Below are 55495 nucleotides of genomic sequence, written 5' to 3'. Positions count from 1 at the left end.
CGTGGTCGGTGGTCAGGTCGCGCCCGGCGCCGAGCTCCAGGCCCGGAAGGTGGCGAGGAGCCCGGCGCGGGCGACTAGCGCGCAGCGGTGGAACCCAGGTGGGCCGCTGCGCGCTCAGACGGCCTGGGACCAGCGGGCCGTGCGTTGGAGGGGGGTCGGCGTCCCACGTCCCACGGGCGTCCCACTCCCTATGGGGGTCGGGGTGGGACGCCTGTTGGGGTGGGACGGACGTGGGACGGATCACGGCGTCATCGCAGGTGAGACGGCGTCCCACGGGTGGGACGCGGCGTGGGACGCCGCGCCGTTCCGTGGGACGGACTTACCTGTTCGGCCTCAGTGGGACGGGAGTGGGACGCCGTCGGCCCCGTCAGGGAGCCGAAGGGCGAACGGTTCTGGGATCGCGATGCGCAGCCGCCGGGCGACGTGGTCCTGGACCTTGTAGCGGGGCGGCGCGGACTCGGACCGCATGACGTTACGGACGAGGCCGTGCGCGACCAGCTCCGTGAGGTAGCGATAGGCGGTCGTCCGAGCGATGCCGCTGGCGATCATGGTGCGCACGGCGTCCGACTTCGAGAAGTCGGCGTCGCCACGGAAGGTCAGTCGCACGGCCGTCCAGCCTGCGTGCCACGCCTCCGGGTCGGCTTCGATGGTGGCGAAGGAGCGTCGATCGGTCGGGACGAAGACGCAGGAGTCGGCGACCTCCTGGAGGCGGAAGTCGATCACGTCCTCGACCGGGCCGTCCTTGCGCTTCGTACGCTTCAGGGCGTGCGGCTCGAAGGTCGCGTCGATCCGGTAGACGGTGTCCATCGCGCCCTCCAGGGAGGAGGAGCCGCGCACGGTTTCGCCGTCCTTGCCGGTGTGGTGGACGACGAGGACGGTGCCGCGTGGCGTGGCGCGCTTGACGGTCTCGAAGGCATCGACGAGGCGACCCATGCCTTCGGCACTGTTCTCGTCCACGCCGACGGCCATGCGGGCGAGGGTGTCGAAGACGACGAGGTCGAAGTCCTCGCGCTCGACGTGGTCCGCCAACTCGCGCAGGTCGGCGGGGCGTGTCACTTGGATAGCGGCCGGTAGGACGACGAAGCGGTCGGTCTCGATCTCCGCGCCGTGATGCGCCTCCCACGCCGAGAGACGCGCGTGGAGGCCGTGGGCGCCTTCGCCGACGATGTAGAGGACGCGGCCGGGCTCGGCGGTCCGTCCGAGCCACGGGGCGCCGGTCGCGACGGAGGCGGCCCAGTCCAAAGCGACGAAGGACTTCCCGGTGCCGGGTGGGCCGGCGAGGAGTGCGATCGAGCGGCGGTCAAGGGTCTCGGCGATCAGGGGCTCGGGCTCGGGCAGCGTGGCGAGATCGGCGCGGGTGAGGAGGGTGACGCCGAGCAGGGTGCGCGAGGCCTGGAGCGGCCGGTCGTGCGCCAGTTCGAAGCCGCCGGAGGCGAGGCGCTCCAGGATCACGTCGGTGGGCAGGCCGAGGCGGTCGACGATCGCGTCGGCGTCGCAGGCGCCGTGATTCATCACGCACCACACCGAGGCGCGCTCGGGGGCGAGCGAGACGATCAGCGACTTCGCGTGATCGCAGATCGGGCAGCGGCCGACGAGGGACTCGGTGCCGCGATGCGGGTCGGGCTGGGCGCCGGATGCGCCGATCAGGGTCGAGAGGGGGTCCATCTGGGTCTCCGTGGGGTCGGGTGGGCTCGGGCAGCGACGCACGCCGCCCGCTCCCCGGGGCCTGGCCGGGCCGTGGTCCGAGGAGCGGGCGGGGCGTTCTCTCCACCCGAGGAGAAGGGGCCGAGCCGCAGGGGGCTCGGAGTCGTGGGTCAGCGACCTAGAGCCGTCAGCGAGTCGGCGAAGGCCTCTTCGCCGACAAGGTCGAGCATCGCGTCCAGGGCTTCACATTCGGCGGCGGTACCGGCCGTGACCGTCTCTGCGATCAGGCGACGAAGGCGTCGGGCGGCCTCGGCTCGGCGCTCGTCGTGGGTTCGGCGATGGCGGCGCTGGCGGCATCGGTCAGAGCAGGTCTTCGCCCAGGAGCGTCCGGACTCGAAGGTCACCGAGCACTCTGAGCAGGTCGTCACGTAGGTGCTCACGGACGCCTCCTTCGTTTGTCACGCTGGCAGGCCAAGCGCAAGGCCCCCAGCGGGATCCGCGCCAGGGGCCTCGCTTCCCGCACGGGCCTGCCAGGGCGCCGGGTGCGGGCGGTATGGGGGTTGTCTTCCCACTAGGGATATTTCGCGGTCAGGCCGGTCAGAAGTCGTGCCCGAAGTCGGCCAGGGCCTCGGGGTGGTGGTCGGCGAGCCACAGGGCGGCCGGGTCCTTCTCGCGCTTGCGGGAGGCACCCTTCACAGCGCCGTCGAGGGTGAAGCCGTCGAGGGCCTGGTCATCGACCGTCGTGGCAGCGCGCCGGGTCGGGCGGTCTCTAGTGCGGTCGGGTGCGAAGGCGCGGGAGAGCCGGCCGTCGTCTGCAAGGTAGGCCTTCGGGGACTCGGTCGTCATGCCGCGCGTGGCTACGAGACGGTCGCGGGTGCGGCGGGTCAGGTCGTGGGCGGGGCGCCGGTCGAGGATCGCGTGGAGCTTGGCCTCGGATGCGGCGGACTCCTCGGGCGTCTCGGCGGCGCGGCGATCCGGGCGGCTCTGCGCGTCGCTCGCGGCCTTACAGCGCGGGGAGCAGAAGACCGGACGCCGGCCGCGCCCTCCGTAGGTGAGCGGACCGGAGCAGATGGGGCAGGGATCGGGGAGGGGGCATCTCACGGGGGCTTCCTTCTGGCAGTGGGGGCGGTCACCCGCTGGCACGGGTGACGGGGATTCGAGGCCGGTAGACAGAGGTGAGGCGCGGCCTCCGGATCTCACGGGAGCGGCGTGCGCGGTGGGCACAGATCGGCGAGCAGGGAACACCTATGTAGAGGGCCAGCGGCTCCATGGCTGCTCACCATGTGGCTTGCCCCGACGGTCGTGGCACACATGAGGAGGGCGCTAGCGGCGCTCGACCTGCTCACACGGACGCACTTCGTTGCCGAGCCGTGACCTGAACGGGTCGCCGAGTCGAGCGCACTCAGGAGGAGTCGGTCAGGGGTGCGCTACCTGCTCAGGTGCCCAAACGGCCAGACACAGGAGGACAGGGTCAGTAGCGCCGGGGCTGCTCGCCGGATGGCGCAACTTCACGGGATGGCGAGCCCAACAGGCGTCAGGCGCGAGGACGCCACTCCCACGCGAGGCGCTCGCCCAGGTCGAATGAGGCAGGGCGGCGGCCGCGAACGCCGGGGAAGACGAGGATCCGCCCGTCGATGTTGGCGGCGAGCATCGCGCGGGCTTCCTCGACGGAGTCTTCCGCGAAGGCCTCGCCGATGGTGCGGCCCGTCTCGCGCCACTCGACAGTCACCTCGGGGGGAGCGTCAAGCAGAGCGGCGCGGCGCTCCTGAAGAGCGCGGAGCGTGTCGACGGCGTCGGCTGTGGCGGATGTGGCAACCGCTGCGACGGCGGCTTGGATCGCCTCCTCGACGGAGGGGAGGCCAGACGCCGGCTCATGCCGGATCTCGTAGAGCTCGGGCTCGCTTCCGAGGTCCGCGACGAAGGTGCGGGCGACGTACTGCTCGACGTCTGCCGCCGAGATCGACGCCGCAGCGGTGCATCCGGTGCCGTCAGAACGCCCGTGGCAGGAGTAGGCCTGCGCGCCGTCCTGCCCGCGCGAGTGCAGGCGCATGGAGCCGCCGCAGGTCGCGCACTCCAGGAGGCCGGAGAGCAGGCGCGAGGCGCGCGTCGTCCGGGCGCGCGGCTGGGGGGACGGTGCGAGGCGCGCGCGGAGGGCGAGGACGTCCTCGTACGGCAGGACGGGCTCCCAGACCTGAAGCGCCAGGCCGTCCTCGCCTCGCACAACCTCGCCCCGGTGGACCATGCGACCGGCCGTCGCATCGTTGGTCAGGACGACGCGCAGCGAGGAGAGGCTCCACGCCTTCGCGCGGCGCGGCTTCGACCCGGAGGCGTTCAGCGACTGGAGGGCCGAGTAGAGCGAGCCGCCGGAGAGCACCGTCTCGGCGGCGCGGCGAACGTGCGCGGCCTCCGTAGGCTCGACCGCCAGGGCGCGGCCCTTACCGCTGGAATGGGGGATCGAGACGTAGCCGTAGGGCGCGATCCCGCCCGCCCAGCGCCGGAGGTCGACGGCGCCGGCGCGACCGGCGCGGGTGCGCTCGGAGATCGTGTCCGCCTCCATCTCTGCGAAGGCCGCGAGGATCGTCGCGACGAACCGCCCCGAGGAGGTCGTGAGGTCGAGCGACTCCTTCACCGAGACGAGTGCCACGCCGTGCGCGTCCGCCTCCGCCGCGAAGGTGCGGAAGTCGATGACGTTGCGAGCGAGGCGGTCGAGGCTCGCGAAGACGATCACGTCAACCTCGCCGAAGAGCGCGCGGAGCCGTTGCAGCCCTGGCCGGGCCAGTCGGAGACCCTTCGCCGAGGCGGAGACGTCGAGGTCTTCGACGACCTCCGCGACCCTCCAGCCCTTTGCGAGGCAGTAGGCCTCGGCGGCTTCGCGCTGACGCTCAGGGGACGTGCTCGGGTCGTGCTCGCCTCGGTGGACGGAGAGGCGGACGTAGACGGCGGCACGCAGGCGCTTCGGGCTCATGGAGCCAGAATAGGCGCGCTTCGCTACTTCGGTGAGGCGGAGTCCAGGAGGAGCAGCTTCTCGGGTCGGTCGGTCACGCGGACACGCTACGGCCCCCGCACCCGTCCGGGTGCCCGCTCGCCGCGGCCGACGGCCCGCGGAGGTGCCGGCACGGCCGGGTGCGCGCCGGAGCGTGGCGCGGGCGCCCACACGGGCCCGGGAGCGCCCTCCCGGCGTAGGGTCGCCGACGTGAGCACCCACCCCCCTGTCTCCGACCTCGCCGACCGTCTGGCGCGGGCACGGGCCGCCACCGCGGCCGCCGGCGTCGACGCCCTGCTCGTCTCGCCCGGCCCGGACCTGCGCTACCTCACCGGCTACGACGCGATCCCGCTCGAGCGGCTGACCTGCCTCGTGCTGCGCCCCGACGCGGACCCGGTCGTCGTCGTGCCCGGTCTCGAGCGGCCGGCGGCACTCGCCAGCCCGCTCGGCGAGCTCGACGTCGAGGTGCTGCCGTGGGCCGAGACCGACGACCCGTACGCCCTCGTGGCCTCGCTGCTGGCCCCCGACGCCACGGCCGCGGTGGACAACCACATGTGGGCGGAGAAGGTCCTGCGGCTGCGCGCGGCCATGCCGGGCGCGACGCAGACGCTGGCCGGCGACGTGCTGCGCGAGCTGCGGATGCGCAAGTCGCCCGACGAGGTGGAGGCGCTGCGCCGGGCCGGCGCGGCGATCGACCGCGTGCACGCCCGGGTGCCCGAGTGGCTGAAGGTGGGCCGCACCGAGCGTGAGGTGGGCCGCGACATCGCCGAGGCCATCGTGGCCGAGGGGCACGTGCGGGTCGACTTCGTCATCGTGGGCAGCGGGCCCAACGGCGCGAGCCCGCACCACGAGCTGTCCGACCGCGTCATCGGCCCGGGCGAGACCGTGGTGGTCGACATCGGCGGCACGATGCCGGACGGCTATTGCTCCGACGAGACGCGCACGTACAGCATGGGCGAGCCCGACTCCGAGGTCGCGGCCTACTACGCGGTGCTCCAGGCAGCCCAGGCGGCCGCCTGCGAGCACGTGCGCCCCGGCGTCACCGCCGAGAGCGTGGACGCGGCCGCGCGCGAGGTCATCGCCGACGCCGGCTACGGCGAGCTCTTCGTGCACCGCACCGGCCACGGCATCGGCCTGGAGACCCACGAGGAGCCCTACATCGTGGCGGGCAACGCCGAGGTGCTCGAGCCGGGCATGGCCTTCTCGATCGAGCCCGGCATCTACCTCCCCGGGCGCAGCGGCGCCCGGATCGAGGACATCGTCGTCTGCGGCGAGACCGCGGGCGAGCGCGTCAACCTCCGACCCCGGGAGCTGGTGGTGCTCTGATGGCACTCTCGATCACCCCCGCCGAGCGGCTTCTGCCCACCGACGAGGCCGTCGAGCTGCTCCACCTGGTCCGCGAGATCGCCGACGCGGAGCTGCGACCGCAGGTCGACGTCGCCGAGCACGACGGCGTGTTCCCGCGCGAGGCGCTGCGCACGCTGGGCAAGGCGGGGCTGCTGTCGCTGCCCTACCCCGAGGAGCACGGCGGGGGCGGCCAGCCGCTGGAGGTGTACCTCCAGGCGCTCGAGGAGATCGCCGGGGCGTGGCTGTCGGTCGGCGTCTCGGTGTCGGTGCACGCGCTGGCGTGCTTCCCGGTGGCCACGTACGGCACGCCGCAGCAGCAGGAGCGCTGGCTGCCCGAGATGCTCTCCGGCGAGCTGCTCGGCGCCTACTGCCTGTCCGAGCCGCAGTCCGGGTCCGACGCCGCAGCCCTGAGCACCCGGGCGGTGCCCGACGGCGACGGCTACGTCGTCACGGGCACCAAGGCCTGGATCACCCACGGCGGCACCGCCGACTTCTACAACGTCATGGTGCGCACCGGCGAGGACGGCCCCAAGGGCATCTCGTGCCTGCTCATCCCGGCCGAGGCCGAGGGCCTGTCCTTCGGCGCGCCCGAGCGCAAGATGGGGCTCAAGGCGTCGCGCACCGCGCAGGTGATCCTCGACGGCGTCCGGGTCGGCTCCGACCGGCTCGTGGGCGCGGAGGGCCAGGGCTTCGCCATCGCGATGACGGCGCTGGACTCCGGTCGCCTGGGCATCGCGGCGTGCGCCGTCGGCCTCGCGCAGGCCGCCCTCGACGCGGCCGCGGCGTACGCGAAGGAGCGTCGTCAGTTCGGCCGCCCGATCGGGCAGTTCCAGGGGCTTCAGTTCCTGCTCGCGGACATGGCCACGCAGGTGTCGGCGGCCCGAGCGCTCTACGTGACCGCAGCGCGGCTGCGCGACCGCGGGCTGCCGTTCGGCGTCGAGGCGGCGAAGGCGAAGCTGTTCGCCACCGACACCGCGATGCGGGTGACCACCGACGCGGTGCAGGTGCTCGGGGGCTACGGCTACGTCGAGGACTTCCCGGTGGAGCGCTACATGCGCGAGGCCAAGGTGCTCCAGATCGTCGAGGGCACCAACCAGGTGCAGCGCATGGTCGTCGGCCGCTCGCTGCTCGCCTGACCCCGTCGTTACTGCCCGAATGCGCGGACTCCGGCCGGTTCTCCGGTCGTTCCGGCAGTAACGACAGGGCGGGTCAGGCGGGCTGGGGCGGGCCGGCGAGCAGGCGGGCGAGCACCGGTCCGGTGATCGCGGTCAGCAGCACGTAGGTGGCTGCCAGCGCGCCGATGTCCGGCAGGCCGCCGGCCACGGCCACCACGCCCGCGATCACCACCGAGAACTCGCCGCGCGCCGCGAGCAGGGCGCCGGCCCGGCGCCACGCGCGCGGGTCCTCGTCGCGCACCACGAGGCGCGCGAGCGCGAGCTTGGTCCCCACCGTGACGGCCGCGAGCAGCGCGGCGGGCAGCAGCACGGCCGGCACCTCGGTGGGGTCCGTGCTGAGTCCGAAGAACAGGAAGAACACCGCGGCGAACAGGTCGCGCAGGGGGCGCAGCGCCGGGCGGGCGGCCTCGTTCACCTCGCCGGAGAGCAGCAGCCCGAGCAGGAACGCGCCCACCACGGGCGAGACGCCGGCGGCCCCCGCGACGCCGGCCACCACGAGCGCGGCCCCGAGCACGAGCAGCAGCAGCGCCGTGCCGGACTCCGGGTCGATCAGCCGGGTCAGCCAGCGCTGCGGGCGCAGCGACAGCACCACCGCGAGCCCGACGACGACCATCGCGGCGCCGACGCTCAGCGCACCGGCCACCACGCCGGCGCCGGTGGCCACCGCGGTGAGCGCGGGCAGATAGGGCGCCATCACGAGGTCCTCGACCACGAGCAGGCCGATGACGCTCGGCGACTCCGGGTTGGCGCGCCACGACAGGTCGCGCATCACCTGCGCGACGATCCCCGAGCTCGAGATGTAGGTGACGCCGCCCAGCGCCACGGCACCCAGCGCGCCCCAGCCGAGCAGCAGTCCGGCCAGCACCCCGGGCGTCGCGTTGAGCCCGATGTCGAGCAGCGCCGCGGTCGGCCGCCGACGCACGGTGGTGGCCAGCTCGGCCGCCGAGTACTCCATCCCGAGCAGCAGGAGCAGCAGGATGGCGCCGATCTCCGAGGAGGTCCGCAGGAACGGGTCGGAGAAGCCGAGGTCGCCGACGCCGCCCTCGCCGAAGAACAGCCCGGCGAGCAGGAAGAGCGGCACCGCCGAGAGCCCGATACGGCGGCCCAGCCGCGCCATCACCCCGAGCAGCAGGAGCGCCGCCCCGATCTCGAGGAGCCGGACCGGCGGGACGGTGGCGTCGGCCAGCAGGTCCATCCCCGGAGTCAACCAGACCTGTGGTGCGGTGTCGGCGGGGCGCCGCGCGGTAGGTTCGGCCCCGGGGGCCAGGGCAGGAGGGACGACGTCGTGGAGGAGATCGACCAGGCCATCGTGCGGCTGCTGGCCGGCGACGGCCGGATGTCCTACACCGACCTCGGCAAGGCGACCGGGCTGTCGACCTCGGCCGTCCACCAGCGGGTGCGCCGGCTCGAGCAGCGCGGCGTCATCAAGGGCTACACGATCGACGTCGACCACGACCAGCTCGGCCTGCCGCTCACGGCCCTGATCTCGATCAAGCCGATCGACCCTGCGGCGCCGGACGACGCGCCCGCCCGCCTCGAGAGCATCGCGGCCATCGAGGCCTGCCACTCGGTGGCCGGCGACGAGAGCTACGTGCTCAAGGTGCGCGTGGGCAGCCCGTCGGACCTCGAGGCGCTGCTGGCCGAGATCCGCGCCAAGGCCAACGTGTCGACCCGCACGAGCGTGGTGCTCTCGACGCCGTACGAGAACCGGCCGCCGGCCGTCTGAGCCGGCGCCGCCCGCAGCCCCGCCGCGGGCGGCGTGCGGCTCAGGAGTGCACGCCCCGGCTGGACTCGGCCGCCGCGATGGAGGAGTCGGCGTGCTGCGTCCACCACTGCTGGCCGGTGGTGCCGAGCGTGTGGATCGGGTCGTAGTACTCGTAGGTGCGCGAGAGCGCCTCGGCGTCGGCGGTCTCGATGCCGGTGCGGTAGTTCTTCGTCCAGTAGGTGATGCCGCGCTCGCGGTCGTACTCGTGCACCTGGTGCACCCACCGCTTGCCGACGTAGGGGACGTCGCACACGATGCGCGGCGTGGCGAAGCCGGGGAGGTAGCCCATGATCCCGTGCTGCAGCGCCTGCGCCTCCCACACCGCGAGCCGCCAGTGCTCGGCGTTGGGGATCATGTCGCACATGTAGAAGTAGTAGGGCATGATCCCGGCGCCGTCGAGCAGCGAGAAGCACAGGTCCAGCAGGTCGTTGACCGTGGCGTTGACCCCGCGCATGAGCACGCCCTGGTTGCGCACGTCGCGGACGCCGGCCTCCATCATGGCCCGCGCCGCCTCGGCGACCAGCGGGGTGACCGACTCGGCGCTGTTGACGTGGGTGTGGATCGCGAGGCCCACGCCGCGCTGGCGCGCCGTGGTCGCGAGGCGCTCCATGCCCGCGCGGACGTCGTCCTGGAGCCAGTGCTGCGGCAGGCCCATGAGGGCCTTGGACGCCAGCCGGATGTCGCGGATGTTGTCGATCTCCAGCAGCGCCGACACGAACTGCTCGAGCCGGGGCCACGGCATGTTCGCGACGTCGCCGCCGGAGACCACCACGTCGCGCACGCCGGGGGAGCGGCGCAGGTAGTCGAGCATCTCCTGCTGGCGGTTGTCCGGCTTGCCCACGAACTTCAGCTTGTCGACGGTGGGGGTCGAGTTGCCGACGAGGTCCATGCGCGTGCAGTGGCCGCAGTACTGCGGGCAGGTGGGCAGCATCTCGGCCAGCACCTTGGTGGGGTAGCGGTGGGTGAGCCCCTCGACCGCCCACATCTCGTGCTCGTGCAGCGAGTCCCGCGTGGCGTGCGGGTGGCTGCGCCAGTCGGTGCGGCGGTCGGAGAGCACCGGCAGCATGTAGCGGCGCACCGGGTCGGCGTAGAAGGCCTCGGTGAGCGAGCCCGCGCCCGCCGCGTCCGTGCCGGACGCCATCGTGTTGAGCATCTGCGGGGTGAGCAGCATCGACATCGTGGCGGCGTGCGCGATGTCGGACTCGAGGTCCTCGTAGAACCGGTCCTCGACCAGGTCGCCGAGCACGGCGCGCAGCTGGCCGGTGTTCTTGACGCAGTGCGCGCGCTGCCACTGCGCGGAGCGCCACTCCTCCTCGGTCACCTGCGCCCAGCCGGGGAAGCGGCGCCAGTCCGGCTCGACGAGCTCGCGGCGCGCGTAGGCGTACGGCTGCGGGAGCGCACGACCGTCGGCGGCCTCGACAGTGGCTTCGAGGGTCTCGGTCACGGGGAGCCTCCGATGAGTCGGGGGAGGGGGTGGGAGCGGGCCCAGCGGCCCGGACGGTCGCGGCGGTCGCGGACGTGCCGCGTACGCCGTTCCGGCGAGGATACGGGATATCGTCCGGATCTGGCACCATGTGACCGGACGATTTGCGCTCTATCCCGCAGGACCCTGAAGGAACGGCGTACGGAATGCGGCCGCCCGGTACTCGCGGCACCGGGCCGGCGACCGTTCGTGGTCCGAGCGGCGCCCGCCCGGGCGCCCGGAACGGAAGGATCGGCACGTGAGCAGCACCCAGGAGCGGCACCCGGTGAGCCCGGTGGGCCTGCACCGCGTCCTCGAGCCGCGCGGGGTCCTCCCGCAGGCCGCCTGGCGCCTGGACACGACGCCGGAGCTGGTCACGGGGGAGGTGCGGGTGCGGGTGCGCCGGCTCAACCTCGACGCCGCGAGCTTCCGCCAGCTCTCGGACAAGCACGGCGGCGACGGCGACGCCGTGCGCGCCGAGGTGCTCGACATCGTGCGGACGCGCGGGAAGATGCACAACCCAGTCACCGGCTCCGGCGGGATGCTCGTCGGCGTTGTCGAGGAGATCGGTCCGGACAGCCACCACCACGAGCTCGCCGTGGGCGACGAGGTGACCACGCTGGTGTCGCTCACGCTGACCCCGCTGGAGATCCACGACGACCTCCGCGACTGGGACGGCCGCTCCGAGCAGGTGCCCTGCGACGGCCACGCGATCCTGTTCGACCGCACGATCGTGGCCCGTGTGCCCGACGACCTGCCCGGTCCGCTCGCGATGGCGGTGATGGACGTGTGCGGCGCCCCGGCGCTCACCGCGCGCGTCGTGCGCCGCTACGTCGACGCCGGCCGGGCCCCGAGCGTCGCCGTCGTCGGGGGAGCGGGCAAGAGCGGCTCGCTGTCGCTGGCGGCCGCCCGCCGCGCGGGCGCCGCGCGCACCGTCGGCGTCGTCCCGGTCACCCGCGAGGCCGAGGCGCTCGAGCGCGCAGGGCTGGCCGACGTCGTCGCCCTGGCGGACGCCCGCGACCCGGTCGGACTGTCCGACGCCATCGCCGGAGCACTCGGCGGTCCCGCGGACGTCGTGGTGGTGTGCGTGGACGTGCCCGGGTGCGAGCACGGCGCGATCCTGTCGTGCGGCGACGGCGGCACGATCATCTTCTTCTCGATGGCCACGTCCTTCTCCACCGCCGCGCTCGGCGCCGAGGGCCTCGCCGCCGACGTCACGATGCTCATCGGCAACGGGTTCACGCCCGGGCACGCCGAGCTCGCGTTCGACCTCCTGCGCACGGACGCCGGGGTCGCCGGGCTGTTCACCGACCGGCTCGCCGCCGAGGGCCACCTGTGACGGCGGCATGACCCGGCTGCTGCTGCGCGGCGGGCGCACCCTGGTCGACGGGCGGATCGTCGAGGCCGACGTGGTCGTCGACGGCGCGACGCTCGCGCACGTCGGGTCGCCGGGCTCCGGCTCGGCCGACGTCGTCGTCGAGCTCTCCGGTGCGCTCGTGCTCCCGGCGTTCGTCGACGGCCACGTCCACGCCACCGACACCGGGCTCGTGCTCACCGGGCTGGACCTGTCCGCCGCCCGCTCCCGCGACGACGTGCTCGACGCCGTCGCCGCCCGCACCCGGGCCCTGCGCGGGCGGCCCGTGCTCGGGCACGGGTGGGACGAGACCGCCTGGCCGGACCGCACCCTGCCCACGGCCGCCGAGCTCGACCGTGCCACCTACGGCTCGCTGGTCTACCTCTCGCGCGTCGACGTCCACTCCGCCCTGGTGAGCGGGGCGCTGCTCGCGACCGCGCCCGCCGCCGCACGGGCCGACGGCTACGACGCCGACGGCTGGGTGCGGCGCGAGGCGCACCACGTGGTGCGCGCGGTGGCCCTCGGCTCGGTCACGGCGTCCCAGCGCGCCGAGGCCCAGCGGCACATGCTGCGCACGGCCGCCGCCCGCGGGATCGCCCACGTGCACGAGATGAACGGGCCCGGCATCGGCGGGGAGGACGACCTGCGCACCCTGCTCGAGGTGGCCGCGGACCCGGCGCTGCCCGACGTGGTCGCCTACTGGGGCCAGACCGCGGCCGACGGCGGCCTGGACGCGCTGCGCGACCTCGGCGCCCACGGGCTGGGGGGCGACCTGTTCGTCGACGGCGCACTCGGGTCGCGCACCGCGCACCTGCGCTCGCCCTACGCCGACGCCGACACCCGCGGTGCGCTCTACCTCGACGCGGACGCGGTCGCGGACCACCTCGTGCGGTGCTCGGTCGCCGGGGTCCAGGCCGGGTTCCACGTCATCGGCGACGCCGCCATGGACGTCGTCGCCGACGGACTCGTCGCCGCCGCGGCCGTCGCGGGCCGCGACCGGGTCCGTGCGCTGCACCACCGGCTCGAGCACGCCGAGATGCTCGACGCCCGTCACGTGTCGGTGCTCGCGGACCTCGAGGTCGTCGCGTCCGTGCAGCCGGCCTTCGACGCCGCCTGGGGCGGCCCGTCGGGGATGTACGTCGACCGCCTCGGCCCGGAGCGGGGCGTGCGACTCAACCCCTACGCCGATCTCGCCGCCGCGGGCGTCGCGCTGGTGCTGGGCAGCGACGCGCCCGTGACTCCGCTCGACCCGTGGGGCACCGTGCGGGCCGCCGTCCGCCACCGCACCCCGGGGAAGGGCCTGCCGCTCGCGGACGCCTTCCGCGCGCACACGGCGGCCGCGCACCGCGCCGTGGGAGAGGCTCCGGAGGACGGGCTGCGGGCCGGTGGCCCGGCGACGTTCGCCGTGTGGCGCGCCGACCCCGGCGACGACGGCTGGCCGGACCTGGACTCCCCGCCCCCCACCTGCGTGCGCACGGTGCTGCGCGGCACGATCCTGCACGACTCAGGCGACCTCGAGGAGGTGGCGGCGTGAGCCGCACGTCGACCGATCCCCGTCGGATGCTCGACCTCGATCCCGTGACCATCCGCAAGGCGCGCACGCTGGCCCGCCGGGCGGGCGCGCCGGTGGTCTCGCTGGCGAAGCGGCACACCACCGTGTCGGTCGAGCGGGCCCTGCTCCGGCTCGCCGGCCTCGAGGGCGCCGACGTCGAGGGCATCCCGTGGGTCAACCGCCTCGTGGACGTCGTGCGCGAGGAGGTGGGCCTCGAGCAGGGCGTGGCCCTTCCCGTCTGGGACGCCATGGCGCGCACGGGCGACGACCTGCTCACCGTCGCGCAGAAGGCCGCCGCGGGCTCGGTGGCGCTGCGGCTGCCGGAGGGACGCGACCGGACGCGCGCCGCCACGGCGTCGCGGCGTGCGGTGGCCGCCGGGATCCGGCGCATCGACGCGCGCCGGGCCGAGCGCGACCGGCTCGTGCGCCGGTACGGCGACCCGCCCGCCCCGTGGGTCTACCTCATCGTGGCCACCGGGGACATCTACGAGGACATCCCGCAGGCGCAGGCGGCGGCCCGCGAGGGTGCCGACGTCATCGCCGTCATCCGCTCCACCGGTCAGTCGCTGCTCGACTACGTGCCCGAGGGGCCCACGCGCGAGGGCTACGCCGGCACCTACGCGACCCAGGCCAACTTCCGCCTGATGCGCGCGGCGCTCGACGAGACGAGCAAGGAGCTCGGTCGCTACGTGCGGCTCACCAACTACGCCTCCGGCCTGTGCATGCCGGAGATCGCGTCGCTGGCCGGGCTCGAGCGGCTCGACATGATGCTCAACGACAGCATGTACGGGATCCTCTTCCGCGACATCAACCCGGTGCGCACGTTCGTCGACCAGCGCTTCTCCCGCCAGGTGCACGCCCGCGCCGGCATCATCATCAACACCGGCGAGGACAACTACCTCACCACCGCCGACGCCGTCGACGCGGCGCACACGGTCACCGTGAGCCAGCTGCTCAACGAGTACTTCGCCAAGGAGGCCGGGCTCGCGGACTGGCAGCTCGGCCTCGGGCACGCCTTCGAGATCAACCCGGACATCCCCGACTCGTTCCGCCTCGAGCTGGCCCACGCCATGCTCGCGCGGGCCCTCTTCCCGGACGCGCCGCTCAAGTGGATGCCGCCCACCAAGCACATGACGGGCGACGTCTTCCGCGGCTACCTGCTGGACGGCTTCTTCAACCTCGCGGGCGCGCTCACCGGCCAGGGGATCCTGCTCGTCGGCATGATGACCGAGGCGGTCGTCACCCCGTGGCTGTCCGACCGCGACCTCGCGCTGCAGAACGTGATGTACGTGTTCAACGCGGCGGGCAACCTGCGCGAGGACTTCCGGCCCGCCCCGGACGGCTTCATCGCGCAGCGCGCGCGGCAGGTCCTCGGCGAGGCGGTCGACCTGCTCGAGCGCATCGTCGACGACACGCTCCTGGAGGCGATCGCGGACGGGACGTTCGGGCTCATGAAGCGCCCGTCGGACGCCGGCCGCGGCCTGGACGGCGTGGTGCGCAAGGCCTCCGGCTACCTCAACCCCGCGACCGACCTGCTCGAGGAAGGGGCGACCCGATGAGCGCCGCGAGCTCCCGGGGCACCATCGTCCGGCCGTACGGCGACGCGACCGGCGACGGCATGGTGCAGATGTCGTTCACGCTGCCGCTGCCGCACGACAAGCGGGCCGAGGGTGCCGCGCAGCTGCTGGCCCAGAAGATGGGCATGGACCCGGCGATGGTCGTGCACGCCAAGGCCATGGGGCCCGACTTCACGTTCTTCGTCGTCTACGGCCCGGTGCAGCACCTCGTCGACACCCGCGACGTCGTCGTCGCGGAGCGCGACTACCCGCTGCTGTCGCCCAAGGAGGTCAACACGGCGATCAAGAAGGGCCTGCGCCGCCCGCTGGTCGTCGTGGGTGCGTGCATCGGCACCGACGCGCACACGGTCGGCATCGACGCGATCCTCAACATCAAGGGCTTCGCGGGAGAGAAGGGCCTCGAGTACTACTCCGAGATCACGGTGGTGAACCTCGGCGCGCAGGTGCCCGTGCCCGAGCTCGTGGAGCAGGCCCGGGTGCACCGGGCCGACGCGGTGCTCGTGTCGCAGGTGGTCACCCAGCGCGACGCGCACCTGCACAACACCCGGGAGATGAGCGCCGCCTTCCGCGAGGCGTTCCCGGCCGAGCGCCGCCCGCTGCTCGTCGTCGGCGGCCCCCGCTTCGACGAGCTCGCCACGGCGGAGCTCGGCGTCGACCGCATCTTCGGGCGCGGCACGACGCCGGGCGAGGTCGCGTCCTACCTCGTCTCCGCGCTGGTGCCCTCGGGCCCGGCCCGGGCCCGCACCGCACCGGCCGCGTCCCCGCGGACCACCACACGGAAGAAGGCGTCATGACCGAGCCCACCGCCGACGCCCGCCTGGGCGCCACCGTCACCCACCGCAGGTACGTGCCGTACTCGCACGCGCACTACGGCGGCAACCTCGTCGACGGTGCCTACGTGCTCGCGATGTTCGGGGACGTCGCCACCGAGCTGTGCATCCGCACCGACGGCGACGAGGGACTCTTCGCCGGCTACGACGAGGTCGCCTTCCGCGCGCCGGTCATGGGCGGCGACGTGCTCGAGGCCACGGTGACCGTCACGCGCGTGGGACGTCGGTCGCGCGGTGTCGCGTTCGAGGCCCGCGTGGTGTGCCGTGCGACGCCGGGGGTCTCGGCGTCGGCGGCGGAGGTGCTGCCCGAGCCGATCGTGGTCACGACCGCGACGGGCACGGTGGTCGTCCCCGGCTGAGCCGCGGGATGCCGGTGCCGCCCGTCGCCGGGCGCGTCAGCCCGCCTCCGGCTGCGGCACCGCGTGCGCGGCGTGGCTGCGCAGCGCCCACGCGCCGATGCCGGCGGCGCCCAGCGCGGCCGCGGCGCCGAGGCCCAGGCCCCAGCGCGGGCTCAGGTGCTCGGACACCCAGCCCACCAGCGGGCCGCCCAGCGGGGTCGAGCCGAGGAAGGCCACCGCCCACAGGGCCATGACGCGGCCCCGCATCTGCGGCGCCGCGGTGAGCTGGAGCGTCGCGTTGCCCACGGAGAGGAACCACACGCTCGCAGCGCCCACGAGCAGCAGCGAGGCTCCCGCGACCTGCACCGTGGGGGAGAGGGCGGTGCACGCGGTGGCCACGCCGAAGGCGGTCGCCGACACCGCCAGCGGCCGGATCCCGGTCGCGCTGCGGCTCGCGCTGGCCAGCCCGCCGAGGACCGCGCCCACACCCATGGCCGAGGTGATCGCGCCCAGAGCGGCCGCGCCCTCGCCGAACGTGTCGGTCGCCAGCGCAGGCAGCGACACCGAGAACTCGTAGGTGAGCGTGCCCACGAGCGCCATCATGAGCAGCGGCACGAACAGGTCCGGCGTGCGGCGCACGTAGGACAGCCCGTCGCGCAGCTGGCGCGGCGCGCGCGGCGCCGGCGTGGCGCGGCCGAGCTGCGCCACGTCCATCGTGAGGTAGGCGCCGATGACGGCGAGGAAGCTCGCGGCGTTGATGAGGAAGCACACGCCCACGCCGTACCTCGCGATCAGCAGGCCGCCGACCGCCGGGCCCACGGCGCGCGAGGCGTTGACCACCACGGAGTTGAGGGTGACCGCGTTGCGGACGAGCGGGCCGGTCACCATCTCCCGCACGAAGGACTGGCGCCCGGGGTTGTCGAGGGTGTTCACCAGGCCGAGCACGAGCGAGAGCGCGAGCACCCAGGCCATCGTGACGTCGCCGCGCACCGTCAGGACGCCGATGAGCAGCGCCTGCGCCGCGGCCGCCGACTGCGTCCCCAGCAGCAGGCGGCGCTTGTCGACCCGGTCCACCAGGACGCCGGCGTACGGTCCGAGCAGGAGGACCGGCAGGGTCTGCAGCGCGACGGCGAGGCCGACCCAGGTGGCCGACCCGGTCAGCTGGAGCACCAGCCACGCCAGGGCCACCGACTGCATCCAGGTCCCCGTGAGCGACACGGCCTGGCCGAGGAAGAAGCGGCGGTAGTTCGGCACCGCCAGCGAGGCGAACGTGCTGGTGGTGGCCAGGCCGCCGGAGGGCGGGACGGCCGGGTCCACCACCGCCGGCTCGGCCGGCGCGGGGCCGGGAGAGCCCGCGCGGGACGGGTCGGCGTCGGTCATCCGCACCATCCTCGCACCGCCCGCGAGGTGCGCACGCCCGCCGCCGTCCGGGTGGCGTACGGCGACCCGATCCGCCCGGATCACCCGCGGGGCGCGGCTAGGGTCGGGGCATGGCCCGGTACTTCGACGTGCACCCGGACAACCCGCAGTCGCGCTCGATCGGCCAGATCGCCGAGATCGTCCGCGAGGGCGGGCTCATCGCCTACCCGACAGACTCGTGCTTCGCCCTGGGCGCCCGCCTGGGCAACGTGCACGCGCTCGAGCGCATCCGCGAGGTGCGCCACCTCGACGAGCGCCACCACTTCACGCTCGTGTGCGCCGACTTCGCCCAGCTCGGCCACTACGTGACCGTGAGCAACGCGATGTTCCGCACCGTCAAGGCGTGCACGCCGGGCAGCTACACGTTCATCCTCCCGGCCACCAAGGAGGTGCCGCGCAAGCTGCAGCACCCCAAGAAGCTCACGGTGGGCGTGCGGATCCCGCGGCACACGGTGGCGCAGGCGCTGCTCGCCGAGCTCGGCGAGCCGCTGGTGTCGAGCACGCTGCTGCTCCCGGGCGACGAGGACCCGCTCACCAGCGGGTGGGAGATCAAGGAGCGCCTCGACCACCAGGTGGACGCCGTGGTCGACTCCGGCGACTGCGGGCTCGAGCCGACCACCGTGGTCGACCTGTCCGGCGTCGAGCCGGAGGTGCTGCGCCGCGGGGCGGGCGACGCCTCGCGCTTCGAGACCTGACCGGTACCCGGGCGCAGGCCCGGGCCGGAACCCTGCCCGCGCCCGGCGCGTCGGACCTGCCGTGACCCTCACGAGGGGCCTGGCCGGCCGCAGCGCTCACGTAGCCTGTCGGCATGCCTGAGCGCGACGAGCCCGCGACCCTCGGGCTCGTCGCGACGGGCCCTCCCGGGCCGCCCGCGCGCCCGGTGCCGGCGCGCCGCGTCGACCGGGAGCTGCTCCTGCGCGTGGCGGGCTCCGTGGCCGGCGGCCTCGCGCTCGTCCTGTCGTTCCCGCCCTACGACCTCGTGTGGCTCGCGCCCCCCGCCCTCGCGGCGATGACCCTGTCCTGGCACGGGGTGCGCGCCCGTCGCGGCTTCTGGCTCGGCACGCTCGCCGGGTTCGCCTTCCTCGCCTGGCACATCGCCTGGCTGCGCGTCGTCGGTGACGACGCCTGGCTGCTCACCGCGGGAGCCTTCTCGCTGTTCGTGGGCCTGGTGGGGGCCGGCGTCGCCGCCACCTCCCGGCTGCGCGTCTGGCCGCTGGCCGTGCCGCTCATGTGGGTGCTGTCCGAGGCCGTGCGCGGCCGGGCGCCGCTGGGCGGGTTCCCGTGGGGCGACCTCGCCTTCGGCCAGACCTCCACGACCCTGACGCCGTACGCCGCGCTCGCCGGGGCGCCCGGGGTCACGTTCGCCGTCGCCCTGGTGGGCGCCCTGCTCGCCTTCGCGTGGACCGCCCGGCGGCGCCCTCGCGCCACCGTCGCGGCGCTGGTGGGGGTCGCCGTCGTGTGCACCGCGGGGGCGCTCGTGCCGCTGCCGGTCGACGGCGAGACCGGTCCGGCGGGGGAGCCGGCGTCGGTGACCGCGGCCGTGGTGCAGGGCGGGGTGCCGTCCGAGGGCCTGGACGCCTTCGGCCAGCGGGCGGCCGTGCTGACCAACCACGTGACCGAGACCGAGCGGCTCGCCGCCGACGTCGCAGCCGGCGTGGTGCCGCGGCCGGAGCTCGTCGTATGGCCGGAGAACTCGACCGACATCGACCCGTTCGTCGACGACTGGGCGCGCGCCCGGATCCAGGAGGCGGTCGACGCGGTGGGCGTGCCGGTCCTCGTGGGCGCGGTGGTCAACGACCCGGCCGACCCCACGCGGGTGCGCAACACCGGCATCGTGTGGCTGCCGTCGTCGTCCGGCACGCCGGGGCCGTCGTCGTTCTACGTCAAGCAGCACCCGGTGCCGTTCGGCGAGTGGATCCCGCTGCGCCCGCTGCTCTCGCGCCTGATCAGCCGGTTCGACCTGGTGCCGCGCGACTTCGAGGCCGGCACGAGCACCGGGGTGCTCCAGCTCGGGCCGGCCCGCATCGGCGACCTGATCTGCTTCGAGGTGGCCTACAACGGGCTCGGCCGTGCGGCGGTGCGCGGCGACGGCGTGCAGGGCGAGCTGGCCGGGCAGGGCGCGCGGCTGATCACCGTGCAGACCAACAACGCCACCTACGAGGGCACCGGCCAGCCTGAGCAGCAGCTGGCGATGTCGCGCCTGCGCGCGGTGGAGCACGGGCGCGCGGTGCTGGTGGCGGCGACGAGCGGCATCACGGCCATCGTGCTGCCCGACGGCTCGCTGGCCGGGTCCGTGGGCGAGCACCGCGCGGGCTACCTCGTGGCCACCGTGCCGCTGCGCGACACCCTGACCGTCGCCGACCGCGTGGGCGCGGTGCCGGAGCTGCTCGCCTGCGCCGCCGCCGTGTGGCTGCTGGTCCTGGTGGCGCTGCGCGCGCGGCGCGAGCGCGGGACGGCCCTCGCGGCCGGGCCCGCGGACGTAGGCTCGGGCGTCCGTCCCCGCGCCGAGGAGGCACCGTGAGCGAGTCGTCGTACGCCGGACTCGGTCGCGTGCTGGTCATCATCCCGACGTTCAACGAGCGGGAGAACCTCGAGACGATCGTGGCCCGGCTGCGCTCGGCCGTCCCCGACGTCGACGTGCTCGTGGCCGACGACAACAGCCCCGACGGCACGGGACGCATCGCCGACGCTCTCGCGGACGCCGACGACCACGTGCAGGTGCTCCACCGGCGCGGCAAGGAGGGCCTGGGCGCGGCCTACCTGGCCGGCTTCGACTGGGCCCTCGAGCGCGGCTACGACGTCGTGGTCGAGATGGACGCCGACGGCTCGCACCAGCCCGAGCAGCTGCCCCGGCTGCTCGACGCGCTGCGCGAGGCCGACCTCGTGCTCGGCTCGCGCTACGTGCCCGGCGGGTCGGTGGTGAACTGGCCGCGCTCGCGCGAGGTGCTCTCGCGCGGCGGCAACGTCTACACGCGCGTGATGCTCGGCATCCCGCTCAAGGACGCGACCGGCGGCTACCGCGCCTTCCGGGCGAGCACCCTGCGCGCGCTGGACCTGACCGGCGTCGAGAGCAAGGGCTACTGCTTCCAGGTGGACCTGGCCCGTCGCGCGGTGCACGCCGGCCTGCGGGTTCGCGAGGTGCCGATCGAGTTCGTCGAGCGCGAGCGCGGCGACTCCAAGATGGACCAGCGCATCGTGGCCGAGGCGCTGTGGCGGGTCACCGTGTGGGGGGTCGGCGACAAGGCGCGCAAGGCGCGCCGGCTGCTCGCCTCCGCGGGCGGGCGCGAGGGCAGCGCGGCCGGCCCGGGCGACCGGACCGCGTCGGGGACGGGCCGGTGAGCGCGTGAGCGCCTGGGTCATCCTTCTCGTCGTCGTCTACCCGGTCCTCGAGTGGGTCGTGGCGTCGTGGCTGGCCGCGCAGATCGGCTGGGCGTGGGTGCTCGTGCTGGTGGCGGTGCTGTTCCTGCTCGGTGTCGCGGTGATGCGGCGCGCCGGCTTCGCCGCGGCCCGCTCGCTGCGCCCCGTGCAGGTGGACGGCACGGCCGTGATGCCGGGCGTCACGCAGGACCGCATCAGCCAGGCCGGCCGGGAGGTGGGCGACGCCGGCGGCCTCTTCCTGGCCGGCCTGCTCATCGCCGTGCCGGGCCTGCTCACCAGCACGGTGGGGCTGCTGCTGCTGGTGGCGCCGCTGCGCCGGTTCCTGGGCCGGGCGCTGGGGCGCTCGGTGCGCCGTCGCGCGGAGGCGGCCGGCGTCCGCATCGACCGGCGGACCACGGTGCAGGGGCGCGTCGTGGTCGAGGACGTCGTGGTCGACGAGCCGGGCGAGGCGCGCCGGCCCGTGCGCGGCGAGATCGTGCGCGGGGACGTCGTCCCCCCGCAGCCGCCGCCCGACGCGCAGGGGCCGAGCGGGCCGGGCACCACCGGGCCGGGGGAGGCGCCGGGACGGCCCCCGGGCGCCTGAGGCCGCGGCCCGGACCGGTGCACGCGGTCGCGGGGGAGCGGTCGCGCCCGGACGCGCGACGACCCGGGTCCCCTGGGGGCCCCGGGTCGTCTCGAGGGGGAGGGTTGTCCGTCCGCTCCGGTGGTGCAGACCCGTCGCGCGGGTCGTCTGTCAGGGCGCGGTCACGCGCTCCGCTTGGCCGGGGTGCGGCCGTCGCGCAGCAGGCCGAGGCGCTCCTCGAGGAGAACCTCGAGGTCCTCGATGCTGCGGCGCTCGAGCAGCATGTCCCAGTGGGTGCGCACGTGCTTGGCCGGCTTGGCCTCCGGCTTCTCGCCGTCGCGCATGAGGGCCTCCGCGCCGCAGGTGCGGCACTCCCACACCGCCGGGACCTCGGCCTCGACGGAGAAGGGCATGGAGGTGGTGTGCCCCTCGGGGCAGTCGTAGTGCACGACCTGGCGCGGAGCGAGCTCGACGTGGTCGTCGGTCTCGTAGCTCGTCGCACCGAGTCGGGTGCCGCGCAGGGCGCCGTCGCTCATGAGGTTTCCCGTCCTGTCGATCGCCGGTGGGGGGTGGACCGGTCTCGTTGCCTTCTAACGGACGAGACGCGCGGGGTGTTCCCGAGGATCCCGCGCCGACACATCGTCCGGTAATCGTGCGCTGACGCGGCCTCGGTCCCGGTGCCCGGATCCAGCGTCGGCACGCCCCGGCACCGGCAGGAGCGGCGTCACCCGGACGGCGGCGCGTCGGGCGGGGGAAGGGCCCGGTGGGCCGGGGGAGCGGAGGCCGCCCTGCGCGGGGTGGGTCAGACGACGGAGGGCAGCTCGTTGCCGGCCTCGCGGATGCCCCGCTCGACGTCGACCCGGCGCAGGAGCAGCCCGCCCACGACGAAGAACAGCACCAGGGCGACGATGGCGGCGCGGTACGAGCCGGTGAACTGGTGGACCAGGCCGAACAGCAGCGTGCCCAGCCACGACGTGCCGCGCTCGCAGGCCTGGTAGAGGCTGAAGTACTCCGCCTCGCGGCCCAGCGGGATGAGCTGGGAGTACAGCGAGCGCGACAGGGCCTGGGTGCCCGCGACGACGAGCCCGATGCAGCAGGCGAGCAGCAGGAACAGGGGGAGCGAGCCCGCGGGGATCACGAAGCCGAGGCCCACGATGACCACCCAGACGACGATCGCGCCCAGCACGACGCGGTAGGCGCCGCGGCGCGAGGCCAGGCGGCCCATGCCCACAGCGCCGGCGACGCCGAAGATCTGCACGAGGATCACGGCGAGGATGACGTAGGTCGTCTTCATCCCCAGCTCCTCGGCGCCGTAGACCGCCGCGACGGCGATCACGGTCTGCACGCCGTCGTTGAAGAAGAGGAACGCGAGCAGGAACCGCAGGGTCTGGGGGTAGTCGCGGACGTGGTCGAGGGTGTCGCGCAGCTGGCCGAAGCTGCCGCGCACGCTCACCCCGCGGCGCGTCTCGACCACCGGGCGGTCGCGCAGGCCGCGGAAGGGGACGAGGGTGAACCCGGCCCACCACACGCCGGCGAGCACGAAGCAGATGCGCACGGCCTCGCTGGTGGTGAGCCCGAACGGCAGGCCCTGCACGAGCGCCAGGCTGACCACGAGCAGGACGAGCCCGCCGACGTAGCCGAAGGCCCACCCGCGGGTGGAGACGTGGTCGCGCTCGTCGGGCTCGGCGATGTCCACGAGGATCGCCGAGAAGACCGTGAGGCTCGCGATCAGCGCGACGTTGCCGACGATGAGCAGCAGCGAGCCGAGCAGCCACGCCCCGCCCGTCACGAAGAACAGGCACGCCGCGGCGACCGCGCCGACGACCGCGTACCCGGCCAGCCACGAGCGCTTGGACGCCGACCGGTCCGCCAGGGCGCCGACGACCGGCATGGCGAGGAACGAGAGCACCGTGGCGATCGTGACGACGTAGAAGACCGCCGAGCCCGGCGAGACGGGGATGCCCAGCACGTCGAGGTCGGTCGTGCACGGGTTCGTGTCCGACACGTCCGTGCACCCGGCGGCGGTCTCGGCCACGGAGGTGAGGTAGGGCGTGACGAGCACGACAGAGACGGTCGTGACGAAGGCCGACTGGGCCCACTCGTACCAGTACCAGGCGCGCTGCTCGGTGCGGCGGGTGGCGTCGTCCTCGTAGACCCGGACCGCCGGGCCACCGGTGCTCATGCCCGCGATCATGCCGGGCGGGCGCCCGCCGCGCGGCCGACTCGCCGGACGTGGTCGCGCGTGCGGCGGCCCCGTGGCCCGCGGTCGGGCACGATGGCCGCATGGACCTGCGCGTGCTGCCCGAACGTCTGTCGGTCTGCCGGCTGCCCGTGGACGCCCCCTGGCCCGTGCCGGGCCCCGGCGCGGCGTTCTACTCGGTGACACGCACCGAGGCCGAGGTGTCGCTGGTGTGCTCCGAGGACGACGCACCGACCGGCGAGCACGTCGTCGTCGAGCCGGACTGGCGCGCCCTCGAGGTGGCCGGCCCGCTGGACTTCTCCATGGTGGGCGTCATGGCGGCGCTCACGGCGCCGCTGGCCGACGTCGGCGTCAGCGTGTTCGTGCTCTCCACGTACGACACGGACTACGTGCTGGTGCACGCCGCGGCGCTGGAGAAGGCCGTCGAGGCGCTGCGCGCCGCGGGCCACGCCGTCCACGCCGGCTGAGCGCTCGGGCGGCGAGAGAACGGGGGCCGCCCGCGTGGGCGGCAGATCCGTGCTCTCCCGTGATACGCCGATAAGCGACATTATGTAATGTCGACTGGCTCCGCCCAGGATCGGCCGGACTCCGCGTGCAGCGGGACCCCTCCCCGGCGGTACGCCCTAGGTCTGCGACGCCGGGTCCCGCAGCGCCGCGCGGTGCGCGGCGCGCAGCGCGGCGGCACGCTCCGCGAGGTCCGGGTCGTCGCGCACGAGCGCGACCGTCGGGCAGTCCTGCGGGCCGTTCTTGGCCTCCGGGTGGCACAGGGTGCACGGCTGCCCGGGTCGCAGCGGGCACTCCACGGTGGCAGGCACGGTTCCAGTGTCCTCCTCGCCCGGGCCGCCTCCACCCGGGCGTCCGGACGCGCGCCGGGCCGTGCGGGACGCGGGCGGTCAGGCCTCGGACGGGTCGGCGTGGCGCCAGGCCGCGAACGGCAGCGCGGCGCCCCGGCTGTGCGCCGTCGCGCCGCGGGCCGGGAACCAGGCGAGCTCGCGGCCCGAGCCGTCGGGGGTGGCGGCCGAGCGGGCGTGCACCCCGCGCAGGCCGGCCTCGCGCACCGCGCGTCCCGCGGTCTGGCAGGGGCGCCAGGGCACGTACCTGCCGTCCCGGCGCCGCGGGTAGGTCCGCGGCAGGCCGAGAGACGCGAGGCCGGTGTCGCTCACGGCGTCGGCGACGCGCTGTCGGCCGGGAAGGGTCACCTCGACGAGCACGTAGGGCGCGTCGTCGCGCAGGTCCTCGACGTCGATCGCCGTGCCCACGAGCAGGCGGGGCAGCTGGGCGCGCGCCGTTCGCACGTCCTCGTTGAGGTACAGCGTGGGGCCGGCCCCCGGGGCGTTCCAGCGACCGCCCACCCGGCCGGCCCAGGTGGGGTCGAGCGGGTCGTCCCACGACGCGTCCGCGACCCGCCACCAGGAGGCGCCGTCGGCCAGCGGCGTCGCGATGGGCGCGCGCTCGGGGCTCATGGCTGGATCCGGCGCAGGTCGACCATCGCCGCCGCTCCCCTGCGCACCTCGTCGTACTGCCCCGCCTCGGCGAGCTGCAGCAGGGACCGGCCACCGAGCAGGTCCGCAGGCCGTCGGACGACGGCGGGGATCCGCTCCGGGCGCACGTAGCGCTCCAGCACGTCGGTGGCCGCGGACAGGTCCGCGACAGCCACCGCTCGCTCCGCGGGCACCCCGCTCCCCCGCCACTTGGACACCGCCTGGCGGGACACGCCGAAGACGCGCGCGAGGTCCGAGGACGACAGGTCCCAGCTGGTCATGAGCCGTTCGAGCGGGGCGCTCCGGACCCGGCTCTGCAGTGCCGCCAGGAAGGCCTCGGTCCAGCGATCGTCCCCCCACGCGCTGATCCGCGCCGCGGCCTCGTCGGGGTCGAGCCGGCGCAGCGCCGCGACCTCGGGTGCCGTCCTGCGTGTCATGCACCCATCATGCCGCAACCATCTGTCAACCGACAGGGGACGCGCTCCGAGCGCCGCGGGAGGATCAGGCGCTCGTGGGGTCGGGCTCGACGCTCTCGGCGTCGAGGGCCGCCTCCTCCTCGCGCCGCCCGTCCGGCGGCAGCTTGAGCGTGGCCAGCAGCCCGAGCAGCACGAACCCTGCTGCGGTGATCGCCGTGAAGCGGATGGCGGTGGCGAACGCCTCCCCTGCGGCGTCGGCGACGGCCTGGCCACCCGGCTTCTCGGCCAGGGCCGGGATGATCGTGCCGGCCGTCTCCTGGACCGCCTCGCTGATCGATGCGCGCTGGTCGTCGCTGAGCCCGGGCACGCTCTGCAGGTTGGTCTCGGTGGCGTGCGCGAGGGTGACGAACAGCACCGTGCCGAGGACGGCCGTGCCCAGCGCCGACCCGATCTGACGCGCGGTGCTCTGCGTGCCGCTCGCCTGGCCGCTCTTGCGCCGGGGCACGTCGGCCAGGATGAGGCTGGTCAGCTGCGCGCTGGCATAGCCGACGCCGACGCCGTACACGATGAGCCAGGCCGAGATGACCCAGCCGCTGACCGACGTCGACATCGTCAGGCCCAGGCCCAGGATGCCGATGACCTCGAGCACCATGCCCAGCCGCGCCACGAAGCGCGGCGAGCGCCGCTCCGCCAGCGTCGCGGCCGTGGGACCGGCGAGGAAGGCGCCGATCGCCAGGGTCGCCAGCAGCGCGCCGGCGCCGAAGGCGGTGTAGCCGAGCACGCTCTGGAGGAACAGCGGCAGCGAGAAGAGGATGCCGAACTCGCCGAGGCTCACGATGAGGCCGGCGATGCTGCCGAAGCTGAACGTCGCGATCCGGAACAGCGACAGGTCCAGCAGCACCGAACGGCGTGCCGCGGCCCGACGGGATTCGACGAGCAGCAGCAGGCCCAGGCACAGCGCCGAGGCCACGAGCGCCCACAGCACAGGTGAGACCGACCCCGTGCGCCAGGTGATCCCGGCGATCGTGGAGTCGTGGGTGGTCACCGTCCAGCCGTAGTTGCGACCCTCGATCAGGGCGAAGACCAGCGCGCCGACACCCACGGCCGACAGCACCGCACCGAGCACGTCGAACCCGGGATCGAAGTGGTCGTCCTTGCTCTCCGGGACGACGATGAGCGACCCGATCACGATCACGACCACGATCGGCACGTTGATGTAGAAGGCCCAGCGCCACGAGTGGTGCTCGGTGAGCCAGCCACCGAGCAGCGGACCCACGGCGGCCATGCCGCCGATGATCGAGCCGTAGATCGCGAACGCGATGGTGCGGGCGCGACCGACGTAGATGGAGTTCACGAGCGAGAGCGACGTCGGCGACATCATCGCCCCGCCGACGCCCTGCAGCGCGCGCGCCGCGATCAGGGCGGTGCCGTCGCCCGTTCGAGCGGCGATCATGCTCGCGACGCCGAACACCACCGCGCCCGACATGAACATGAGGCGTCGGCCGACCCGGTCACCGAGACGGCCGGCCACGATGAGCAGCGCGGCGAACACCAGCGAGTAGATGGCGTTGACCCACTCGGCGTCGACCGACGTGATCTGCAGCTCGCGGATGATGGAGGGCAGCGAGACGTTGACGATCGTCGCGTCCATGATGATGAGCGCGGTGCCGAGGCCGATGAACAGCATCGGTGTCCAGTGCGTGCGCGGCGCCGGCATCGCGCCGACCGTCCCCCGGTCGTCGGTCATGCGGTCACCGTAGGGCCTGGTCCAGCACCTCGCACCGCGGCGCGGCCCGTGCCTCGCGTCAGCTCGTGATGAGGATGCCGAGGCACATCTCGTCGGTGGTCCCCTCCCCCCACACCACGTAGCGCGGGGGCAGGTCGGCCAGCGCGGGCAGCTGCGTGCGCAGGCGCGCGTCGTGCCGGCAGGTGACGGTGATCGTGTCGCCCGCGCGCAGCCGCAACGGCGTGCGCAGGGGCCGGGCGGACTGGTTGTCGAAGTCCCACACCGGGATGTCGAGGATCGTGCGCTCGCGCGGGGTGCCCGCGTTCGCGACGACGGTGATCGACCGGCCCAGCAGGTGCATGTGGCCGGCCGCGGCGCGCACGGTCACGGGCTCGCGCAGGTAGCGCGTGCAGCTCTGCACGGACCCTGCCCTCGGGGCGACGAACGAGCCCCCGCAGAGCAGCTGGAGGCCGGCCACCGTGCGCGCGGAGCCCGGCCCGAACCGGGCGACGACGTCGGCCAGCGCGGCCTGGCGGTCGCAGAGCGGGCCGGTCTCGCCGGGCAGGCACGGCAGCTCCACCGGAGCGGGCAGCAGCATGGTGCGCAGCGGCGTCAGGCCCGCGTCGTCGGACACCCGCAGGCGCACGTGCGTGGAGTCCGTGACCGGCGCGGTGCCCACGTCGCGCAGGTTGTAGTGCATCTGGATCACGATGCGGCTGCCCGCCGGCACGGGCACGCCGGTGCCGCGGCCGAACAGCGACTCGCGGCCGCCGGGCGCCCAGCCCGCGAGCCAGGGCGCGGAGTCGAGCGCGTCGAGGGGGTTGGCCGAGCGCGACGGCAGCCCCGGGCCGCCGAAGCACTCCCAGCCCGGGCGCGGGTCGGCGTCGTCCTTGGCCTGCGCCGCGGCCACCTGGTCGGGGTCGACCCGGAACAGGATCGAGTGGTGCACCACGGCCGGGTTGCCCGGCAAGAACTGCACGCCGGTGACGAACGCGGGTGCCACCAGGTGGGGGTCGGCGAGGAAGCAGCGGTAGTCGTCGGTCCCGCCGGCGGGCGCCGCGGGGGCGTAGACGCGGCCGGGCAGGTCGTCGGCGACGCCGACGGTGAGGAACCGCTCGTGCGCCCGCAGCGGCGTCGTGGGCGGAGGGAGTGCAGGTGCCGACGCCGCAGGCGTGGCCGAGGACGGACCCGGCGCGGACGTGGCGCTGCCCGGCGCGGACGTGGTGGCGGGCGGGGCCGAGGGCGGCGGCGTCGGCCCGGGGGCCGCGGAGCACGCCGCCACGAGCGCGGCGCAGGCCACGACGACAGGCAGGCGGCGCATCCCCGCAGCGTAGGCGCGGCCGCACGCGCCCGGGCGGGTTCCCGGACGACGCGGTCCTGGGTGCGGAGGCATGATGGACGCATGAGCGGCGACGACGACATCGAGCGCCTCCTGGCCGAGATCGACTCCACGATGAACGGGCCGGCCAAGCCCCCCGCCCAGAAGCGGGGCGGCGAGGTGACGCCCGCCGCGAAGGATCAGCCCGCAGCGCGCGGGCGCGTGGGGTCGGCGGTGCGCACGGGCGGCGTGGCCGCAGCCGTGTGCGGCGTGGGCGTCTTCGGCGCGACGTTCCTGTTCCAGTGGCTCCCGGTCATCGACAACCCGGTGAGCAGCGGCCTCGGGGCCGCCGTCGGCGCGTTCCTCACCGGCGCCACCCTGGGTCTGCGCCGCCGCTGAGCGGCTCCGCGCCGCAGCCACGCGGTCCGGCGGTGTGCCGCACGGCGGCGTTGCTCCGCGGACGTGCGTTTGCGGTCCCCGGACGCTCGGGAGAGCGTGGCATGTGCTCGGTTCCCTGGATCAGCTGCTCACCGAGAACGCCTGGATCGTGTACTCCGTCGTCGCGGCCCTGGTGTTCGTCGAGGACGCCCTGTTCGTCGGCTTCGTCGTGCCCGGCGAGACCGCGGCGGTGCTCGGCGGCGTGTCGGCCAGCCGCGGGCACGTGTCGCTCGTGGCGATGTGCGCCGTCGTGGTCGTCGCCGCGATCGTGGGCGACAGCGTGGGCTACGAGGTGGGCCGCCGCTTCGGCCCCCGGCTCCTGGAGACCCGGCCGCTGCGCCGTCACCAGGAGCGGCTGGGTGACGCGCAGGACTTCCTGGCCCGACGCGGTGGTGCCGCGGTGTTCCTCGGCCGGTTCGTGGCGTTCTTCCGCGCCGTCATGCCGGCGCTGGCGGGCCTCGCCCGCATGCCCTACCGCCGGTTCCTCCCCTACAACGCCGCCGGCGGCCTGGTGTGGGGCGTGGCGTTCGTGGTGCTCGGCTACGTCGCGGGGAACTCCTACGCGCGTGTCGAGGCCGTGGTGGGGCGCGACCTCGCGATCGGCGTGGCCATCGTCGTGGTGGTCGCCGTCGTCGTCTGGCGCGTGCGCCGCTCCCGCCGGGAGAGCAGGAGCGAGAACAGCCGCGAGGACAGCCGCGAGGCGGGCTGACCCGGCCGTACCGCCTCAGGGGTTCCAGGACTCGAGCACGGGGATGCCGAGGTCGTCGGCGAGGACGCCGGTGCCGGTCGCACCCAGCACCAGGTGCGCCGCCGTGGTGGGCGGCTGCTCGATCCACGTCACGGCGAGGATGCGCAGCAGGTGCGCGTGGGCGACGAGGACGACGTCGCGCCCGCCGGCGAGGACCGGCCGGCAGCGGTCCAGCACGCGTGCGGCCCGCCGGGCGACCTCGTCGATGCTCTCCCCCAGCTCCGCGCCCGCGGTCCAGACCGTCCAGCCGGGCACCTCGCGGCGCATCTCCGCCGTGGTGCGTCCCTCGGCCGCGCCGTAGTCCCACTCGACGAGGTCGTCGTCGACCGTCGCGGCCAGGCCGGCGAGCTCGGCGGTGCGCCTCGCCCGCTGCAGCGGGCTGCACAGCACCACCGCCCCGCGCCAGCCCGCCAGCCGCTCCCCCGCCGCGCGTGCGGCCGCCTCGCCCTCGGGCGTGAGCGGCAGGTCCGTGCGCCCGGTGTGGCGGCGCTCGCGGCTCCACTCCGTCTCGCCGTGGCGGAGCACGAGGATCCTGCCGGTGGTCTCAGCCATGGCCCGAGCCTGCCAGGCCGGGCATGTCGTCGGCCGCGCCCACGGCGTAGAGGACCACCGCGCTCGCCGCCGCGACGTTGAGGCTGTCGACGCCGGCGGCCATGGGGATGCGCACGCGCTCGTCGCACCGCTCGAGCGCGGCGGCGCTCAGCCCGTCGCCCTCCGTGCCCAGCAGCACGGCCACCCGGCCGCGCAGGTCCGCCGCAGGCAGGGCGGTGCCGGACGGGTCCGGCGACATCGCGACCAGCCGGAATCCGTTGTGCCGCATGGTGTCCAGGGCGTCCGGCCAGGCCTCGGCGCGCGTCCAGGGCACGGCGAGGACGGTGCCCATCGACACCTTGACGCTGCGGCGGTAGAGGGGGTCGGCGCATCCCGGGCTCACCACGACGGCGTCGAACCCCAGCGCCGCCGCGTTGCGGAACACCGCCCCGACGTTGGTGTGGTCGACGAGGTCCTCGAGAACCACCACCCGTCGCGCCGGGGCGACGAGGTCCGTGAGCGACGGCAGCGGGCGCCGCTCCAGCGACGCCAGCACCCCGCGGTGCACGCGGTACCCCGTGACGGCGCGCAGCACGTCGTCGTCGGCCACGAAGACCGGGCAGTCGTGCCCGGCCAGGGCGTCCTCGAGCGAGGGCAGCCACTTCGCCGCGGTGAGCAGCGAGCGCGGCCGGTACCCCGCCGCGAGCGCCCGGCGCACGACCTTCTCGCCCTCGCCGAGGAACAGCCCCTCGGCCGGCTCGCGGACGGAGCGCAGCGCGACGTCCGTCAGCCCGGTGTAGTCCGACAGCCGGGGGTCGTGGGGGTCGACGACGTCGACGCGCTGCGCCACGGGACTCAGCGCCGCACGATGCTGACGACGGCCGCGACGAGTCCCACGGCCACGATGATGCCGCGCAGCACCGGGTCCGGGAGCCGGCGGGCCAGCGGCGCGCCCACCATGCCTCCGATCGAGGCGCCGACGCCGAGGGCGACGGCCGCCCCCCAGTCGACCGACGCCGCGACGACGAAGACCACGGCGGCGACCCCGTTCGCCACGCCTTGGAGGACCTGCTTGGCCGCGTTGGTGCGCTGGAGGTCCGGGTCGTAGAGCGCGCCGAGCACCGCGATCAGCACGATCCCCTGGGCGGCGCCGAAGTAGCCGCCGTAGAGGCCGACGCCGACCAGCACCGGCGCGAGCAGCCACGACGGGGCGGAGGCCGGCTCCACGCCGCGGGCGCGCAGCCGGCGCACGATCGTGGGCTGGACCAGGACGAGCGCGCAGGCGGCGAGGATCAGCCACGGCACCACGCCCTCGAACACGCTCGAGGGCAGGAGCAGCACGAGGGACGCCCCGGCGACGGCCCCGACCCCGACCAGCGCCGCCATCGCTGCCACGCGCCGGCCGCGCCCGGCCATCTCGCGCCGGTAGCCCCAGGCGCCGAACACGTTGCCCGGCGCGATCCCCGTGGTGTTGGTCCCGTTGGCCACCACCGGGGGCAGCCCGGCCGCCAGCAGGAGCGGGTAGGTCAGCAGCGTCCCGCTCCCGATGGCGGCGTTGACCGCGCCGGCCGCGACACCTGCCCCCGCGAGGAGCAGCAGGTTCACCTCAGCGCGCGTCCCCCTCGGGGGCCGCCTGGACGGCGTCCGGCGCCGGCCGCGTCGTCATGCCGAAGGCCTGGCTCAGGTTCGACATCGCGGTCGAGAGCTCGGCCGGGATCACCCAGACCTTGTTGGCCGTCCCGTTCGCCAGGCTCGGCAGCGCCTGGATGTACTGGTAGGCCAGCACCTGCGCGTCGGCGTCGCCGGCGTGGATCGCGTCGAACACCTTCTGGATGGCCTGGGCCTCGCCGTCCGCGCGCAGGATGCGGGCCTGGGCGTCGCCCTCGGCCCGCAGGATGGCCGACTGCCGCTCGCCCTCGGCGGTGAGGATCTGCGACTGCTTGGTGCCCTCGGCGGTGAGGATCTGCGCGCGCTTCTCCCGCTCGGCGCGCATCTGCTTCTCCATCGAGTCCTGCACGCTCGAGGGCGGGTCGATCGCCTTGAGCTCCACGCGGTTGACCCGGATCCCCCACTTGCCCGTCGCCTCGTCGAGGACGCCGCGCAGCGCGTTGTTGATCTCCTCGCGCGAGGTCAGCGTGCGCTCGAGGTCCATGCCGCCGATGACGTTGCGCAGCGTGGTGACGGTGAGCTGCTCGATGCCGGTGATGGGGCTCGCGATCTCGTACATCGCGGCCTTGGCGTCGGTGACCTGGAAGTAGATGACGGAGTCGATGTTGACGACGAGGTTGTCCTCGGTGATGACCGGCTGCGGCGGGAACGAGACGACCTGCTCGCGCATGTCGACGAGCGGCTTGAGCCGGTCGATGTACGGGATGAGCAGCGACAGCCCGGGCACCAGGGTGCGGTGGTAGCGGCCGAGGCGCTCGACGATGCCCGCACGTGCCTGCGGCACGATGCGCACCGCCTTCGCGAGCGTGACGAGCACGACGATGACGACAAGGGCGGCGATGACGAGTCCCGCCACCGTTCCTCCCGCGATGTCCGCGATCACGGCATCCCCTTCCTGGGACGTGGACGGGTGCGGCGACGCACCCGCTGCTGCCGGGGCTCAGGCGACGAGCGCCGTGGCTCCGGAGATCTCGACGACATGGACGACCGTGCCGGCGGCGTAGCTGCTCTGACCGTCGTAGGCGCGGGCCGACCAGACCTCGCCGGAGAGCTTGATGCGTCCGTCGCGGCCGTCGACCTCGGCGACGACCTCGGCCTCCGACCCCACCAGGGAGGCGACGCCGGTGCGCAGCGCGAACGGCGTGCGCAGGTGGCGGCGGGCGACGGGGCGCACCCCGACGAGCAGGGCGAGCGAGACGAGCGCGAACGCGGCCACCTGCACCGCGGGTCCGCCGCCGATCGCGGCCACCACGCCCGCGGCGGCCGTGCCGCCCGCGATCATCGCCAGCACGAGGCTCGTCGTCAGCATCTCGCCGACCACGAGCACCGCCGTGGCGATGAGCCACCAGACCCAGGCGTCCATACCCCGATCGTAGGGCGGTGGCGTCGGGACGCCCGCTGGATTCGCCCGGGCGACGGCGGCGCGCCGCGGCCGGCCGGTCGCAGTCGCGTCTCAGCGCGCGCGGGCCGACCAGCGCTCGCCGCGCCGCTCGACCTCGAGGGCCAGGCCGAAGGTGGCGCCCAGGTTCTCGGCGGTGAGCACCTCGTCCACCGGGCCCTGGGCCACCGCGCTCCCCTGCCGCAGCAGCAGGGCGTGGGTGAACCCGACCGGGATCTCCTCGACGTGGTGGGTCACGAGCACCGTCGTGGGCGCCTCGTCGTCGGCGGCGATCTCGCCGAGGCGGCGCACGAGGTCCTCGCGGCCGCCGAGGTCGAGGCCGGCGGCGGGCTCGTCGAGCAGCAGCAGCTCGGGGTCGGTCATGAGCGCGCGGGCGACCTGCACCCGCTTGCGCTCGCCCTCGCTGAGGGTCCCGAAGGTGCGGTCGGCCAGCGCGCCGACCCCCAGCTGGTCGAGGAGGGCCGCGGCGCGGGCGTGGTCGCCGCCCTCGTAGCCCTCGCGCCAGCGCCCGGTCACGGCGTACGCCGCCGTCACGACGACGTCGGCCACCCGCTCCTGCGGCGGGATGCGCTCGGCGAGGGCGGCGCTGGCCAGGCCGATGCGCGGCCGCAGCTCGAAGACGTCCGTGCGCCCGAGCGGCTCGTCGAGCACCTCGACGGTGCCGCGGGTGGGGTGCATGAGCGTGGCGGCCAGGGCGAGCAGGGTGGTCTTGCCCGCGCCGTTGGGCCCGAGCACCACCCAGCGCTCCCCCTCCGCGACGTCCCAGGACACGCCGGCGACGATGCGCGAGCCGCCGCGCACGACCTCGACGTCGAGGAACCGCAGGACGTCGCTCACCCGCCGAACACTAGTGAGCGGGCACCGACCTAGGGTTGCCGGGTGCTCGTGTCCTTCCGCCCCGGAGCCCTCACCTGCTGGGGCAACGCCTACCTGGGCGGCGCGGCCAGCCTCGACGAGTGCGTCGAGCGCACGGTGCACGCCGACGCCCTCCACCGCGTCACCGGCGTCCCGGACGAGCCGGACGCGGTGTCGCTCGCGGTGGCCCTGGGCCGGCTGCGCGCGTCGGGCGTCACCGGGCTGCGGCTGGTGCTGCCCGAGCCGGGCGACCCCACCGGCCTGCCCGGCCCGCGGACGACGACCGACGCCGCGGTGGCCGCGGGCTGCGCCGTGCTCACGGTCGGGCCGCCCGAGGTGGCGCCCCTGGCGCTGGTGCCCACGGTGTCGGCGGCGGACCGGGGCGACGTGGTGCGCTGGGACGTCCACGCGGCCGCGTGGGCCGTGCCGCCCGCGGGCCTGCCGTCGCTGGCCGAGGCCGACCGCGGGCTGTCGGAGGCGCTGCGCGCCACCACCGCCGACCTGGACGCCCTCGACGTCGCCTCGGGTCGCGACGCCGTCGGCCCGCGGCTCGTGGCGATCGACCGCAGCGTGCGCCGCATCGACCTTCCGGCGTCGCTGCCGGCGCGGGCGCAGCGGATGGTGGCCGGCGCCTCGCGCCTGCTCGGCATCCTCACCGTGGCCGCCGAGGGCGACGGCGCCGCCGTGACCGCGGGCGAGGCGGCCGGGCGTGCGCAGGCGCTGCGCCCCCTGCGCACGGCCGCCCGCTACGCCCTGTGCGCCGGGTACTCCGCCGCGGCCGAGCCGCCGCGGGGCGGCGACGGCGCGGCTCGCTAGGCTCGCCGCACCATGGCGCCCGAGCCCGACCTCGACCCCGACGACGTCCCCCGCACGCTGCTGGTCACCGTCACCGGCCCCGACCGGCCGGGAGTGACCGCCCTCGTGTGCTCCGCGCTCGCGGCGCACGAGGTCGACGTCGTCGACGTGGAGCAGGTGGTGATCCGGGGCCGGCTCACCCTGGGGATCCTGGTCGCGCCCGCCGCGTCGCTGCAGCACGGGGCCGTGCTCGAGCTCGAGGCGGCCGGGCGCACCGCCGTGGCCGCCCTCGAGGGGACCGGCATGGACGCCGAGGTGACGCTGGGCGCGGCCGAGCACGACGTCCGGCGCCGCGGCCGCCTGCTCGTCACGGTGCTCGGCCACCCGCTGGCCCCGGCGGCGCTGAGCGGCCTGGCGAGCAGCATCTCGGCCGAGGGCGGCAACATCGAGCGGATCGTGCGCACGGCCGCCTACCCCGTGACCGCGATCGAGCTGACGGTCGGCGGCGCGGACCTGCGCGCCCTGCGCGACGCGCTGACCGCCGAGTCGTCGTCCCTCGGCGTGGACGTCGCGGTGCAGCCGGCGGGGATGCGGGGCCGGGGCACGTACCTCGTGGTGATGGACGTCGACTCGACGCTCATCCAGGACGAGGTGATCGAGCTCATCGCCCGCCGCGCCGGGCGCGAGGACGAGGTGCGCGGCATCACCGAGCGCGCGATGTGCGGCGAGCTCGACTTCGCCGGGTCGCTGCACGAGCGCGTCGCCCTGCTGGCGGGCGTGCCCGTCTCCGCGCTCGACGAGGTCCGCCAGGACGTGCGCCTGACCCCCGGCGCGCGGACGCTGGTGCGGACGCTGACCCGGCTCGGCTTCCGGGTCGCCGTGGTGTCCGGCGGCTTCGCCGAGGTGGTGCGCCCGCTCGCGGCCGAGCTCGGCATCCACCACGTGCGGGCCAACTCCCTCGAGGTCGCGGACGGCCGGCTCACCGGCCGGGTGCTCGGGCCGGTCGTCGACCGGGCCGGGAAGGCCGCCGCGCTGCGCGAGATCGCGGCGCTGGACGGGATCCCGCTCGAGCGCACGATCGCCATCGGCGACGGCGCCAACGACCTCGACATGCTCTCGACGGCCGGGCTCGGCGTGGCCTTCAACGCCAAGCCGGTGGTGCGGGCGCAGGCCCACACCGGGATCACCGTGCCGTTCCTCGACCCGGTGCTCTACCTGCTCGGCATCACGCGCGAGGAGGTCGAGGCGGCCGACGCCGCCGCCGGCACGCCCACCCCGGCACCGCCGGTGCCGCCGGGCCGCGGCTGAGCGACGTCGTCACGCCACGCGGTGGACCGCCGAGGTGCCGTTGACGACGAGCACCGAGTAGGCGATCCGGCCGCCCGAGAACGGGTCCGTCGCCGCGATCCACACCCCGGTGGGGTGGGTGCCCGCGCGCAGGGGCACGAGGTGCCGCGCGTCGTAGCGGCGCACCTGTCCGGCCGCGAGGCGCACGAGGTCGGCGACGGTCACGTGCGGGTGGCGCGGGGTGACCGCGAGCTTGGCCGCGCGCGACACGGCGTCGGCCACGGAGCGGACCGACGCGCGCAGGTGCAGCGACTCGATCGCCCGGCGCAGCATCGTCTCCGTCACGCTGCGTGCCGCCGAGGGGAGGCGGACCTGCCGCAGCCCGTAGGTGTAGGCGAGCGAGACGGATTCCGTGTCGGTCGTCGCCGTGGCGGAGCCGTGGCGCACGGCGGAGCGCACCTGGCGCTGCAGCGACGCCGTGAGCGCGGGGCCGCCGACGCTGCCCGCGGGGAGCGTCCCCGTGAGCCGCTCGAGCCGCCCCGCGGGGTCCACGACGGCGGTCAGCGTCGTTCCGGCGTCGGAGCAGGTGTACACGGTTCCGCCGTCCGTGCCCGGGGCCGTGGCGGTCACCGGCAGGCCCGCCGGGAGCACGCTCGCGACGTCGTGGCTCGGCCACGCCGTGGACAGGTGCACCTGCTCGGGCGTGCGGCGGCCGACGTTCTCGAGGAACACCGGCTCGCGGCGGTGCAGCAGCACCAGGGCCCTGGCCTCGTCGCGCGTGCGGTCCTCGCGGTTCAGCGACACCCACTCCGCCCGCGTCGAGTCGTACGCCGAGGTGTCGATGGCCACGGTGAACGGCGGGGTCGTGGGGATCTGGCTGGACAGCCGGACGTGCACGGCCGCGGCGACCTGCACGGAGTTCCAGATCGACCACGCCTCGAGCCGGTCGGACCCGAGCCCGAGCCGGACGACGCCGGAGTAGCCGAGCTCGGCGTCGGAGGCCGCGAGCACCGGCGCCAGGGTGGTGGCGCAGTCGGCCGGCGCCGCGGAGGCGCGGGTGGCCGGCAGCAGCGCCGAGAGGGCCAGGGCGAGGGCGGTCGCGGCGAGGACGCGGGTGCGCGGGGCGGGCATGCGAGGGGTCCCCTGTCTGTTCCGGCGAGGTCGCCGGGATCGGCGGCCGGACTGCCGCGCCGCGACTCTACGGCTGCCGCGCCGGCGACGGCGTCATCCGTACGGCGGAGCCGCCTCGCCCCGGTTCACCACGAACTCGGCCAGCCGGGCGTCCCCCGGCGCTAGCGCGGCCCAGGGCACGCGGGTCTCGAGCACCGCGGCGCCGGCGGTCGGGTACTTCACGTCCAGCGCCGCCGCGGCGTCCGGGTCGCGCTCCCCCGCGAGCAGCCGGACGAGGTCCTCGCACCCCGGGTTGTGGCCGACCAGCACGGCGGTGGCCACCCGGTCGGGCAGCTCGCGCAGCACGGTCAGCAGCTCGTCGGCGGTGGCGTCGTAGACCCGCGGGTCGACGGTGAGCGGCCCCGGCGACGCGACGTCGTAGCCGGCCGCCCCGATGTAGCCGACCTCCGCCGCCACGAGGGTCCAGGTGCCGCGGGTGCGCCGGGCGCTGGAGACCACCACGTGGTCGAGCGCGGGGAACCGGTCGCGCAGCCAGGCGCCCGTCGCGCGGGCGTCCGCCACCCCGCGCGGCGAGAGCGGACGGTCGTGGTCGGGCACCCCGGGCGGGTACGCCGACTTCGCGTGCCGCAGCACCACGAGGGTGCGCGCGGGACCCGGCTCCCCGGCCGTCACGACCGCGCCGCCTGGCGGCGCAGGTCGCGGATCTGCTCCTCGGTGCCCACCGCGATCAGCACGTCGCCGGGCCCCACCACCGTGCTCGGCGCCGGGTTGGTGACGAAGCGGCCGTCGGTGCGCAGCGCGAGCAGGATCGCAGCACCGCCCTCGCGGGCCCGGGTGTCGGCCACGGTCGAGCCCTGGAGCGCCGACCCGTCCTGCACCTCGACGTCGACCATCCGGAACTCGTTGCTGCCCTCGTGCATCACGACGTCGAGGAAGTCCACGACGTACGGCGACTCGGCGAAGGCGGCGATGCGGTTGCCCCCGATCCGCTGCGGGTTGACCACGCGGTCCGCGCCCGCGCGGACGAACTTGGGCTCGGCGTCGTCGGTGCGCGAGCGCGCGATGACGAAGAGGTCCGGGTTCAGCGACCGCGCCGACAGCACCACGTAGACGCTGCCCGCGTCGTTGTCGAGCGAGGCGACCAGCGTGCGGGCCAGGCGGATGCCGGCCGCACGCAGCACTTCGTCGTCGGTCGCGTCGCCGAGGATGTGCGGATAGGGGCAGCTGCCGAGCCGCTCCTCGTCGCGGTCGATGATCACCACGGCCTGCCCGGCGCGGGCGAGCTGCTCCGCGGCCGCCTTGCCGACCCTCCCCCAGCCGCACACGACGGCGTGGCCCTCGAGCCGGTCGATGTCGCGCTGCATCTGGCGTCGCCCCCAGAGGTTGCCGAGCTGGCCCTCGAGCACGAGCTCGAGGGTCAGGGTGAGCGTGTAGAGCACCGTGCCGACCCCGACGAGGGCCAGCACCATCGTGTAGATCTTCTGCGCGGGGCCGAAGTCCACGACCTCGCGGAAGCCGATGGTGGTGACCGTCGTGACGGTCTGGTACGCCGCGTCGAGCAGGTCGATGCCCAGCAGGACGTACCCGAGCGTGCCGACGACCAGCACCGCCGAGAGCGCGACGAGCGCGATGACGAGGCGACGCGCGTTGCGCGAGTGGTACTGGAGCGGTCGGACGGCCACCTGCTCGTAGTGGCGGTCCCGCGGCTGCCTCGACCTCGGCACGGGGCCAGCATGCCGGAACGCCGTTCCGGCACGCGCGGCGCCACCGGGACGGTCAGCCGCCGATCGCGTGCACCCCGCCGTCGACGTGGACGATCTCGCCGGTGGTCTTGGGGAACCAGTCCGACATCAGTGCCACGCACGCGCGCGCCGCGGGCTCCGGGTCGCCCAGGTCCCAGCCGAGCGCGGCGCGCTGGCCCCAGACCTCCTCGAACTCGTCGAAGCCGGGGATGGACTTGGCCGCCATGGTGCGGATGGGCCCCGCGGCGACGAGGTTCACGCGCACGCCCTGCGGGCCGAGGTCGCGGGCGAGGTAGCGGGCGGTCGACTCCAGCGCCGCCTTGGCCACCCCCATCCAGTCGTACTTGGGCCAGGCGATCTGCGCGTCGAAGTCGAGCCCGACCACCGACGAGGTGCGTTCCTCCCCCGTCATGAGGGGCAGGCACGCCATCGTGAGGGACTTCAGCGAGTACGCCGACACCTGCACCGCCGTGGCGACGTCGGGCCACTCGGTGTGCAGGAAGTTGCCGCCCAGGGCGGCCTCCGGCGCGAACGCGATCGAGTGCAGCACGCCGTCGAGCCGGTCGACGTGCTGGCCGAGGCGGTCCGGCAGCGCGGCGAGGTGCGCGTCGTCGGTGACGTCGAGCTCGACCACCGGCACCGGGGTGGGCAGCCGGCCGGCGATCCGGTTGGTGATGGACAGCGCGCGGCCGAACGAGGACAGCACGACCGTGGCACCCTCCTCCTGGGCCAGCCTCGCCACGTGGAAGGCGATCGAGGAGTCGGTCAGCACGCCCGTGACGAGCAGCCGCTTGCCCTCGAGGATCCCCATGGTGCGTTCCTTCCTGTCGCGTGCGGTGCGCTGTGCCCCCGCGAGTCAACCAGCCCGGTGCCCGGCCGGTGCGGTCAGTGGCCCATCCCGAGGCCGCCGTCGACCGGCACGACCGCTCCGGTGATGTACGCCGCGGCGTCGGAGGCCAGGAACACCACTACGGCAGCGATCTCGTCGGGGGTGGCGTAGCGGCCGAGCGGCACCTGCCCCACGATCTCGGCCCGGCGCTCGTCGGGCAGCGCCTGCGTCATGTCGGTGTCGACGAACCCGGGGGCGACCACGTTCGCCGTGATCCCGCGGCTGCCCAGCTCGCGGGCCAGGCTGCGGGCCAGCCCCACGAGACCGGCCTTGGACGCCGCGTAGTTGGCCTGTCCGGCGGAGCCGAGCAGGCCCACGACGCTGGACACCAGGACGATGCGGCCCCGGCGCAGCCGCAGCAGGCCCTTGCTGGCCCGGCGCGCCACGCGCAGCGCCCCGACGAGATTGGTGTCGATCACGGTGTCGACGTCCTCGTCGCTCAGGCGCATCACCAGGCCGTCGCGGGTGACCCCGGCGTTGGCGACCACGACCTCGACGGGGCCGAGCTCGGCCTCCACGCGGTCGAAGGCGGCGTCCACGCTCGCGGTGTCGGTGACGTCGGCCGCCACGGCGAGCACGCCGCTGCCGGCCAGCTCAGCCGGCAGCTCGCCGGAGCGGGCCGTGATCGCCACCCGGTCGCCCTCCGCCACGAAGGCCCGCGCGATGGCCAGGCCGATGCCGCGGTTGCCCCCGGTGACCAGCACCACTCGATCCACGACCGACCCTCCCGTCGACGGGCCCGGGGGGTCCCGGGCGCGACGCGACGCTATCCGTTACCCGCGGGTACGACGGAACGGTGCCGACGCGGCACGCGCGCGGAGCCGGGCTAGGGTCGGGCCATGAGAGCGATCCAGGTCAGGCAGTTCGGCGGCCCCGAGGTCCTCGTCCCCGCGGTGGTCAGCGACCCGGTCCCCCACCACGACGAGCTGCTCGTGCGGGTGTCCGGCGCAGGCGTCAACTACGCCGACACGCACCAGGCGGAGAACACGTACCTGTCCAGCAGCAGCCTGCCGTTCGTGCCCGGCGGCGAGGTGGTCGGCGACGTCGTCGACCCCGGTGGCCTGCCGCGCCGGGTGTGCGGCTTCGTGAGCAGGGGCGGCGGCTACGCCGAGCTGGCCGTGGTCCGCAAGGGCCTCGCGTTCGACGTGCCCGCGTCCGTCACCGACACGCAGGCGCTCTCCCTGCTCGTGCAGGGGCTCACCGCCTGGCACCTCGTGCGCACCTGCGCCCGCGTCGCCCCCGGCGAGACCGTGGTGGTCCACGCCGCGGCGGGCGGCGTCGGCAACCTGGCGGTGCAGCTGGCCAAGGCGGCCGGCGCCGGCCGGGTCATCGCGACCGCGTCCACGCAGGACAAGCTCGACCTGGCCGCGGACCTCGGCGCCGACGTCGGCGTCCTGCTCGACGGCTCGCTCAACGCGCACGACGTCAAGACCCGCCTCGTCGAGGCCAACGGCCACTCGCCCGTGGACGTGGTGTTCGAGATGGTCGGCGGGACCTCGTTCGACGGCAGCCTCTCCGCGCTGGCGCCGTTCGGCCGCATCGTCACCTTCGGCATGGCCTCCCGCGTGCAGCCCGCGCCGGTGCACCCCACCTCGCTCATGATCGGGTCGCACTCGATCGTCGGCTTCTGGCTCATGGACTGCCTGCGGCCCGACCGCATCCCGTCGATGGTCGCCGCCCCCATGGCCGAGCTGATGGCGATGGTGGCCGACGGACGGCTGCGCCCGCTGGAGGGGCACGTCTACCCGCTGGAGCGGGCGCGCGCGGCCCACGAGGCCATGCGCGAGCGCCGGACGACCGGCAAGGTCGTGCTGGCGCCCCACCTCGACGAGCACCGCTCGTGACGCCGGCGCCGGCGCGGGAGGTCGACGCCGACTTCCTCGCGCTGCCGCTCGACGCCTGCGCCGACTCCGCGCTCACCCGTGCGCGCGAGCTCGGCGCCTCCCACGCCGACGTCCGCGTGGTCGCCCTGCACACGTGGGAGTCGAGCCTGCGCGACGCGCGGCTCGACTCCGCCCTGCTCGACCGCGACGCGGGCCTCGCCGTGCGCGTCGTCGTGGACGGGTGCTGGGGCTTCGCGAGCTCCGACGTCGTGCACCCCGACGTCGCCGTCGCGCTCGCCGACCAGGCCGTGGCGCTGGCCCGCGTCAGCGCCCCGCTCGCCACCGCGCGCGTGGAGCTGGCGCCCGAGCCGGTGCACGTCGGCCACTGGGTCTCCGCGTACGACCTCGACCCGTTCGCCGTGCCCGCCGCCGAGCGGGTCGACCTGCTCGCCGCCCGCAGCGCCGCGCTGCTCTCGCACCCGGTCGTCACCCACGTGACGGCGTCGGCCACCGCGGTGAAGGAGCAGGTGTTCTACGCCGACTCCGCCGGCACGCGGATCGCGCAGCAGCGGGTGCGGATGCAGTCCGACGTCGTGGCCGTGGCGGTCGACCCGGCGACCGGGGCCTTCGAGACCATGTCCACCACCGCGCCGCCGGCCGGTCGCGGCTGGGAGTACCTCGCCGGCACGGCGTCGAGCGTCGACGGCGCCCGCGCCTGGGACTGGGACGCCGAGCTGGCCGGGCTGGGCGACCTGCTGCACGAGAAGACGCTGGCGCCCTCGGTCGAGCCCGGACGCTACGACCTGGTGGTGGACCCCACGAACCTGTGGCTCACGATCCACGAGTCGATCGGCCACGCGACCGAGCTCGACCGTGCGCTCGGCTACGAGGCGAACTACGCGGGCACGTCGTTCGCCACGCCGGACGGCCTGGGCACCCTGCGCTACGGCTCGCCGCTCATGAACGTCACCGGCGACCGCGTGACCACCCACGGGCTGTCCACCGTCGGGTGGGACGACGAGGGCGTCGCGGCCCAGTCCTGGGACATCGTGCGCGACGGCGTCCTGGTGGGCTACCAGCTCGACCGCGCGATGGCCGCCGAGTTCTCGCTGCCCCGGTCCAACGGCTGCGCCTACGCCGACAGCGCCGCGCACACCGCGATCCAGCGGATGCCCAACGTGTCGCTGAAGCCCGACCCCGCCGGCCCGGACCTCGACGGGCTGCTCGCCGGGGTGGACGACGGCATCTACGTCGTCGGCGACAAGTCGTGGTCCATCGACATGCAGCGGTTCAACTTCCAGTTCACCGGCCAGCGGTTCCACCGCGTCCGCGGGGGCCGGGTGGTGGGGCAGCTCAAGGACGTCGCCTACCAGGCCACCACCACGGACTTCTGGGGCTCGATGCGCGCCCTGGGCGGCCCCTCGACGTACCTGCTCGGCGGGGCGTTCAACTGCGGCAAGGGCCAGCCCGGGCAGGTCGCGGCGGTGTCCCACGGGTGCCCGGCGGCGGTGTTCGAGCAGGTGAACATCCTCAACAGCCGTCAGGAGGCGGGCGCATGACGCCGCAGGAGATCGTCGAGCGGGCCCTGGCCCTCTCGCGCACGCGCGGCTGCATCGTCCTGGTGCGCAGCCAGAGCGTGGCCAACCTGCGCTGGGCCCGCACCACGCTGACGACCAACGGCGAGACCCTCGCCACCGCGGTCACCGTCGTCGCGCTCGCCGACGTCCCCGGAGGCGTCGGCGTCGGCTCGGTGACCGCGAGCGCGCCCGACGCGGCCGGCCTCGAGGACCTCGTCCGCCGGGCGGAGGCGGTGGCGGCTGCGGAGCGGCCCGCCGAGGACGCCGCGCCCCTCGTCGACGACCGCCCCGCGTCCCCGGACTGGGACGACCCGGTGCAGGTCGCCACCAGCGCCGTGTTCGCCTCGCTCGCCCCCGCCCTCGGCGACACGTTCGGCTCGGCCGCGCGGGACGGCATCGAGCTGTTCGGCTACGCCGAGCAGGTCGTGAGCACCGTGCACCTGGGCACCTCCTCCGGGCTGCGATTGCGCCACGCCGAGCCGGAGGGACGCCTGGAGCAGACCGCCAAGAGCCACGGCCGCACCCGCTCGAGCTGGGCCGGTCGCGCCGGTCACGACGCCGGTGCGTTCGACGTCGCGGCGCTCGACGCGGAGCTGCGCCAGGGCCTGGCGTGGCAGGAGCGCTCGGTCGAGGTGGCCCCCGGCCGGCACACCGCCGTCCTCACGCCCAGCGCCGTCGCCGACCTCATGATCGAGCTCTACTGGGCGTCCGTGGGGCGCGACGCCGCGGACGGCAGCAGCGTGTGGAGCGGTGCCGGCGGGGGCACGCGCGTGGGCCAGCAGGTCGCCGACCCGCGGGTGACGCTGCGCAGCGACCCGCACCTGCCGGGCTTCGAGACGCTGCCGTTCGTGGCCACCGGCACCTCCTCGGGCGCCCGCAGCGTGTTCGACGACGGGCTCGAGCTCGGCCCGACGTCGTGGATCGCCGACGGGGTGCTCACGCACCTGGTCACCTCGCGGCACACCGCCGCCGAGACCGGCCTGCCGGTGCGCCCGGCGATCGGCAACCTGGCCCTCGAGGTGTCCGGCGGGAGCGGGTCCCTGGCCGACGTCGTCGCGCGCACCGACGACGGCCTGCTGGTGACCTGCCTCTGGTACAACCGCATCGTCGACGCCCAGACGCTGCTGCTGACCGGACTCACCCGCGACGGCGTCTACCGCGTGCGCGGCGGCGAGGTGGTCGGGGCGGTGACGAACTTCCGGTTCAACGACTCCCCCGTCGCCGTGCTCGGCCGGGTGCTCGACGCCGGCACCCCCACCGGCACCCTGGCCCGCGAGATGGCCGACTACTTCAACCGGTCGCTGATGCCGCCGCTGGTGGTCGCGGACTACAACTTTTCCACGGTCTCCCAGGCGTCCTGAGGGCGCGACGCCGCAGGCCCGCGGGCGCCGCGCCAGGGGCCCGGGCTCGGCTCCCGGGTGTCCCACAGCTCCACCGAGGAGCCGCACTCCACGAAGCCCCGGGCGCGGTAGTTGTGCAGCGCGGCCGGCGCGTCGAGCTCGCAGGTGTGCAGCCACACCCGCCGGGTGCCCTCGGTGGACCAGGCCCGCTGCACCGCCTCGGTCAGCAGCCATCCGCCGAGCCCCAGCCCGGAGTAGCCGGGCAGCAGCCCGAAGTACGCGAGCTCGAGGCTGCCCGGTGAGTCGGGGTGCAGCTCGGCGTAGCCGGCCGGCGTGCCGTCCACCCAGCAGGTCCACAGCTGGTGCCCGGGGGCGCGGACCCAGTCGGTCCACTGGTCCAGGGTCCAGTCGATCCGGTCGAGCCAGTACCAGTCGCCGCCCACCGCGCGGTAGAGGAACCGCGACAGCTCGGGGGCCGGGCGCCGCGCCAGGACGAGCGTGGCCTCGACGTCGGGCGGCCGCGCCGGCCGCAGCGCCGACGGGTCGGTCATCTCGAGGTCCGTGACGCGCACCTCGCGGACGCCGGGCCCGGGTCGGTCGACCCGCGTCACGAGTCCTCGAGGCGGAAGCCCACCTTCATGCCGACCTGCACGTGGGCCACCTCCCCGTCGCGGATGTTGCCGCGGATCTCGGTGACCTCGAACCAGTCGAGGTGGCGCAGGGACTGGCTGGCGCGGGCGATGCCGTTGCGGATGGCCTGGTCGATGCCGTCCGGCGAGGTGCCCACGATCTCGGTCACGCGGTAGGTGCGGTTGCTCATGGGGTCATCCTGGCCCATGCCGGCCCCGGCAGGTGCCCTCGCCGGGGCCCCGACCCGCGCTCGCCGGATCGCCCGGCGGGACCTACCGTGGGCGCGTGAGCATCGAGCCCGAGGTCCACCGGATCACCGACGCCGGCGTCTCGCTCACGGACGACCAGTCCGGACGCACCCGCCGGTACCTGGTCACGATGGCCATCCGCACGGCCTGCGTCGTCGGCGCGGTGCTCGCGCCGTCCCCGTGGCGCTGGGTGCTGGCCGTCGGAGCGGTCGGCCTGCCCTACATCGCGGTCGTCATGGCCAACGCGGGCCGCGAGCTGAGCGACCGCGGCGGCTTCACCATCGCGTTCCGGTCCGACCGCCGCGCCCTCGGCCGGGGCAGGCACTGACGGCCCGCACCGCGCTGCCGTCCGCCCTGGCCACCCCTGGCCGCCGGGGCCTCGCGCCCGACCTACCCTGGACCCCGTGAACGGCTACGGGTTCCTGCGCCAGCCGCGCTGGCTGGCGCTGGGCTTCCTCGTCGTCGTGATCGTCCCCTCGTTCATCCTGCTCTCGCGCTGGCAGCTGTCCCGGCTCGACGAGCGCCGCCACTACAACGCGGTGGTCACGGCCAACGCCTCCACGCCGCCCGTGCCCGTGGGGCAGCTGCTCGATCCGGGCGCGGACATCGGCAGCGTCGGCGACGCGGTCACGTGGCGCCAGGTGAGCGCCACGGGCCACTACGACCAGGCCCGCCAGGTGCTCGTGCGCAAGCGCCCGCTGCAGGGGCGCAACGGGTTCTGGGTGGCCACGCCGTTCGTCACCGACAGCGGCACCGTGCTGGTCGTCGACCGCGGCTGGGTCGAGGCGGTGTCCGGTGCCGGCGCCACCCCGGACGTGCCGCCCGCACCGGCGGGCCGGGTGAGCATCGTCGGCCGGATCCGGGTCAGCGAGCAGGCTCCCCGCCCGCAGCCGGCGGACCTGCCGGCGGGCCAGGTCACCGACCTCGACGTGCGCCTCGTGGCCGACGGCGCGCCCGCCTACCCCGCCTACGTCGACCTGGTCTCCTCGACCCCGGCCGAGTCGACCGCCCTGACCCCGATCCCGCTTCCGGAGCTCGACGACGGCCCGCACCTGTCGTACGCGATGCAGTGGATCCTCTTCGCGGTGGTCGCCGTGGTGGGCTTCGTGGTGCTGGCCCGCCGCGAGGCCTACGGCGACCCGTCCGGCGACAGCGCCGCCGGCGGCGACACGGCGGCCGGCGCAGACCCGGGCGCGGGCGCGCCGGGCCGCCCGGAGGCCGCCCGCGAGGTGCCGGTCCAGGACGCCCCGGCCCCCTGAGCCCCGCCGCGCGACCCCGATCCGGACACGCTCGGTGACTGGTTGCTCACGCGGATCGGGCTCGCCGTCACCCGTTCGGCCGTGTCGTCGGGCTCGGCGGCCCGCCCGGACCGGCACAATCGGCACATGGACCTGGGGCTCAAGGACCGCGTCTTCGTCGTGACCGGGGGGTCGCGCGGGCTCGGCCTGGCGACCGCGCAGGGGCTCGTCGCCGAGGGCGCGCACGTCGTGCTCGCCGCGCGCGACCAGCAGGCGCTCGACGAGGCCGTCGCGCTGCTCGGCGGCGGGGCGTCCGCGGTGGGCCTCACCGCCGACCTCGCCGACCCGGCCTCGGCCGAGCGCGTGGTCGCGGCGGCGGTCGCCCGCTACGGGCGCCTCGACGGCCTGCTGGTGAGCGTCGGCGGCCCCGCCGGCGGCACGCCCATGACCACCGACGACGACACCTGGCGCGCGGCCTTCGAGACCGTCTTCCTCGGGGCGCTGCGCGTCGCCCGCGCCGCGGCCAACGCCATGAGCGGCGACCCGCTCGACCTGCCGGGCACCGGCGGCTCGATCGTCTTCGTCCTCTCCTCCAGCGCGCGCGAGGTCGTCCCGGGCCTGTCCACCAGCAACGGGCTGCGCCCCGGGCTGGCGATGCTGGTCAAGGACCTCGCCGACGAGCTCGGGGCCCGCGGCATCCGCGTCAACGGGCTGCTGCCGGGGCGGCTGGCCACCGACCGCGTGTTCGCCCTCGACGCGCGCTACGGCGCCCCCGACATGGTGCGGCGGCGCAACGAGTCCGCGATCCCCCTGGGCCGCTACGGCGACCCCGAGGAGTTCGGCGCGGTCGCGACGTTCCTGCTCTCGCCGCGGTCGTCCTACGTGAGCGGGTCGCTGCTCACGGTCGACGGCGGGGCCTCGCGCAGCATCTGACCCGGCCCGGCTGCGGATCCGGTCAGCGGCCGCGAGGCAGCCGCCCCCGCGCCCGCCAGCCGACCACCAGGCAGGCCAGGCCGATGAGCAGGAGCGCCGGGCTCCACAGGGGCAGCGCGTCGTTGGTCGGCGCGGTCGAGCCGACGACGAAGGACACCACCGCCGAGGCGACGAGGAAGCCGCCCCAGCCCAGCCCCCACTGCATCATCCGGCGGTCGTGGACCTCCGGCGGCACGACGGGGTCGTCGTCGCGCGGGGGCAGGTCCGTCGAGCTCACCCAGCCCGACGACGCGCCGGCGCGGCCCGGCCCGGCCTGCTCGGACGCCGGTCCGCCGGTCATCGTGCGGCGCGCCTCGGTCAGCGCGACCATCGCGGTGGTGGCCTCCTCGTAGGCCTCCGAGCCGGGCGGGAACCGGTCCGGGTGGCCGGTGCGCACCGCGCGGCGGAAGGCGGCCTCGACCTGGCGGCGGCTGGCCGTCAGGGGCACCCCGAGCAGCCGCGCAGCGCTGGTCCTGTCCACGGCGTCACTGTGCGCCGCTGCGCGGCGCCCGGCAAGCGCGGCGCCCGACGTACGACCTCTCCTCCCGACGGCGGCGCGCCTAGGCTGGCGGTGGCGCGCCGGGAAGCCTGGTCGGCGACGGATCCGTCGTGGGCTGCCGGAGGTCGAGGTGCGCGAAGCGGTCGTGCTCGCCGTCTTCGTGGTGGCCTACGTCCTCATCGCCACGGAGCGCGTCCACCGCGTGCTGGCCGCCCTGGCCGGTGCCGCCGCGATGCTCCTCATCGGGGCGCTGCCCTGGCGCACGGCCCTGTTCTCCGGCACCGCGGGCATCGACTGGAACGTCATCGGGCTGCTGTTCGGGATGATGGTGGTGGTCTCGGTGCTGGCCGAGACCGGCGCGTTCGACGCCGTGGCGATCGCGGCCGTGCACGTCACGCGCGGGCGTCCGTTCCTGCTGCTGTCGTTCCTCGTGGTCGTCACCGCGGTGGCCTCGGCTGCGCTGGACAACGTGACGACCGTGCTGCTGCTGGCACCGGTCACGCTCGTGGTGTGCACCCGGCTCGGCCTGCCGCCGGTGACGTTCCTGATCGCGGAGGTGTTCGCGTCCAACGTGGGCGGGATGGCCACCCTGATCGGCGACCCGCCCAACATCATCGTCGGCAGCCGGGCCGGGCTCACCTTCGACCAGTTCGTGGTCACCCTCGGTCCGCTCACCGTGGTGCTGCTCGGCGTCCTGCTGCTGGTGCTGCGCCTGGTGTTCGCCGGGGCGCTGCGCGACGCACGGCCGGTCGCCGTCGACCTCGCCGAGCTCTCGCCGCGGGCCGCCATCACGGACCTGCGCCTGCTGGTGGTGAGCGTGGCCGTCCTCGTCGTCATGCTCGTCGGGTTCGTGCTGCACCCGGTGCTGCACCTCGCCCCGTCCGTGGTGGCGCTGGTGGGTGCCCTCGTGCTGGTGGCGCTGTCCGGCCTCGGACCGGCCCGGTTCCTTCAGCAGGTGGAGTGGTCGACCCTGCTCTTCTTCGTGGGGCTCTTCGTGATGGTGGGCGCCCTGATCGAGGCGGGCTGGGTGGAGCGGCTGGCCCAGGGCGTCGCGTCGGTGTTCGGCGACCACCTGCTCATGACCTCCACGGTCATCCTGGGGCTGTCCGCCACCGTGGGCGGGATCGTGGACAACATCCCGTTCGTCGCCACCATGGCGCCGCTCACCGAGGACCTCGTGGCCGACTACGCCGGCGACCCGGACTCGGTCGCGCTGTGGTGGGCGCTGGTCGCCGGCGCGGACCTCGGCGGCAACCTCACCGCCGTCGGCGCGAGCGCCAACGTCGTGGTGCTCGCGGTCGCCGCACGCGCGGGCCACCGGATCGGCTTCTGGCAGTTCACCCGCTACGGGCTGGTGGTCACCGCCGTGACGGTCGGCATCGCCTGGGTGTGGCTGTGGCTGCGCTTCTTCGCCTTCGGCTGAACGCCGGGCTCAGACGGCGCCCTGCGGCTGCGCCGGGTCCGCCTGTGTGGCGAACTGGGTCCGGTAGAGGTCGGCGTACAGGCCGCCGCGCAGCAGCAGGTCCTCGTGCCGGCCCTGCTCGACGACGCGGCCGCCGTCGATCACGAGGATCGTGTCCGCCTCGCGGATCGTCGAGAGCCGGTGGGCGATCACGAGCGACGTGCGGCCCTCGAGCGCGGTCGCGAGCGCCTTCTGCACGGCCACCTCGGACTCGCTGTCGAGGTGCGCGGTCGCCTCGTCGAGGACGACGACGTCGGGCGCCTTGAGCAGCAGCCGCGCGATCGCCATGCGCTGCTTCTCCCCGCCGGAGAGGCGGTAGCCGCGGTCGCCCACCACGGTGTCGAGCCCGTCGGGCAGGTCGTCCACCAGGCCGAGCACCTGCGCGTCGCGCAGCGCGGCGCGCAGCTCGTCGTCCGTGGCCCCGGGGCGGGCGTAGGCGAGGTTGGCCCGGATGGTGTCGTGGAACATGTGGGCGTCCTGCGTCACCACGCCCACCAGCGCGTGCAGCGACTCCTGGGTGACGTCGCGCACGTCGTGGCCGTTGATGCGCACGGAGCCGTCGGTGACGTCGTAGAGCCGCGACACCAGGCCCGTGATCGTCGTCTTGCCGGCGCCGGAGGGGCCCACCAGGGCCACCATCTCCCCCGGGTGCGCCGTGAACGTGACGCCGCGCAGCACCTCGTCGCGCACCGGTGCAGCGTCGGGCCGCGCGACCGACTCCAGCGAGGCCAGCGACACGTCCTCGGCCGACGGGTAGCGGAAGCGCACGTCGCGGAACTCGATGGTCGACGGCCCGCCGGCCACCTCCACCGCCTCGGGCCGGTCCTTGACCATCGGCTCGAGGTCGAGGATCTCGAACACCCGCTCGAAGCTCACGAGGGCCGTCATGACGTCGACGCGCACGTTCGAGAGCGCCGTCAGCGGCCCGTAGAGGCGCCCGAGCAGCGAGGCCAGCGCGAGCAGGGTGCCCACGGTGATCGTGCCGGCGATGGCGAGGTTGCCGCCGACCCCGTACACGAGGGCGGTGGCGAGCGCGGCCACGAGGGTGAGCGCGGCGAAGAAGACTCGGTTGGCCATGGCGATCCGCACGCCGATGTCGCGCACGCGGCCGGACCGGCCGGAGAACTCTGCCGCCTCCTCCGCCGGGCGGCCGAACAGCTTGACCAGCAGGGCGCCGGCCACGTTGAACCGCTCGGTCATCTGCGTGGACATCTCGGCGTTGAGCTGCATCTGCTCGCGCGTCATCGCCTGGAGCGTGCGGCCGAACCAGCGTGCCGGCAGCAGGAAGAGCGGGAGCAGCAGCAGGGCCGCGACGGTGATCTGCCACGACAGCGCCAGCATGGCGATGACGACCGCCACGAGGCTGATCGCGTTGCCGACCACGCCGGACAGCGTGGAGGTGAAGGCCTGCTGGGCGCCGATCACGTCGTTGTTGAGCCGCGACACCAGCGCGCCGGTCTGGGCCCGCGTGAAGAACGCCACCGGCATCCGCTGCACGTGGTCGTAGACCTGGGTGCGCAGGTCGAAGATGAGCCCCTCGCCGATGCGGGACGAGAACCACCGGCCGACCAGCGTGAGCCCGGCGTCGAAGACGGCGATCAGCGCGATGAGCAGCGCGGTGCTGGTGACCACCGAGGTGTCGCCGGGAGTGACGCCCTGGTCGATGATGCGGCGGAACAGCAGTGGCTGCGCCACCACGAGGACGGCGTCGAGCACGAGCGTGACGAGGAAGCCGGCCACGAGCCAGGAGTAGGGCCGGGCGTAGTCGAGGATCCGGCGCACGGTGCCCTCGGCGAGCTTGCGGTCGGTCACCGAGTCGTCGCGCCGGAACGACCGCATGAGCATGTGCGGGTTGGACATCGACACGCGCGCAGGCCTCCAGACCGTCGTCGGGCCCGGTGGCCCGCAGGGACAAGTGTCGAGGACCGGGATTTGTTCCCGGACGGCGCCTTACGTGCGGCCGACGAGCGCCCGGATGAGCCCCACCTGGGTCTCCCGCTCGGCCCGGCGCGCGGTGTCGGCCGGAGTGTCGACGGCCTGCCGCAGCAGCGCCTTGGTGGCGCTCACGGCCGCCGCGGGCGCCGCGAGGAGCGTGCCCACCAGGTCGTGCACGGCGGCGTCGAGCACGTCCGGACCCACGACGAGGTTGGCCAGCCCCAGTGCTGCGGCCTCCTCCACGGGCACCCAGCGGCCTGTCGCGCAGATCTCGAGCGCGCGCGAGTAGCCGACCAGCCGCACGAGGTTGTGGGTGCCGGTGAGGTCCGGGACGATCCCGAGCGTCGTCTCGCGCATCGCGAAGCGCGCGTCGTCCGCGCACACCCGCAGGTCGCACGCCAGGGCGAGCTGGAAGCCCGCGCCGACGGCCGCACCGCGCACCGCGGCGACGGTCACGACGTCGTCGCGGTCGCGCCACCAGCGGAACGCCGACTGCGCCTGGGCGATGCGCTCGGCGGCCTCGGCGTCGTCGAGCGCCGCGATGTCGGCGAACACCGTCTCGCCGTCGATGCCCTCCGGGGTGAACGCCCGCAGGTCGATGCCGGCCGAGAACGACGGGCCGTCGCCGCGCACCACCACGACACGGGTGCCCTCGGGCAGGTGCTCCCCCACGGCCGCCAGCGCGCGCCAGGTGGCCGGTGTCTGCGCGTTGCGCCGCTCGGGCCGGTCGAGGGTGACCGTGACGACGGGGGCGCCGTCGGCGCGGGTCCACTCGACCCGGACGCCGCCGGCGTCGAGGAGCGGCCCGATCGCGGGGGCCTGCGCGGTCAGGACGCGGCCCGCCCGCGGGTCGCGCCGCCGCGCCCGCGCAGGGTGACGCCGGACTCGCTGAGCACCCGGTGCACGAAGCCGTACGAGCGGCCCGTGGCTGCGGCGAGCTCGCGGATGCTGGCGCCCGCGGCGTACTTCTTCTTCAGGTCGGCCGCGAGCCTGTCCCGCTCGCCGCCGGACACGCGACGACCCTTGCCGAGCTCCGTCACTGCCGCCTCCCGGGGTCCACGCCGGTGGACGAGCACGACGTCGTCCACCACCGGTCACGGTACCCCGGGGCACCGGGGCCGCAAGCGGTCGGCCGAATCTCGACGATCTTCGTCCGGGGGCCCTGCACGGGACCGTCACGGAGGGTGCCCGGGACGTGTGCGGCGCTGCTCAGGCCAGCGCCACGAGGTCGGCGTAGTCCGGGTTCCAGAGGTCCTCCACGCCGTCCGGCAGGAGCAGGATGCGCTCGGGGTCGAGGGCCTCCACGGCGCCCTCGTCGTGCGTCACCAGGACGATCGCGCCCTCGTAGGAGCGCAGCGCCGAGAGGACCTCCTCGCGGCTGGCCGGGTCGAGGTTGTTGGTCGGCTCGTCGAGCAGCAGCACGTTGGCGGCGGACACGACCAGCGTGGCCAGGGCGAGGCGGGTCTTCTCCCCGCCGGAGAGCGTGCCCGCGGGCTGGTGGACGGTGTCGCCGGAGAACAGGAACGAGCCGAGCACGCGGCGCACGTCCGGCTCGAGCATGTCCGGGGCGGCGGAGCGCATATTCTCCAGCACCGTGCGCCCGGCGTCGAGGGTCTCGTGCTCCTGGGCGTAGTAGCCGAGCCGCAGACCGTGACCGGGCTGCACCTCGCCGGTGTCCGGGCGGTCGAGGCCGGCCAGGATGCGCAGCAGGGTGGTCTTGCCGGCACCGTTGAGCCCGAGCACCACCACGCGGCTGCCCTTGTCGATCGCGAGGTCGACGTCGGTGAAGATCTCCAGCGACCCGTAGGACTTGGACAGCTCCTGCGCGCGCAGCGGCGTGCGGCCGCAGGGGGCCGGCGTGGGGAACCGCAGCCGCGCGACCCGGTCGCTCTGCCGCTCGGCCTCGAGCCCGTCGAGCAGCCGCTCGGCGCGACGCGCCATGTTCTGCGCCGCGCGCGCCTTGGTGGCGGTGGCGCGCATTCGGTCGGCCTGCGCCTGGAGGTGCTGGGCCTGCCGCTCGGCGTTGGCCCGCTCGCGCTTGCGCCGGCGCTCGTCGGTCTCGCGCTGGGTGAGGTAGGCCTTCCAGCCGACGTTGTAGACGTCGATCTCGGCGCGGTTGGCGTCGAGGTGGAAGACCCGGTTGACCGTGTGCTCGAGCAGGTCGACGTCGTGGCTGATGACGAGCAGGCCGCCCTTGTGGGACCGCAGGAACTCGCGCAGCCAGACGATCGAGTCGGCGTCGAGGTGGTTGGTGGGCTCGTCGAGCAGCAGGGTGTCCGCGCCCGAGAACAGGATGCGGGCCAGCTCCACCCGGCGACGCTGGCCGCCGGAGAGCGTGCCCAGGGTCTGCTCCATCACCCGCTCGGGCAGGCCCAGGCTCGAGGCGATGGCGGCGGCCTCGGCCTCCGCCGCGTAGCCGCCCTGGGCCAGGAAGTCGGCCTCGGCGTTGGAGTAGCGCCGCATCGCCTTCTCGCGGGCGGCGTCGTCGGCGGAGGCCATGCGCTGCTCGGCGGCGCGCATGCGGCGCACCGTCTCGTCGAGACCGCGGGCGGCGAGGATCCGGTCGCGGGCGAGCTCCTCGAGGTCGACGTCGCGCGGGTCCTGCGGCAGGTAGCCGATGCGCCCGCTGCGGGCGACGGACCCCGCGGCGGGCTCCCCCTCGCCGGCCAGCACGCGGGTCAGCGTGGTCTTGCCGGCGCCGTTGCGGCCCACGAGGCCGACCCGGTCGCCGGGGCCGATGCGGAAGCTCGCACCCTCGAGCAGCAGGCGCGCACCGGCGCGCAGCTCGATGCCCGAGGCGGAGATGGTCACGAGAACGAGAGTCTAGGCGCCGCGGCGACCTGCTCCCGCCACCGCCGACGGGCGCCAGTCCCGTCCGGTCCGCATCCCGTCGCGGCCGCAGCGGGGCAGGACAGGCCGGATGGGCGGTGCGGGCGGCACTCCGTGGTCGCGGCGTTCGAGCACCGCCCGGCTCTCGGTCCGGTTGTCACGTGCGCGGCATGGGATCAGAACGGCGGGCGTTCTGGCGGGTCCGCCGCCCCGTCATCGGGCGCGTGACCGGCCGGCTCGTCGGTGTCGGGCCGTGGTCGTCCACCGGGCGGCGAGGGCGGTCCGGTCGGCGGTGCGGGTCGTGGCGGTGGTTCCAGGACCGGCTGTGCGGGGATCCGGATGCGCTGCCGCCAGCGGGTGACCCACGTTCCGGACCCGTCCGGGGCGCTGTCCTCGATGGTGGCGTGCCCGGCGGTCTTGACCTGGTGGCAGCGGGAGCACAGCCCGCCGCAGTTGGCGGTGTCGCTGGCTCCCTCGGGGAACGGCAGGGCGTGGTCCATCTCCTGCGCCCTGCGTGTGCAGCCTGGGCGGCGGCAGACCGGGTCGCGGTGCAGCACGTGCTCGCGCAGCGCGGCGGGCAGGTACTGGCGGGTGCCGTAGTCCAGCAGGTGCCCGTCGACCGGGTCGACGACCAGCCGGCGCCAATGCTCGGCGACTCCGGCGACCTCCCGCGCGATCGGCGCCGGGATCGGCGTGCCGTTCAGCAGGGCCAGGCCTTCGCGCTCCCCGCGGAGAGTGTCGAGGTCCATCACCACGTGCAGCTCGGTCTGGGTGCGGGACGCGTCGTAGACCAGCTCGCCTTCCTCGTCGCGGGTCCCGAGCACGAGGGCAGCCAGGGCATCCGCGCGGCACGCACCGGATGCCGCGTCCTCGTTCCCTGCCCGCAGGGCCTCGGCGCCGCCGCGCTGGGCGCGCAGTGCCTTGCCGGCCGC

At 74.8% G+C, this 55495-nt stretch carries 56 protein-coding genes and 1 pseudogene; 24 read left to right on the top strand and 33 right to left on the bottom strand.

Going from position 1 to position 55495, the window contains the following annotated elements; translation table 11 throughout:
• Positions 1 to 333: 333 nt before the first annotated feature.
• From GC157_01135 to GC157_01120, 4 genes are all read right to left on the bottom strand, one after another.
• A complete protein-coding gene (locus GC157_01135) occupies positions 334 to 1665 on the bottom strand; it encodes an AAA family ATPase (protein ID MBI1376080.1) in 1332 nt (443 codons plus the stop codon).
• A 149-nt stretch (positions 1666 to 1814) separates the two neighbouring features.
• Positions 1815 to 2084: a hypothetical protein gene (locus GC157_01130; protein MBI1376079.1), complete on the bottom strand. Its 270-nt coding sequence runs from the start codon at positions 2082 to 2084 to the stop codon at positions 1815 to 1817.
• A 157-nt stretch (positions 2085 to 2241) separates the two neighbouring features.
• Positions 2242 to 2745 carry a hypothetical protein gene (locus tag GC157_01125; protein MBI1376078.1) on the bottom strand — a complete coding sequence of 168 codons (504 nt, stop codon included), beginning with the start codon at positions 2743 to 2745 and terminating at the stop codon, positions 2242 to 2244.
• Between the two features lie 433 nt (positions 2746 to 3178).
• Positions 3179 to 4609, bottom strand: a complete 1431-nt coding sequence (locus GC157_01120; protein ID MBI1376077.1) for a hypothetical protein — start codon at positions 4607 to 4609, stop codon at positions 3179 to 3181.
• A 228-nt stretch (positions 4610 to 4837) separates the two neighbouring features.
• On the opposite strand from GC157_01120, the gene GC157_01115 reads away from it, so the two are divergent.
• Both GC157_01115 and GC157_01110 read left to right on the top strand, forming a co-directional pair.
• Positions 4838 to 5953: a M24 family metallopeptidase gene (locus GC157_01115; protein ID MBI1376076.1), complete on the top strand. Its 1116-nt coding sequence runs from the start codon at positions 4838 to 4840 to the stop codon at positions 5951 to 5953.
• A complete protein-coding gene (locus GC157_01110) occupies positions 5953 to 7110 on the top strand; it encodes an acyl-CoA dehydrogenase (GenBank protein MBI1376075.1) in 1158 nt (385 codons plus the stop codon). The genes GC157_01115 and GC157_01110 overlap by 1 nt, the downstream gene beginning before the upstream one ends.
• A gap of 4 nt (positions 7111 to 7114) precedes the next feature.
• Here GC157_01110 and GC157_01105 read toward each other — a convergent pair.
• Positions 7115 to 8344 (bottom strand): annotated as a pseudogene (locus GC157_01105) (cation:proton antiporter).
• 90 nt (positions 8345 to 8434) lie between these two features.
• Between GC157_01105 and GC157_01100 the strand changes: the two are divergent.
• Positions 8435 to 8875 (top strand): AsnC family transcriptional regulator, encoded by a 441-nt coding sequence (locus GC157_01100; GenBank protein ID MBI1376074.1) that lies wholly within the window; start codon positions 8435 to 8437, stop codon positions 8873 to 8875.
• A 40-nt stretch (positions 8876 to 8915) separates the two neighbouring features.
• Here GC157_01100 and GC157_01095 read toward each other — a convergent pair whose 3' ends face one another.
• On the bottom strand, positions 8916 to 10358 hold the full coding sequence (locus GC157_01095) for a lysine 2,3-aminomutase (GenBank protein ID MBI1376073.1): 1443 nt from the start codon (positions 10356 to 10358) through the stop codon (positions 8916 to 8918).
• Between the two features lie 313 nt (positions 10359 to 10671).
• On the opposite strand from GC157_01095, the gene GC157_01090 reads away from it, so the two are divergent.
• From GC157_01090 to GC157_01070, 5 genes are read left to right on the top strand one after another with little or no spacing between them, the layout of a single operon-like run.
• Complete coding sequence (locus GC157_01090) at positions 10672 to 11715, top strand: zinc-binding alcohol dehydrogenase (GenBank protein ID MBI1376072.1); 1044 nt, start codon at positions 10672 to 10674, stop codon at positions 11713 to 11715.
• Positions 11716 to 11722: 7 nt separating this feature from the next.
• Positions 11723 to 13264 carry an amidohydrolase family protein gene (locus tag GC157_01085; protein MBI1376071.1) on the top strand — a complete coding sequence of 514 codons (1542 nt, stop codon included), beginning with the start codon at positions 11723 to 11725 and terminating at the stop codon, positions 13262 to 13264.
• 26 nt (positions 13265 to 13290) lie between these two features.
• Positions 13291 to 14841 (top strand): lysine 2,3-aminomutase, encoded by a 1551-nt coding sequence (locus GC157_01080; GenBank protein ID MBI1376070.1) that lies wholly within the window; start codon positions 13291 to 13293, stop codon positions 14839 to 14841.
• Positions 14838 to 15653, top strand: a complete 816-nt coding sequence (locus GC157_01075; GenBank protein ID MBI1376069.1) for a lysine 2,3-aminomutase — start codon at positions 14838 to 14840, stop codon at positions 15651 to 15653. The genes GC157_01080 and GC157_01075 overlap by 4 nt, the downstream gene beginning before the upstream one ends.
• Complete coding sequence (locus GC157_01070) at positions 15650 to 16048, top strand: 3-aminobutyryl-CoA ammonia-lyase (protein ID MBI1376068.1); 399 nt, start codon at positions 15650 to 15652, stop codon at positions 16046 to 16048. Before GC157_01075 ends, GC157_01070 begins: the two co-directional genes overlap by 4 nt.
• A 36-nt stretch (positions 16049 to 16084) precedes the next feature.
• Here the strand turns inward: GC157_01070 and GC157_01065 are convergent, their stop codons facing one another.
• Positions 16085 to 17407: an MFS transporter gene (locus tag GC157_01065; GenBank protein MBI1376067.1), complete on the bottom strand. Its 1323-nt coding sequence runs from the start codon at positions 17405 to 17407 to the stop codon at positions 16085 to 16087.
• 110 nt (positions 17408 to 17517) lie between these two features.
• On the opposite strand from GC157_01065, the gene GC157_01060 reads away from it, so the two are divergent.
• The 4 genes from GC157_01060 to GC157_01045 all read left to right on the top strand — a co-directional run bounded on the left by GC157_01060 (position 17518) and on the right by GC157_01045 (position 21407).
• The gene (locus tag GC157_01060; GenBank protein ID MBI1376066.1) at positions 17518 to 18141 is read left to right on the top strand and encodes a threonylcarbamoyl-AMP synthase; all 624 of its coding nucleotides are present in this window, start codon (positions 17518 to 17520) and stop codon (positions 18139 to 18141) included.
• Positions 18142 to 18254: 113 nt separating this feature from the next.
• Complete coding sequence (lnt, locus tag GC157_01055) at positions 18255 to 19967, top strand: apolipoprotein N-acyltransferase (GenBank protein ID MBI1376065.1); 1713 nt, start codon at positions 18255 to 18257, stop codon at positions 19965 to 19967.
• Positions 19964 to 20785 carry a glycosyltransferase gene (locus GC157_01050; protein ID MBI1376064.1) on the top strand — a complete coding sequence of 274 codons (822 nt, stop codon included), beginning with the start codon at positions 19964 to 19966 and terminating at the stop codon, positions 20783 to 20785. The genes lnt and GC157_01050 overlap by 4 nt, the downstream gene beginning before the upstream one ends.
• Before the next feature lie 4 nt (positions 20786 to 20789).
• A complete protein-coding gene (locus tag GC157_01045; GenBank protein MBI1376063.1) occupies positions 20790 to 21407 on the top strand; it encodes a hypothetical protein in 618 nt (205 codons plus the stop codon).
• A gap of 161 nt (positions 21408 to 21568) precedes the next feature.
• On the opposite strand, the gene GC157_01040 is transcribed toward GC157_01045, so the two are convergent.
• Positions 21569 to 21922: an RNA polymerase-binding protein RbpA gene (locus GC157_01040; GenBank protein ID MBI1376062.1), complete on the bottom strand. Its 354-nt coding sequence runs from the start codon at positions 21920 to 21922 to the stop codon at positions 21569 to 21571.
• Positions 21923 to 22188: 266 nt separating this feature from the next.
• Entirely contained in the window at positions 22189 to 23580 is a 1392-nt protein-coding gene (locus GC157_01035; GenBank protein ID MBI1376061.1) for an MFS transporter, read from the bottom strand.
• Positions 23581 to 23669: 89 nt separating this feature from the next.
• Here GC157_01035 and GC157_01030 point away from each other — a divergent pair, with 89 nt between their 5' ends.
• The gene (locus tag GC157_01030) at positions 23670 to 24053 is read left to right on the top strand and encodes an ACT domain-containing protein (protein ID MBI1376060.1); all 384 of its coding nucleotides are present in this window, start codon (positions 23670 to 23672) and stop codon (positions 24051 to 24053) included.
• 156 nt (positions 24054 to 24209) lie between these two features.
• Here the strand turns inward: GC157_01030 and GC157_01025 are convergent, their stop codons facing one another.
• The 5 genes from GC157_01025 to GC157_01005 form a co-directional block, all read right to left on the bottom strand.
• Positions 24210 to 24389, bottom strand: a complete 180-nt coding sequence (locus GC157_01025) for a hypothetical protein (protein MBI1376059.1) — start codon at positions 24387 to 24389, stop codon at positions 24210 to 24212.
• A gap of 90 nt (positions 24390 to 24479) precedes the next feature.
• Positions 24480 to 25049: an RES domain-containing protein gene (locus tag GC157_01020; GenBank protein MBI1376058.1), complete on the bottom strand. Its 570-nt coding sequence runs from the start codon at positions 25047 to 25049 to the stop codon at positions 24480 to 24482.
• On the bottom strand, positions 25046 to 25504 hold the full coding sequence (locus GC157_01015; protein ID MBI1376057.1) for a hypothetical protein: 459 nt from the start codon (positions 25502 to 25504) through the stop codon (positions 25046 to 25048). Before GC157_01015 ends, GC157_01020 begins: the two co-directional genes overlap by 4 nt.
• Before the next feature lie 64 nt (positions 25505 to 25568).
• Positions 25569 to 27200: a DHA2 family efflux MFS transporter permease subunit gene (locus GC157_01010; protein MBI1376056.1), complete on the bottom strand. Its 1632-nt coding sequence runs from the start codon at positions 27198 to 27200 to the stop codon at positions 25569 to 25571.
• 88 nt (positions 27201 to 27288) lie between these two features.
• Entirely contained in the window at positions 27289 to 28530 is a 1242-nt protein-coding gene (locus tag GC157_01005; protein MBI1376055.1) for a monooxygenase, read from the bottom strand.
• An 81-nt stretch (positions 28531 to 28611) separates the two neighbouring features.
• Here GC157_01005 and GC157_01000 point away from each other — a divergent pair, with 81 nt between their 5' ends.
• A complete protein-coding gene (locus GC157_01000) occupies positions 28612 to 28926 on the top strand; it encodes a hypothetical protein (GenBank protein ID MBI1376054.1) in 315 nt (104 codons plus the stop codon).
• Positions 28927 to 29029: 103 nt separating this feature from the next.
• Complete coding sequence (locus tag GC157_00995) at positions 29030 to 29674, top strand: DedA family protein (protein ID MBI1376053.1); 645 nt, start codon at positions 29030 to 29032, stop codon at positions 29672 to 29674.
• A 15-nt stretch (positions 29675 to 29689) separates the two neighbouring features.
• Here the strand turns inward: GC157_00995 and GC157_00990 are convergent, their stop codons facing one another.
• The 6 genes from GC157_00990 to GC157_00965 form a co-directional block, all read right to left on the bottom strand.
• The gene (locus GC157_00990; protein ID MBI1376052.1) at positions 29690 to 30265 is read right to left on the bottom strand and encodes a histidine phosphatase family protein; all 576 of its coding nucleotides are present in this window, start codon (positions 30263 to 30265) and stop codon (positions 29690 to 29692) included.
• The gene (locus tag GC157_00985; GenBank protein ID MBI1376051.1) at positions 30258 to 31094 is read right to left on the bottom strand and encodes an rRNA methyltransferase; all 837 of its coding nucleotides are present in this window, start codon (positions 31092 to 31094) and stop codon (positions 30258 to 30260) included. Before GC157_00985 ends, GC157_00990 begins: the two co-directional genes overlap by 8 nt.
• Before the next feature lie 5 nt (positions 31095 to 31099).
• Positions 31100 to 31840, bottom strand: coding sequence for a TSUP family transporter (locus GC157_00980; protein ID MBI1376050.1), 741 nt, complete (start codon positions 31838 to 31840; stop codon positions 31100 to 31102).
• A gap of 10 nt (positions 31841 to 31850) precedes the next feature.
• On the bottom strand, positions 31851 to 32792 hold the full coding sequence (locus GC157_00975) for an SPFH/Band 7/PHB domain protein (protein MBI1376049.1): 942 nt from the start codon (positions 32790 to 32792) through the stop codon (positions 31851 to 31853).
• 60 nt (positions 32793 to 32852) lie between these two features.
• Positions 32853 to 33275: an NfeD family protein gene (locus GC157_00970; GenBank protein ID MBI1376048.1), complete on the bottom strand. Its 423-nt coding sequence runs from the start codon at positions 33273 to 33275 to the stop codon at positions 32853 to 32855.
• A 90-nt stretch (positions 33276 to 33365) separates the two neighbouring features.
• Positions 33366 to 34148, bottom strand: coding sequence for an ATP-binding cassette domain-containing protein (locus tag GC157_00965; protein MBI1376047.1), 783 nt, complete (start codon positions 34146 to 34148; stop codon positions 33366 to 33368).
• A gap of 42 nt (positions 34149 to 34190) precedes the next feature.
• Here GC157_00965 and GC157_00960 point away from each other — a divergent pair, with 42 nt between their 5' ends.
• Positions 34191 to 34982, top strand: a complete 792-nt coding sequence (locus tag GC157_00960) for a hypothetical protein (protein ID MBI1376046.1) — start codon at positions 34191 to 34193, stop codon at positions 34980 to 34982.
• A gap of 12 nt (positions 34983 to 34994) precedes the next feature.
• Entirely contained in the window at positions 34995 to 36269 is a 1275-nt protein-coding gene (gene serB, locus GC157_00955; protein MBI1376045.1) for a phosphoserine phosphatase SerB, read from the top strand.
• 9 nt (positions 36270 to 36278) lie between these two features.
• On the opposite strand, the gene GC157_00950 is transcribed toward serB, so the two are convergent.
• The 5 genes from GC157_00950 to GC157_00930 all read right to left on the bottom strand — a co-directional run bounded on the left by GC157_00950 (position 36279) and on the right by GC157_00930 (position 40726).
• A complete protein-coding gene (locus GC157_00950) occupies positions 36279 to 37379 on the bottom strand; it encodes a hypothetical protein (protein MBI1376044.1) in 1101 nt (366 codons plus the stop codon).
• A gap of 93 nt (positions 37380 to 37472) precedes the next feature.
• The gene (locus tag GC157_00945) at positions 37473 to 38051 is read right to left on the bottom strand and encodes a histidine phosphatase family protein (GenBank protein ID MBI1376043.1); all 579 of its coding nucleotides are present in this window, start codon (positions 38049 to 38051) and stop codon (positions 37473 to 37475) included.
• Complete coding sequence (locus tag GC157_00940) at positions 38048 to 39061, bottom strand: potassium channel protein (GenBank protein MBI1376042.1); 1014 nt, start codon at positions 39059 to 39061, stop codon at positions 38048 to 38050. The genes GC157_00945 and GC157_00940 overlap by 4 nt, the downstream gene beginning before the upstream one ends.
• Before the next feature lie 94 nt (positions 39062 to 39155).
• The gene (gene fabI / locus GC157_00935) at positions 39156 to 39932 is read right to left on the bottom strand and encodes an enoyl-ACP reductase FabI (GenBank protein ID MBI1376041.1); all 777 of its coding nucleotides are present in this window, start codon (positions 39930 to 39932) and stop codon (positions 39156 to 39158) included.
• A gap of 74 nt (positions 39933 to 40006) precedes the next feature.
• Positions 40007 to 40726 carry an SDR family oxidoreductase gene (locus tag GC157_00930; protein ID MBI1376040.1) on the bottom strand — a complete coding sequence of 240 codons (720 nt, stop codon included), beginning with the start codon at positions 40724 to 40726 and terminating at the stop codon, positions 40007 to 40009.
• Positions 40727 to 40849: 123 nt separating this feature from the next.
• Between GC157_00930 and GC157_00925 the strand changes: the two genes are divergently transcribed.
• The 3 genes from GC157_00925 to GC157_00915 are packed head-to-tail and all read left to right on the top strand — an operon-like array spanning position 40850 to position 44771.
• Complete coding sequence (locus GC157_00925) at positions 40850 to 41854, top strand: zinc-binding dehydrogenase (GenBank protein MBI1376039.1); 1005 nt, start codon at positions 40850 to 40852, stop codon at positions 41852 to 41854.
• Positions 41851 to 43392: a TldD/PmbA family protein gene (locus tag GC157_00920; protein MBI1376038.1), complete on the top strand. Its 1542-nt coding sequence runs from the start codon at positions 41851 to 41853 to the stop codon at positions 43390 to 43392. The genes GC157_00925 and GC157_00920 overlap by 4 nt, the downstream gene beginning before the upstream one ends.
• Positions 43389 to 44771 carry a TldD/PmbA family protein gene (locus tag GC157_00915; protein ID MBI1376037.1) on the top strand — a complete coding sequence of 461 codons (1383 nt, stop codon included), beginning with the start codon at positions 43389 to 43391 and terminating at the stop codon, positions 44769 to 44771. Before GC157_00920 ends, GC157_00915 begins: the two co-directional genes overlap by 4 nt.
• Here GC157_00915 and GC157_00910 read toward each other — a convergent pair.
• Positions 44738 to 45301, bottom strand: coding sequence for a GNAT family N-acetyltransferase (locus GC157_00910; protein ID MBI1376036.1), 564 nt, complete (start codon positions 45299 to 45301; stop codon positions 44738 to 44740). The two genes, GC157_00915 and GC157_00910, sit on opposite strands and share 34 nt — an antisense overlap.
• A gap of 56 nt (positions 45302 to 45357) precedes the next feature.
• Positions 45358 to 45570 (bottom strand): dodecin family protein, encoded by a 213-nt coding sequence (locus tag GC157_00905; GenBank protein ID MBI1376035.1) that lies wholly within the window; start codon positions 45568 to 45570, stop codon positions 45358 to 45360.
• A gap of 95 nt (positions 45571 to 45665) precedes the next feature.
• On the opposite strand from GC157_00905, the gene GC157_00900 reads away from it, so the two are divergent.
• The 3 genes from GC157_00900 (at position 45666) to GC157_00890 (ending at position 47799) form a co-directional block, all read left to right on the top strand.
• Entirely contained in the window at positions 45666 to 45956 is a 291-nt protein-coding gene (locus tag GC157_00900) for a DUF3099 domain-containing protein (protein MBI1376034.1), read from the top strand.
• A gap of 67 nt (positions 45957 to 46023) precedes the next feature.
• Positions 46024 to 46887 (top strand): SURF1 family protein, encoded by an 864-nt coding sequence (locus tag GC157_00895; protein ID MBI1376033.1) that lies wholly within the window; start codon positions 46024 to 46026, stop codon positions 46885 to 46887.
• A 126-nt stretch (positions 46888 to 47013) separates the two neighbouring features.
• Positions 47014 to 47799, top strand: a complete 786-nt coding sequence (locus GC157_00890) for an SDR family oxidoreductase (GenBank protein ID MBI1376032.1) — start codon at positions 47014 to 47016, stop codon at positions 47797 to 47799.
• Between the two features lie 22 nt (positions 47800 to 47821).
• On the opposite strand, the gene GC157_00885 is transcribed toward GC157_00890, so the two are convergent.
• Positions 47822 to 48319, bottom strand: coding sequence for a hypothetical protein (locus GC157_00885; GenBank protein ID MBI1376031.1), 498 nt, complete (start codon positions 48317 to 48319; stop codon positions 47822 to 47824).
• 148 nt (positions 48320 to 48467) lie between these two features.
• Between GC157_00885 and GC157_00880 the strand changes: the two genes are divergently transcribed.
• Positions 48468 to 49760 (top strand): hypothetical protein, encoded by a 1293-nt coding sequence (locus GC157_00880; protein MBI1376030.1) that lies wholly within the window; start codon positions 48468 to 48470, stop codon positions 49758 to 49760.
• 9 nt (positions 49761 to 49769) lie between these two features.
• Here GC157_00880 and GC157_00875 read toward each other — a convergent pair whose 3' ends face one another.
• From GC157_00875 to GC157_00855, 5 genes are all read right to left on the bottom strand, one after another.
• Positions 49770 to 51659, bottom strand: a complete 1890-nt coding sequence (locus GC157_00875; GenBank protein ID MBI1376029.1) for an ATP-binding cassette domain-containing protein — start codon at positions 51657 to 51659, stop codon at positions 49770 to 49772.
• Between the two features lie 90 nt (positions 51660 to 51749).
• The gene (locus tag GC157_00870; protein MBI1376028.1) at positions 51750 to 52565 is read right to left on the bottom strand and encodes an enoyl-CoA hydratase/isomerase family protein; all 816 of its coding nucleotides are present in this window, start codon (positions 52563 to 52565) and stop codon (positions 51750 to 51752) included.
• A complete protein-coding gene (locus tag GC157_00865) occupies positions 52562 to 52774 on the bottom strand; it encodes a transcriptional regulator (protein ID MBI1376027.1) in 213 nt (70 codons plus the stop codon). The genes GC157_00870 and GC157_00865 overlap by 4 nt, the downstream gene beginning before the upstream one ends.
• A gap of 169 nt (positions 52775 to 52943) precedes the next feature.
• Entirely contained in the window at positions 52944 to 54539 is a 1596-nt protein-coding gene (locus GC157_00860; protein MBI1376026.1) for an ATP-binding cassette domain-containing protein, read from the bottom strand.
• A 200-nt stretch (positions 54540 to 54739) separates the two neighbouring features.
• Positions 54740 to 55495: hypothetical protein (locus GC157_00855; protein ID MBI1376025.1), on the bottom strand; the 756-nt coding region annotated here is incomplete at its 5' end.

It is taken from the genome of Frankiales bacterium, from assembly GCA_016125335.1.
Taxonomy (GTDB): Bacteria; Actinomycetota; Actinomycetes; order S36-B12; family CAIYMF01; genus Longivirga.
This window is presented reverse-complemented; position numbering and strand designations above follow the sequence as displayed.

Excerpts from the sequence above, each read along its gene's own strand:
- GC157_01135 (MBI1376080.1), bottom strand. The coding sequence starts at position 1,665 with ATGGACCCCCTCTCGACCCTGATCGGCGCATCCGGCGCCCAGCCCGAC.
- GC157_01120 (MBI1376077.1), bottom strand. The coding sequence starts at position 4,609 with ATGAGCCCGAAGCGCCTGCGTGCCGCCGTCTACGTCCGCCTCTCCGTC.
- GC157_01110 (MBI1376075.1), top strand. The coding sequence starts at position 5,953 with ATGGCACTCTCGATCACCCCCGCCGAGCGGCTTCTGCCCACCGACGAG.
- GC157_01085 (MBI1376071.1), top strand. The coding sequence starts at position 11,723 with ATGACCCGGCTGCTGCTGCGCGGCGGGCGCACCCTGGTCGACGGGCGG.
- GC157_01080 (MBI1376070.1), top strand. The coding sequence starts at position 13,291 with ATGCTCGACCTCGATCCCGTGACCATCCGCAAGGCGCGCACGCTGGCC.
- GC157_01075 (MBI1376069.1), top strand. The coding sequence starts at position 14,838 with ATGAGCGCCGCGAGCTCCCGGGGCACCATCGTCCGGCCGTACGGCGAC.
- GC157_01070 (MBI1376068.1), top strand. The coding sequence starts at position 15,650 with ATGACCGAGCCCACCGCCGACGCCCGCCTGGGCGCCACCGTCACCCAC.
- GC157_01065 (MBI1376067.1), bottom strand. The coding sequence starts at position 17,407 with ATGACCGACGCCGACCCGTCCCGCGCGGGCTCTCCCGGCCCCGCGCCG.
- GC157_01060 (MBI1376066.1), top strand. The coding sequence starts at position 17,518 with ATGGCCCGGTACTTCGACGTGCACCCGGACAACCCGCAGTCGCGCTCG.
- lnt (MBI1376065.1), top strand. The coding sequence starts at position 18,255 with ATGCCTGAGCGCGACGAGCCCGCGACCCTCGGGCTCGTCGCGACGGGC.
- GC157_01040 (MBI1376062.1), bottom strand. The coding sequence starts at position 21,922 with ATGAGCGACGGCGCCCTGCGCGGCACCCGACTCGGTGCGACGAGCTAC.
- GC157_01035 (MBI1376061.1), bottom strand. The coding sequence starts at position 23,580 with ATGATCGCGGGCATGAGCACCGGTGGCCCGGCGGTCCGGGTCTACGAG.
- GC157_01030 (MBI1376060.1), top strand. The coding sequence starts at position 23,670 with ATGGACCTGCGCGTGCTGCCCGAACGTCTGTCGGTCTGCCGGCTGCCC.
- GC157_01020 (MBI1376058.1), bottom strand. The coding sequence starts at position 25,049 with ATGAGCCCCGAGCGCGCGCCCATCGCGACGCCGCTGGCCGACGGCGCC.
- GC157_01015 (MBI1376057.1), bottom strand. The coding sequence starts at position 25,504 with ATGACACGCAGGACGGCACCCGAGGTCGCGGCGCTGCGCCGGCTCGAC.
- GC157_01010 (MBI1376056.1), bottom strand. The coding sequence starts at position 27,200 with ATGCCGGCGCCGCGCACGCACTGGACACCGATGCTGTTCATCGGCCTC.
- GC157_01005 (MBI1376055.1), bottom strand. The coding sequence starts at position 28,530 with ATGCGCCGCCTGCCTGTCGTCGTGGCCTGCGCCGCGCTCGTGGCGGCG.
- GC157_01000 (MBI1376054.1), top strand. The coding sequence starts at position 28,612 with ATGAGCGGCGACGACGACATCGAGCGCCTCCTGGCCGAGATCGACTCC.
- GC157_00990 (MBI1376052.1), bottom strand. The coding sequence starts at position 30,265 with ATGGCTGAGACCACCGGCAGGATCCTCGTGCTCCGCCACGGCGAGACG.
- GC157_00970 (MBI1376048.1), bottom strand. The coding sequence starts at position 33,275 with ATGGACGCCTGGGTCTGGTGGCTCATCGCCACGGCGGTGCTCGTGGTC.
- serB (MBI1376045.1), top strand. The coding sequence starts at position 34,995 with ATGGCGCCCGAGCCCGACCTCGACCCCGACGACGTCCCCCGCACGCTG.
- GC157_00950 (MBI1376044.1), bottom strand. The coding sequence starts at position 37,379 with ATGCCCGCCCCGCGCACCCGCGTCCTCGCCGCGACCGCCCTCGCCCTG.
- fabI (MBI1376041.1), bottom strand. The coding sequence starts at position 39,932 with ATGGGGATCCTCGAGGGCAAGCGGCTGCTCGTCACGGGCGTGCTGACC.
- GC157_00925 (MBI1376039.1), top strand. The coding sequence starts at position 40,850 with ATGAGAGCGATCCAGGTCAGGCAGTTCGGCGGCCCCGAGGTCCTCGTC.
- GC157_00915 (MBI1376037.1), top strand. The coding sequence starts at position 43,389 with ATGACGCCGCAGGAGATCGTCGAGCGGGCCCTGGCCCTCTCGCGCACG.
- GC157_00910 (MBI1376036.1), bottom strand. The coding sequence starts at position 45,301 with ATGACCGACCCGTCGGCGCTGCGGCCGGCGCGGCCGCCCGACGTCGAG.
- GC157_00905 (MBI1376035.1), bottom strand. The coding sequence starts at position 45,570 with ATGAGCAACCGCACCTACCGCGTGACCGAGATCGTGGGCACCTCGCCG.
- GC157_00890 (MBI1376032.1), top strand. The coding sequence starts at position 47,014 with ATGGACCTGGGGCTCAAGGACCGCGTCTTCGTCGTGACCGGGGGGTCG.
- GC157_00875 (MBI1376029.1), bottom strand. The coding sequence starts at position 51,659 with ATGTCCAACCCGCACATGCTCATGCGGTCGTTCCGGCGCGACGACTCG.